The sequence below is a fragment of the Bradyrhizobium sp. URHA0013 genome (assembly GCF_000518345.1).
In the GTDB taxonomy this organism is placed as follows: domain Bacteria; phylum Pseudomonadota; class Alphaproteobacteria; order Rhizobiales; family Xanthobacteraceae; genus Bradyrhizobium.
On the sequence record NZ_KI912426.1, the window covers coordinates 1,228,464 to 1,283,852 of the forward strand.

Here is a 55,389-nt window from a genome sequence, read left to right on the forward strand (position 1 = left end):
AAATCTTCTCAACGCGCACGTGCATTGCGCGTTCGCACTAACTAGCAGGGTTGCGAACGAAGGACCGCGGAACCGTGGTCGTTCCAGGCCTGCAGAGGGTGCAATGCAATAATCTCCGCCCAGCCGAATGCATTGCCGGCGCAATGCCCATGGCATAGTCCAGGGAACCTGATCACGCAGCTGCAACCATGTGAAGGGCTCTCAACCATGACCAATACGCGCGAACCGAGAGTGCATCCGGTGTCGATCCTGTCGCTGCGGCCGACGCAGATGACGGTCGGGATGCGCGAGGTCAAGGAGAAGCGCAAGCGCTGGCGCGAGCACGACAAGAAAAAGCAGGCCGATCTGCTCGGCAAGCATATGATCCCCGTCGTGCATGGCCCCGACGAGCGCTATTACGTGATTGACCATCATCATCTCGGTCGCGCTCTGCACGACGAGGGCGTCAAGGAGGTGCTGGTCACCATCGTCGGCGACCTCAGGATGGTGGAGCGCGAAGCGTTCTGGGGCGTGATGGACAACAAGCGCTGGGTTTACCCTTACGACGCCAAGGGCGAACGGCGCCCGTTTCGCGATTTGCCGAAATCCGTCGTCGCTCTCAAGGACGATCCCTTCCGGAGCCTTGCCGGCGAGCTGCGCCGCATGGGCGGCTTCGCCAAGGACACCACGCCATTCTCCGAATTCCTGTGGGCCGATTATCTGCGCCGAAAGCTGTCGCGCAAGGCTGTGGACGCCAATTTTGACAAGGCGCTCGAGAAGGCGATGTCCTCAGCCAAGAGCAAGGACGCGATCTATCTGCCCGGCTGGTGCGGTCCGGCTGACGATGATTAGGCGCAACGCTCACGTCAGTACGGCATGCGGCTCCGCAAACCGGATCTGATCACAGCCTCTTGAGCGAAACCATCTTCCGTCCGCACGAAGCGGTGCCGAAACAAAGCCGTGCCATCTGTGGGATTGTCGAGCTCACACAGGAGGCCGAAATGCGCCGTCTGGTTTTCGCCGTTGCCCTGCTCGTGGTCGCTTCAGCCGGGATATCGGCATCGTTTGCCGCAGTACACCATGCCAAGACGTTGACGTTTTCCGAGCGCTTTGCCCCGGCGCTCGAGTTGATGGCGAAGCGCTAGGACAGATCCCCGCCAGTTCAACCAGCAGCGTCGCGATCGATTTTGCGCAGCCGCACAAAGGCGCCCCAGGCCCGCGGATAATCCTTGTCCGTGGGATCGATCGTAAGTAGCGCGCGGCATGCTTCCTTGATCTCCTCAGGCGGAGGACGCTTGGCCGGAACTCCGGACGATTTGGCGTCTTCCCAGCGAGCCTCGACATCTCTTGCAAAAGCCAAGGCCTCGGCGCTCGTCCGCTTCTGCGCCGATTTCGCCAGCGGGTGGTCCGAGGGGAAATTCGGCCATGCGGCCGGCGGCTGGTCGACACGCCACGTCAGTTCATCTGCTTGTCGCGCCTCCACGCCCGAACCTGAATGCTGCGCTGCTGGCGCCCATCCTGCCCCCGCTGAGGCTGCCGAACCCGATGAGCCGGCCGATCTCCGCGGGACCGCCGAACCTGGCGCGACCGCCGCTGTCTGTCCGGCGAGCTGGCCAAGCTGTTGTTCCATCGTTCCGCCGCTGGACTTGGGGATGATTTTTTCGACGGTCTTGATCATCGACAGCGCGCCTGGCGATATCAGCGTGTTCTGGTCGGCAATTTTGTCGTCGGCCGCGCCTGGGCAGGGCTTGTAAGGAGAGCGCTGCGACGTCATCCGGCCGTCGTCGTCGATACGGGCAAAATCGATCGCGACGGTGTAAACGAACGCGGCCTCGACATACTGCCTCTCCTTGTCCATCGCCTTTACGGAGCCGCATACGTATCTTGCCTGGTCTGCATCGATCGTTCGCAGGCCGTTGAAGTGAGCTGAATTCGGCGCAATGAGGACGCGTAAGACGGCAGCCCGCGCCTTTCCATGCTCCGATTCGAACATGCTCCATATCTCGTTCGCGTTGATGATCTCGGGCTGATAATTCCATGCGTACCCGGCCGCGAAGAAAGCCGTGCCGATACAGGTCGCGACAACAAATGCCCGCACGTTCATGAGAAGCCCCTCGACAGGCACGACTCATCCGCGTCTCCGGTGACGGAAACTGCGCAAGTTGTGCCAAAGCGTTTGTGCTAGTTGAGGGTGAGATTCTTAATTAAACGTGTGCGATTGCGAAAACACAGAGTTCCCGTCAGACGGGAACTCGTCCACTGCGTTTGTCGGCTATGCGTTCCTTCCGCGTTCGCGGCAGTCGGTCATTTCTTTGGCAGCCGTCCCATCAGATAGAATTCGTCATTCGGCCGCATGCCGGTGAAGTTCGCCAGCCGGTTCGACAGTGCGAAGAAGGCGGAGATTGCGGCGATGTCCCAGATGTCGTCGTCGCTGAAGCCATGCGGCGCGAGCGCGGTGAAATCGTCCTCGGAAATCCGCTGCGCATCGGCCGAGACCTTCATCGCGAAGTCGAGCATCGCCTTTTGCCGCGGCGTGATGTCGGCCTTGCGGTAGTTCGTGGCGATCTGGTCGGCGATCAGCGGGTTCTTGGCGCGGATACGCAGGATCGCGCCGTGCGCGATCACGCAATACTGGCACTGATTGGCTGCCGAGGTCGCGACCACGATCATCTCGCGCTCGGCCTTGGTGAGGCCGCCGTCCTTCTCCATCAGCGCGTCGTGATAGGCGAAGAAGGCGCGGAACTCGTCCGGGCGGTAGGCCAGCGTCAAGAACACGTTCGGCACGAAGCCGCTCTTCTCCTGCACGGCGAGGAGACGTGTGCGGATGTCGTCAGGGAGCGCATCGAGGGCGGGAGCGGCGAAGCGTTGCGCAGGCTTTGTCATGGGCATGGATTCCGGCTTGGGGCCGGCAACCATAGTCGATGCCGGCGCCATGCTCAACGTGACGCCAGGCTCGCAATGCCGGAGCTGGAAAACGAGCGTTGCTTTACCGCAGCGGCTTCTTCAGCAGCGAGAAGCGGTCCGGATCCAGCCCCATTGACGGTTGCAGCATCGGGGCTTCGACGTTGGAGAGCGTCTTCGCGGGCGGCGCCGAGAACACCGGATCGTTCGGCACGTCGCGCTGCGAGGTGGCACCGCGCCAGCGCTCGAGCACGGCGCCGACGAAATGCATGTCGTGACCGGAGGTGACGGACGGCACGCTGCTGATGGTGGCTTCGCCGCGCGGCAATTGATGCGGCGGCACCTCCTTGAAGCGCAGCCGCGTCGGCAGCGCGACACCTTCGCCGAATGCCAGCACTTCGCGGGTGCCGAGCGAGGGCACGAACGAGAGCAGATTCGCGGCCGCATCCGACACCGCGGCGCGCAGCAGCGCCTGGTCGCGCTCGTTGGCAAGACGCATCGTGAACAGCGTGTTGCACTGGGAGATGATGGTCGCGTCGAGCTCGGCCGGACGCTGGGTGATGAGGCCAAGATAGACGCCGTATTTGCGGCCTTCCTTGGCGATGCGCGACACCGCCTTGCGGGTCGGCCCGAAGCCGACATTGCGATCGGCGGAGGCGTAGCGGTGAGCCTCTTCGCAGACGAACAGCATCGGCGAAACGCCGTCGCTCCACAGGCCGAAGTCGAAGGCCATGCGGCAGAGCACCGAGACGACGGAATCGATGACTTCGGCCGGGAAGCCGGCGAGCTGCATCACCGTCATCGGCTTGCCGTTGGCCGGCAGGCGGAACAGATGGCTGATCACCTCGGCCATGGTGTCACCGCCGACATTGGCGTTGTCGAACATGAAGGCGTAGCGCGGGTCGTTGCGGACCGCCTCGATGCGGGAGATCAGCTTGTGATAGATGATGCGCGAGGAGCGGTTCTCGAGCTTGCCCATGCGCTCGTCGATCAGCGACATCAGATCGACCAGGCGATAGGGCACCGGCGTATCGACGGTGTAGCCGATCTGCTTGGGATCGATGCGCTTCAGGCCAATGCGGTCGGCGTTCTGGTACTGGGTGTAGACGCCCTTGGCGAGGGGAATGACTTCGGCGAGGACGTCGAGCTCCTCGGGCACGCCGGCGCGGCCGCCGAACAGCACGTCGACGATTTCCTCGAAATTGAACAGCCAGAATGGCAGCTTCAAATTGCGCGGGTTGAGCACCAGCGCGCGGTCGCCGAAGCAGCGGCCATATTCGTTGTGCACATCGAGCAGGAAGATGCGCAGGTTCGGGCGTGCCTTGAGGATCTCGTTGAGCAGCAGCGACACGCCGGTCGATTTGCCGACGCCGGTCGATCCCAGCACCGCAAAGTGTTTGGAGAGCATTTCCTCGATGTCGACATAGGCGACGACGGAGCTGTCCTGCTGAAGGAAGCCGACATTGATCTGGTCGGAGCCGGTGGGCGCGTAGATCGTGCGCAGCTCCTGGCTCGTGATCAGGTCGACGGAATCGCCGATGGTCGGATAGTTGGTGACGCCGCGCTGGAATTTGGCCTTGCCGGTGGCGTTGAGAATTTCCCCGAGCAGGTCGACCGAGGCGATGGCGATCAAATTGTCGTTGCTCGAGAGGTTCTCGCAGGACACCTCGGTGATCATGGCGACGATGACCGAGCTGGCGCAGCGGATACTGACGAAGCGGCCGACGGTTGCCCGCACTTCCGAGACCGGCATCCGGCTTTCAGGCAGTAGCCCGACCCGGGCGAGCGATCCGCGAACCGAAATCACGCGTCCAAAGGATGTCACAATGAATGAACCTGGCAAGAGCAACGGGTTGCCCGGACTATGCACGGCCGTCGCTGGACAAACGGTTAAACGGCAGGCGCCGGCGCTTCGTTAAATCCGCGACAATTCGGGTGCGAAGTTTGTTCCCAATGCATATTCCCTGGCAGAAGCGCCCGGAAAATGCTTTTTCCCGGCCGACGGGCCTGGAGCGCTTAAGAGCGACTTTACCATTCGGGCAGTCGGTCCGCGGTTCCGGGACGGGTTGGTCATCCTAGACGGCCCGTCATCCACCCTCGGCGGTCTTGCTTGATTTGTTGACGGGACCTAATCATTTGTACATTGGTACAAATAATCTGGCGGCCTTGTGCCGCCCACCGGCGCGTGAGCGGATTGCCGCCTGCGCCAGATCGCGGGATCCGGTCCAGCGGATCGCAAGCCACGTCTTGGAGGACACCATGCAACCCGAACCAATCCTCGATCTCGCTCATCTCGGCCACATGGAGCTCTTGACGCCAAAGCCGGACGAGAGCCTGAAATTCTTCGTCGATGTGATGGGCATGACCGTCAGCGGGCAAAGGGGCGAGTCGGTCTATTTGCGCGGCTGGGACGATTACGAGCGCTATTCGCTCAAACTGACGGCGTCGAAGACGTCAGGCATGGAGCACATGGCGTTGCGCGCGCGCAGCCAACAGGCGCTGGAGCGCCGCGTCGCAGCGCTGAAGGGGTCCGGCTTTGACATCGGCTGGATCGACGGCGACATGGGGCAGGGGCCGACCTTCCGCTGCCGCGATCCCGATGGACACATCGTCGAGCTCTATTACGAGACCGAATGGTATCAGGCGCCGCCGGAGTTGAAGCCGGCGCTGAAGAACCAGGCGCAGCGCTTTCCCGCGCGTGGCGTCAACGTCCGGCGCCTCGATCATCTGAATTGCCTCGCCACCGACATCAAGGCGAATCGCGAGTTTTTCGAGAATTATCTCGGCTGCCGCCTCACCGAGCAGATCGTGCTCAACGACGGCCGCGAAGCGGCGATGTGGCTGACCATGTCGAACAAGAGCTACGATTTCGCCTATTCGCTCGACCATTCCGGCACGCCCGGCCGCTTCCACCACGTCACCTACGCGCTCGACAGCCGCGAAGAGATTCTGCGCGCTGCCGACATCTTCCTGGAGAACGGCATCCACATCGAGACCGGCCCGCACAAGCACGCGATCCAGCAGACCTTCTTCCTCTACGTCTACGAGCCCGGCGGAAACCGTGTCGAAGTCGCCAATGCCGGCGCGCGCCTCATCCTCGCGCCCGACTGGAAGCCGATCGTGTGGACGGAAGAGGAGCGCAAGAAGGGGCAGGCGTGGGGCCTGAAGACGATCGAATCGTTCCATACGCACGGCACGCCGCCGGTGGACGTGAAGAAGCACGCTTAATGTGCTGAGGTCCGGAGGCGCGTGACTGTCTCGCGCACGCCGGTCCATGCGGGCCTGTCCGGGGCGAACTGCTTGCGCAGGAAGGTGACCAATTCCTCGACCTGCGTATCGCTCATGCTGTTCTTGAATGCCGGCATGTAGCCGAGATCGCTCGACACCGGCTCGGCGATGCCGTGCAGGATGATTTGCACGAGATTGTCCGATGTGGCGCTGTGCAGATTGGTGTTGAGCGCGAGCGAGGGGCGGCTGCCGAACAGCGGCAGGCCGCCGACCTCGTGGCAGACGGCGCAGGCGCCTTGATAGAGTCGCGCGCCGCTGGAGGACGCAATTGTAACTTGCGTCGCGCTTTCGAGACGTGCCGCAAGCGCGTCCGGTGCTTCGGTTGCGGTGTCGTTGAATGAGTTGAGATAGACCGCCATGGCGCGGATGTCCTGGTCGGGCAGGGCTTTGAGATCCCTGACAACAGGCGCCATCGGTCCGGCGGCGACGCCGTGATATCGCGAGTGGCCGGTGCGCAAATAGGCGAACAGCTCGTCCTCGCTCCATGGGATCGGCGCGTGCGAGAGCGAGGTCAGCGGCGGCGCCTCCCAGCCCTCGGCAAAGCCGCCGGCGAGATAGGCGCTACGCTGCTCGGCGCCGAGCGCGTTGCGCGGCGAATGGCAGCCGCTGCAATGGCCGAGACCTTCGACCAGATAAGCGCCGCGATTCCAGACGTCGGATTTGGCGGGATCGGGCTTGAACTCGCGCGTCTGATGGAACAGCGCATTCCATCCGGCAAGTAGCGGACGGAGATTGAACGGGAAGGCGAGCGCATTCGCCGCTGCCGGTGCGCGCACCGGCGGCTGCGCCATCAGGTAAGCATAAAGCGCCTGCATGTCGGCATCGCCAGTCTTCGCAAAGTGCGTGTAGGGGAAGGCGGGATAGAGCTGCCGTCCGTCGCGATGCAGCCCGTCGCGCATCGCGCGCTCGAACGCGGGATAGGACCAGGCGCCGATGCCGGTTTCGACGTCTGGCGTGATGTTGGTCGCGTAGATCGTACCGAACGGCGTCTCCAGGGCGCGGCCACCGGCGTTGAGCGCCCCGCCGATCATGGTGTGGCACTCCGCGCAATTGCCGAGTGCGGCCAGTTGTTGCCCGCGCGCGATCGTCGCCGCGGAATAGACAGATGCATCGGGTCGGGCGATCGGCGCGATGGCGCGGCCAGGCAAAAGCGCCGCACCGATGCCGATTGCCGCGGTGCAGACGGCCGCGATCGTCGCGAAGATGCCGGCGCGTTTGGCGAAGGGATTCTCCCAGATGCGGGATGGTTGTGGCGTAGCGGGAGCGGGCAGCGCCTGCGGCGTGGCCGGCGCGCCGCCGTGCAGCCCCTTCAGGATGCGCTCGGGCGTGAACGGCGGCTCGCGAAAGCGCACGCCGGTAGCATCGAAGATCGCGTTCGCAATCGCAGCCGCGCTCGGGACCGAGGCGGATTCGCCGACGCCGAGCGGCGGCTGGTCCGGCCGCGGCAGCAACAACACGTCGATCTTGGGCACGTCAGGGAACGGGATGATCGGATAGGCGCCCCATTCACGCGCCGCGACTGCGCCGCGCTCGAACGAGACCTCCTCCATCAGCGCGCGGCTGGTGGACTGGATGACGTTGCCATGGATCTGGTGGCGCACACCGTCCGGGTTGATCATCAATCCGGAGTCCTGCCCGGCGACCACGCGCGTCACGCTGACGTCGCCGGTCGACTTGTTCACGGCAACGTCGGTGACCCAGGCCGACCACGCCGCGCCATAGCCGGGGAATTTGCTGTGCACGTACAGCGCATAGGCAAAACCGCGCCCATGCACGATCTCGCCGTCTTTCTCTTGTCGCACCGGCCGCGGCGTCCAGCCCGCGCGCTCGGCGACCGCATGGACGAGATCGACGGCGCGCTGATCCCTAAGGTAACGCAAGCGATATTCGATCGGGTCAACGCCGGCCTCGGTCGCGGCCTCGTCGATATAGGATTCATGCGCAAATGTGTTCGGCAGGGCCGAGACGCCGCGAAACCAGGACGCGCGCACGATCGGCGCCATGTCGTGTGCGACGACGCGCATGTGGTCGTAATCGTAAGGCGGGATCGCGGTCCGGTCGCCCATCTGGAGAACGTCCGGCTTCGGCGATATCCGCCCCGTCAGCAACAGCGCCAACGTCGGCGCGGCATTCGACGGATAGCGCGTGGCAAGATCGTAAGCAGCGACGCCGCCCTCCGCGTTCAGGCCGCCATTGACGTCGATGAGCTGCGCGGCGCCTTTGGGCTCCCAGGCGTGTTCCTGCTCGCGCGTCAGCTGCACGCGCACGGGCCGGCCGACCGCGCGCGAGAGCAACAGCGCGTCCGCCGTGACATCGTCGGCGCAGTTGCGGCCGTAGCAGCCGGCGGCCTCCAACCTGATGACCTCGATCTCGCTCTCGGGACGCTCGATCAGCAGCGCCAGGTCTGCGCGTAGCAGGTGCGGATTTTGCGTGCCCGACCAGACGCGGATGTTGCCGTCCTGGAAGTCGGCAACCGCGCAGGACGGGCCGATCGAGGCATGCATCTGATACGGCCAGACGTAAGTGCGCTGCATCGGCTTGGCCGCGCGGGCAATGGCAGCATCGACGTCGCCCTTGTCGATCAGCGTGCGCGGCGTCGATGGATTGGCGCGCAGCGCGTTCTCGACGTCGGCGAGATCGGTCAGTTCAGGCGTCGGTCGCCAGCTCACCGCAAGCTGCTCCGCCGCGCGGATCGCGTTCTCCTCGCGCTCCGCGACGATTCCGACGAAATCGCCGATGCGCACGACGGCTATGATGCCGGGAATGCCGCGCACCGAGGATTCATCGACCGAAATCAGGCTGGTGCCGACAAACGGGCCGGCGTCGACGCCGGCATAGGGCGGTCGCACCACGCGGCCGTGCAGCATGCCGGGCATACGGATGTCGTGCACGAAGGTCAGCTCACCCGTGGCCTTGGCCGGCAGGTCGACGCGGGGCATCGATTGGCCGACAATGGCGTAATCGCCGACCGGCTTGACGGCGACGCCGTCGGCAAGCTCGAGACGAATGGTCTCTCCGCCGATCAACTCGCCATAGCTGACGCTGCGATTGTCGTGGCCGCGCACGAGGCCGTCTTCGATCCTGAGATCGGCTACCGGCAGTTCCAGGCGCTCGGCCGCACGTGCGATCAGGAAGTGACGCGCCTGCGCGGCGGCTTTGCGCAGGGGAGCGGCGGTGATCTGGATGGTCTCGCTCGCGATCGTCGCGCCCTGGTTCGGCACCACCGCGGTGTCGCCGAGCACGACGACGACGCGGGCAAAGGACACATCCAACTCCTCGGCCACGATCTGGCCCAGCGCCGTGCGGATGCCGGTGCCGAGATCGACATGTCCGTTGTAGGCTGTGACCGAGCCGCTCGCGGTGATGCGGACGAAGGTCTCGGATGTGCACTCGTCCACAGTGCGGACGACGACGAGCGAGCCGGATTGCAGCTCCGCTCCGTTCGGATGCGGGGAGGCCATCAATCACCGGCCTCGGCGAGCTGGCCAGACGCACGCATTACGGCGCGAAGGATTTCGATATGCGTGCCGCAGCGACAGAGATTGTAGCGCAGCGCCGCCAGCGCCTCCTGTTCGGTGGGCCGCGGGTTGATCGCAAGCAGCGCCTTGGTGGTCATGATCATGCCGTTGAGGCAGTAGCCGCATTGCGCGGCCTGCTCGTCGATGAAAGCCTGCTGCACCACATCCGGTTTGTCGCGGGTGCCGAGCCCCTCGAGCGTCACGATGTCGCGGCCGCCGCAGCCGCTGATCGGAATGACGCAGGAGCGCGCCGCCGCGCCATCGATCAGGACAGTGCAGGTGCCGCATTCACCGAGGCCGCAACCGTATTTCGGACCGTTGAGCGCGAGATCGTTGCGCAGCACGTAGAGCAGCGGCGTATCTCGCGCCGCAGTGATCTCGTGGATCCTGCCGTTCACGGTGATGCGGATCGGTGTCTGCGTCATCTCGTTCCCAAGTCGAGTCGTTGAGCGCCGCGGCCAAAGCTTCGCGAAAATTCCAAGTCCGCTCAAAATCTACGTTGCGACGATACCGTTTGTACACAAACGTGCAAGCCGTGCATGCCGCAGTGCAGCGCGAATGCCTTCTTTATGGACAGAGCGGATAGGCAAATGAGGTTTTATGCGGCAGGCGTATGTTTTGCGCCGCACCGCCGCTTGACAGCCATCGGGAGGGCGCGCAACATCGTTCGTGTACAAATGATAACTGCACTGTCGGCTGGCTTTGACATGGTGACTGAACCTACGAGCGCCGCCATCGACAAGATCCGCTGCGATGCGTGTCCGGTGATGTGCTACATCAAGCCGGGCGCGGCGGGCGCCTGCGACCGCTATGCCAATCACGAGGGCAAGCTCGTCCGCGTCGATCCGCATGTGATCCTGGAACGCACCGTGTCGCATGGCGGCAAGCTCGTTCCGTTCAGCCGCACCGAAGATTGGGACGGCAAGATCGTCCACGAGCCTTCCACCTTTGTAACGGCGATCGGCGCGGGGACGACCTATCCCGACTATAAGCCGGCGCCGTTCATCGTCTCGGCGGAGGTCGACGGCGTCGACATGGTGACTGTCGTCACCGAGGGCATCTTCTCCTATTGCGGCATCAAGGTGAAGATCGACACCGACCGCTATCTCGGGCCGGAGACCGCGACCGTCCGCGCACAAGGCGAGGCGGTCGGTCACGTCACCACCAGCGAATACGGTTCGCAGATGCTGTCGCTCGGCGGCGTGCATCATCTGACCGGCGGCTCCAAGAAGGAAGGCCGCGTCACCTGCGACACCCTGATGGACCTCGCAAACTGCAAGGCGGTCGAACTCACCATCGACGGCGGCGCGAGCGTGGTGGTGCAGGCCGGCCAGCCGCCGATCGTCAACGGCATGAAAGAAGAGCGCATGCGCGTCGGCTGCGGCTCGGCGACGATCGGCATGTTCGCCAAGCAATGGCACGGCAAGGTCGACGAGGTCGTCGTGGTCGACGACCATATCACCGGCGTGCTCTCGGAACACCAGGCCGGCAAGCTGCTCGACATCGCCGACACCGGCATCAAGATGAAGGGCCGCCGCTCGACGCCCGGCCGCTATTTCCAGGTCGCCGATCCCGGCACGGGTTGGGGCGGCACCAATATCTCCGATCCGCTGGCAATCCTGGGACCGTTTGACGCCAAGGAAGCCAGGGCCGGCCTCTCCATGCTGATGGTCTCCACGACCGGCGAACATTCGTCCTATTACGTGCTCGACGAAGCCTTGAAGCCGGTCGAGACGGAGATGCCGGATGACCTCAAGTTTTCGGTCGAGCGCATTCAGGAGAATTGCGAGCCGGCGCTGTGTACGGTGCTGTTCATGGCGGGCGCGGGCGGTTCCTTGCGGGCGGGCGTGACCGACAATCCGGTGCGGCTGACGCGCTCGGTCAAGGACGCGCTGACGCGCGTCACCAGTGGCGGCGCACCGGTCTATGTCTGGCCGGGCGGCGGCATTACCTACATGGTCGACGTGACGCAGATGCCGGCGGGCGCATTCGGTTACGTGCCGACGCCCGCGCTGGTCGCGCCGATCGAATTCACGATGAAGCTGTCGGACTATGCGGCGCTCGGCGGGCACATGGATTATGTGAAACCGCTGTCCGAGGTGCAGGGCGGCGACGATGTCCGCCAATTGCCCTGGCAAAACCCGATCCCGGGACCTCGGGCATGACAAGGCTCCCGCAAATCGCGTTGCTGTCTGATGGCCGGCGGCTGCATTTGCAGGATGGACCGATTGATCTGATCGTCGAGGCGAGGGGGCCCACCGACGCAGTGCGCGCGGCCTATGAGGCTGCGGCCGAACGGTTCACCGGACTTCTCGACGAGCTCTGCGCGGAACTGCCAGACCTGCGGACCGCTGTCGAGGAGCGGACCTCGTTGAGAGGCGTTGTGGCGCGTCGCATGCACGCCGCGGTGGCGCCCTATGCCGGTAATTGCTTCATCACGCCGATGGCCGCTGTGGCCGGCAGCGTGGCGGAGGAGGTGTTGGGCGCAATGCTGGACGCTGCGGCGCTCGATCGGGCCTATGTCAACAATGGCGGCGACATTGCCCTGCATCTCGGCGAGGACGAGCATTTTTCGGTCGGCCTGATGGACCGGCCCGATCGCGACGGCGTGATGCGGACAATTAGGGTGGACGCCGATGATCCCGTGCGCGGCATCGCTACCAGCGGAAGGCACGGCCGCAGCTTTTCGCTCGGGATTGCCGATGCGGTGACCGTGTTGGCCGGAACGGCCTCGCAAGCCGATGCCGCCGCGACGATCATTGCGAATGCCGTCGATCTGCCAAGGCATCCCGCCATCATCCGAAGGCCAGCGAACGAACTTCAGCCCGACAGCGATCTCGGCGCGCGGCTCGTGACCCGTGGCGTCAGTGGTTTGTCACAGGATGAGATCACGACCGCACTCGAATCTGGCGCGGAATGTGCACGGCAATTATTCAATCGCGGATTGATCGAGGGTGCCGTGTTGCAGCTTTGTGGTGATATGCTTGTCATCGGGACCAAGGATATTGAACGGCAACGATCGCGTCCGCTTGTACAAGAGAACGCGGTTCATGCCTGAACAGGGAAGCGGCTTGAGGAAACAATCATGAGCGCGATCATCCGCAAGATCGTCACCGTCGTCGAAGAGACGCATATGGAGATGGGCCGCCATGTCTCGCCGCCGACGCGGCGTGCGGCGGCAATCGCCGTGATCGAGAATCCGTTTGCCGGAAAGTATGTCGAGGATCTCTCGCCCCTGATCGCGATTGGCGAGGAGCTCGGCGAGCTGCTCTCGAAGCGCGCGGTGGCGGCGCTCGGCATCGAAGGATCGAAGGCTCAGAGCTATGGCAAGGCCGCGGCCGTCGGCGAGAACGGCGAGCTGGAGCATGCCGCTGCCATCCTTCACCCGAAAATGGGCGCGCCGGTTCGCAAAGTGCTGAGCAAGGGCGCTGCGCTGATCCCGTCGTCGAAGAAGCGCAGTGGACCCGGCACGACTCTGGACATTCCGCTGGGCCACAAGGATGCAGCCTTCGTGCGCAGTCACTTCGACGGCATGGAAGTGCAGATCAACGACGCGCCGCGCGCCAACGAGATCATGGTCGCGGTCGCCGTCACCGACAGCGGCCGTCCGCTGCCGCGCGTCGGCGGGCTGACCATTGCGGAGATCAAGGGCGAAGACGGACTGCGTTAATCTTTTCAGAAAAGTGGAGGTTGGGATGCGAGCAAAGAACTATTTCGCCGGCGCGGCATTTGCGCTGTTGGCGAGCGGCATGGCTCATTCGGCTCTGGCGCAGGACATCAAGATCGGCGAGATCAACAGTTATTCGTTGCTGCCGGCGTTTACCGAGCCCTATCGCAAGGGCTGGCAGCTCGCGGTCGAAGAGATCAACGCGACCGGCGGCATCAACGGCAAGAAGCTTGTCGTGGTCTCCAAGGACGATGGCGGCAAGCCGGCGGATGCACAGACCGCAGCCAACGAGCTGGTGTCGAGCGAGGGCGTGGCGATGCTGACGGGTACGTTCCTGTCGAACATCGGTCTTGCGGTCAGCGACTTCGCCAACCAGAAGAAAGTGTTCTTCCTGGCGGCCGAGCCGCTGACGGACGCCATCACCTGGTCCAAGGGTAACAAGTACACCTTCCGCCTGCGCCCCTCCAATTACATGCAGGCGGCGATGCTGGTGGAAGCAGCCAGCAAGCTGCCGGCAAAGCGCTGGGCGACGATCGCGCCGAACTATGAATACGGCCAATCGGCGGTTGCCGTGTTCAAGAAGCTGATGTCGGAGAAGCGGCCCGACATCCAGTGGGTCGATGAGCAGTGGCCGCCGCAGGGCAAGATCGACGCCGGTCCGGTGGTGCAGGCGGTTGCCGCGGCCAATCCCGAGGCGATCCTCAACGTCACCTTCGGCGCGGATCTCGTCAAGCTCGTGCGTGAAGGCAACACCCGCGGTCTGTTCAAGGGACGCGAGGTCGTCTCGTTCCTCACCGGCGAGCCCGAATATCTCGACCCGCTCAAGGAGGAAACGCCCGAGGGCTGGATCGTCACGGGCTATCCCTGGTACTCGATCAAGACGCCCGAGCACGACGCGTTCCTGAAGGCCTATCAGGCCAAGTACAACGACTATCCGCGCCTCGGCTCGATCGTCGGCTATCAGACCATCAAGTCGGCGGCGGCGATCCTGGCGAAGGCCAATTCGACCGATCCGGAGAAGCTGATCAGCGCGGCGGAGGGACTGTCGATGCCGTCGCCGCTCGGCGAGATCACCTTCCGCAAGATCGATCACCAGTCGACGCTCGGTGCCTATGTCGGCAAGACCGCGCTGAAGGACGGCAAGGGCGTGATGGTGGACTCGTCTTACAAGAAGGGCGCGGACTATCTGCCAAGTGATGCCGAAGTCGAGAAGCTGCGTCCGAAGGATTGATCTCCGCTGCCGTAGGTGGGTTAGCCGAAGGCGTAACCCACCACGGTCTGTACCCGCATAGCCAGAACAGGTGGGTTACGCTGCGCTAACCCACCCTACGAAGCTCTCTCTCCCCGCAAGCGGGGAGAGGTGATGCAACACCAACCCGGACCGCTGATGGCCTTTTACGTCGTACAGTTTCTGACCGGCCTCGCCAGTGCGGCGTCGCTGTTCCTGGTGGCATCGGGCCTGTCGATCATCTTTGGCGTGACGCGGATCGTGAATTTCGCGCACGGCGCCTTCTACATGATCGGTGCCTATATCGCCTTCACGCTCACCGAGCGCCTATCGGGGACGTTGGGCTTCTGGGGCGGGATCGTCATCGCAGCGCTTGCCGTGGCAGTGATCGGCGTCATTGTCGAGATGGTGCTGCTCCGGCGCATCTATCACGCGCCCGAACTGTTCCAGCTGCTTGCGACCTTCGGCCTGACCTTGATGGTCGAGGACCTCGTCGTCCTGATCTGGGGCCCGGACGATCTCGTCGGGCGCCGTGCACCCGGCTTCAAGGGGGCGATCGACTTCTTCGGCCAAAACATCCCGAGCTATGATTTGTTCCTGATCGTGCTCAGCCCGGTCGTGCTCGGCATCCTCTGGCTCTTGTTCCAGCGCACGCGCTGGGGCGTGCTGGTGCGCGCAGCGACGCAAGACCGCGACATGGTCGCAGCGCTCGGCGTCAACCAGAAATGGCTGTTCACGAGCGTGTTTGCGGTCGGTGTTTTCCTCGCCGCTCTAGGCGGTGCGCTCCAGATTCCGCGCGATGCCGTGCATCATGCGATGGATTTGCGTATCATCGTCGAGGTCTTCGTCGTCGTCGTGATCGGAGGCCTCGGCAGCATCATCGGCGCTTTCGTCGCGGCGGTGCTGGTCTCCGAACTCAACGCCTTCGGCATCCTGATCTTTCCAAAAATCTCCATCATCCTGGTCTTCCTGGTGATGGCGGCAGTGCTGATCGTGCGGCCCTGGGGCCTGTTCGGCAGACCCGAGGCCCCCGCGCGCAAGACGCCGGGTCTCACGGTCAATCCTTGGCGACCGCTGACGTCGAACGAGCGGCTGGCCGCGCTTGCAGCGCTCGTCATCGCAGCGACGCTGCCGCTGTTCGCCGGCAACTATGCACTGACCGTCGGCTCGGAGATCGCGATCTCCGTAATCTTCGCCGTCAGCCTGCACTTCCTGATGTCGGTCGGCGGGCTCGCCTCCTTTGGTCACGCCGCCTATTTCGGCCTCGGCGCTTACGGCGTCGCTTTCCTCGCCAAGATGGCGGGACTGCCGATGATCGTCTGCCTGTTGCTCGGGCCGCTGCTCGGCTGCATGGGCGCTGCCGTGTTCGGCTTCTTCGCGGTGCAGCTCTCCGGCGTCTATTTTGCAATGCTGACGCTCGCCTTCGCGCAGATCGTCTGGTCGATCGCGTTCCAGTGGGTGAGCGTCACCGGCGGCGACAACGGCATCCTGGGCGTCTGGCCCGCGAGCTGGGCGGCGAGCCCATCGCATTTCTATTGGTTGTCGCTCGGCGTTGCGGCGCTCGTGACGATCGCGTTGCGGGCCATGGTGTTCTCGCCGTTCGGTTATGCGCTGAGGGCGACGCGCGACTCGCTGCTGCGCAGCGAAGCGGTCGGCATCAACGCCAAGCGCATCCAGTGGACCGCCTTCGTGATCGCGGGCACGACCGCGGGCATCGGCGGCGCGCTGTTCGCCTACCTCAAGGGCAGCGTCTTCCCGGACAATCTCGGCATCTCGCTCTCGGTCGATGCGCTTGTGATGGTGCTGCTCGGCGGCGTCGAGACGGTGTCGGGCGCGGTGATCGGCGCCATCGTCTACAAGGCCTTGAACATCTGGCTGGTCAGCCAGACCGACCTGTCAAAGCTCGTGCTCGGCGGCTTCATCGTTCTGATCGTCGTCGTCTTCCCCAAGGGCATCGTCGGCATGCTGGAGATGCTGGCGCAGCGCCGCAGGAAGGCATCGCCGCCGGGCTCCCCCTTGCTTGCCAAGCCGATCGAGTCCGCCGAATGAGCGTCGCCCCCCCACTTCTCGCGGTCGAAAGCCTGACCAAATCCTACGGCGGCGTCCACGCCGTGCGCGGCGTCTCCTTCTCGTTGCGATCAGGCGAAATCCTGGCGCTGATCGGACCGAACGGCGCGGGCAAGAGCACCTGTTTCGACATGCTCAACGGCCAGAACAAGCCTGATAGCGGCCACGTCCGCCTGCTCGGCGAAGACACAACCGGCAGGAAGCCGCGCGAGATCTGGCGGATGGGCGTGGGCCGCACCTTCCAGATCACCGCGACCTTCGCGACCATGACCGTGCGCGAGAATGTGCAGGTCGCGCTGATCTCGCACGGCAAGCAATTGTACAATCTTTGGGGCTCGGCGCCGAACTTCGACCGCGGCGAAGCCGGGCGACTGCTCGAGCTGGTCGGTATGGGCGGTTACGCGGATCGCCCCTGTGGCGAGCTTGCCTATGGCGATCTCAAGCGGCTCGAGCTCGCCGTCGCGCTCGCCAATCAGCCAAAGCTGCTGCTGATGGACGAGCCGACCGCCGGCATGGCGCCGCGCGAGCGCGTCGATTTGATGCGGCTGACCGCGCAGATCGCCCGGGAAAAATCGATTGGCGTTCTCTTCACCGAGCACGACATGGACGTGGTGTTCGAGCACGCCGATCGCATCATCGTGCTCAACCGCGGCACGTTGATTGCCGAAGGCTCGCCGGCGGAGGTGCGCGGCAATCCGCAGGTGCAGGCGGTCTACCTCGGCGAGGGCCTCCTTTACGAGGCCGGGCATCGCGAGGGAGCATCGGTATGAAGCTCACGGTGCAAGATCTCAATAGTCATTACGGCCCGGCGCATATCCTGTTCGACATCGGCTTCGAGGTCGGCGAGGGGGAAGTCGTGGCGTTGCTCGGCCGCAATGGTGCCGGCAAGTCGACGACGTTCCGCTCGATCGTCGGGCTCGTCGCGCAGCGCTCGGGGCGGATCATGTTCGAAGGCAAGGATGTCTCGGCGCGTCCGACACATGAGATCGTGCGGGATGGGCTTGGTTACGTGCCGGAGGAGCGGCGTATCTTCACCGACCTGACGGTGGAAGAGAATCTCGAGGTCGGCCGTCAGCCGAAGCGCCCGAACGCACCGCACTGGACCCGCGACAAGCTGTTTTCGCTGTTTCCTAATCTCGGCGAGATGAAAAATCGCCCGGGCGGCCGCATGAGCGGCGGCGAGCAGCAGATGCTCACCATCGCGCGCACGCTAATGGGCAATCCGTCGCTGGTGCTGCTGGACGAGCCTTCGGAGGGCCTATCGCCGAAGATCGTGGAGCAGATGGTCGATGCCATCCTGACCATGAAGAAGGAGGGCGTCAGCATCGTCGTCTCCGAGCAGAATCTGCACTTTGCGCGGCTGATCTCCGATCGCGCCTATATCATCGAGCGCGGCCGCATCTGTTTCGGCGGCACCATGGCCGAGCTCGACGCGCGTCCGGATATCCGCGACGCACATCTGTCGTTGTGAAGGCAAAGGGCAAGGGTATCGAGCGGATGGCGAGAAGCGTCGCGGCGAAGAAAAGCGTCAAACCGGCAAAGCCGCCTTACGTGCTCGACGAGCAGGTTGGGTTCATCCTTCGCCAGGTCTGGCAGCGCCACAGCGCGATCTTCTCTCGCGAGATCGGCACCAACATTACGCCGACGCAATGGGCGGCGCTGTCGAAGCTCGCCGAGGCCGGGCCATGCTCGCAGAACCAGCTCGGGCGCCTGACGGCGATGGATGTGGCGACCATCAAGGGCGTGATCGATCGTTTGACGGCGCGCGGCCTCACCGAGACCAGCCAGGATCCCGAGGACGGACGACGGCTTCTGGTCAGCCTGACGCGCGCGGGCCAGCAGCTGGCGGAAAAGGTCGCGCCGAATGCGCTCGCGATCACCCGGGAGACGCTGGCGCCGCTCGAGGCAAAGGAGCGCGAGATGCTGATGGCGCTGTTGAACAAGCTGCGGTGAGGCGCGACTAACCTCGGTGAAGGTTTTGTCGAGGTTGTTGATATGAGAGCGGTGGCGCGGTTTGCGATGGCTCTGAGTATGAGCGCGGTGCTGGCGGGCCAGTGTGCTCCCGCCGGGGCGGCGCAAGCCTATGAGGGGTTCTGGGCGTCAACCAAAAAGGATTGCCGCGACCAGGACAGCGCCAACCGCATGAGCATCGAGGGCGGCAACCGTCTCTATTGGTATGAGACCCGGTGCCGCGCCAGGGAGATCACCGCCGACGGAAAGCTCAGCTGGAAAATGAAGCTCGCCTGCGAAGGCGAGGGCGAGAAGTATCGCTCCAATCCCCGGGTTTCCATTGCCGCGGATGGCAAGCTGGTGATGGACAACAGCCCGGTCGGGCAAGGCAAGCGCCAGACCTATGTGCGTTGTGAGATCGCAAAACCGCGGTGATCCCCTTACGTCTTCCCCGGCCATTTGGCGCGATAGCGGATTTCGCTGCCGTCGGCGAGCCGCCGCCACGTTCCGAATTCCGGTGTATGCGGAGCCCAGGCCGTCAATCCGATCGGGTAGACTCGGCTGGGCTGTCCCTGGATGTTGACGGCGAGCTGGCGGTGCGAGGTTCGGAACGCCAGTTCGACTTCGCCTGCGATAACGGGCTGATCGCCGTCACTACGGAAGCCGGCTGGGTTCAATTCGCCCGGCATGGTGTTGAGGTCGGTTTGCAATTCGATGGTGATGGCTTGCGGCGATTTCGGCAACGTTGCGCCGGCCGGAAACCGGACTTCGAAGACGAGCAGGGGAGTGGCGCCGTTCCGGTTGAGCCAGGGCGTGGCCGTGACGTACGCGAGGCCGATGTAAGTGGCCGCAGCGGCAAAGCAGAGCAGGACGACAACGCCGAGCGACTTCAGGCTGTTGCGCACGAGACCGCTATTGCTTGCATCCGTGCCGGAAGGTGTCACCAGCCGGCTCACAAACACCACGCCAGCGATCGCTCCGATGGGTGAGTATACGAATAGTGCCAACAGACCAGACTTGATCGGGTCCGCCCGGTTGCCCAGATCGAGCACTGAAAACAGTACAAAGGTCGCGACATAACCTCCGACCGCACCGGCAACGCCGGCAGCAATCCGCGACGAGTTCTTCATGTCTGCCTCGACGCCCAGCAATGAACTGATTGCGTTAGACGCAGCAGGCTGGCGACTTGTTCAATGCTTTCAGGGGCCCGCGCGGAGCGGCGAGCCGCTCCGGCTGCGTCACTTCGCCACCACCTCCGGCACCCTGCCGGCCGGCGGGGTGTTGCGGCTGCGCTGGGTGCGCACGATACCGTCGATGATGGTCATGCCGATGCCGGGGAGGTCACCGAGTTGGACGCTGTCCAAAATGTTCTTGCCGGCCGAGTGCTGCGCCTTGTCCATGATGACGAAGTCGGCGGAACGGCCGACTTCGATCAGGCCGCAATCCAATTCGCGCATCCGCGCCGTGTTGCCGGTGGCCAGGCAAAACGCGACCTCTGCCGGCAGGTCGCCAAGCGAGGACAGCATCGACACCATGCGGAGAATGCCGAGCGGCTGCACGCCGGAGCCGGCCGGCGCGTCGGTGCCGAGGATGACGCGGTGCAGATCGCCCATCTCGCGCGCGATGCGCAACGTGAACAGCGCCGAGCGCTCATTGCCGTTGTGCACCAGCTCGAGGCCTCGCTTGCAGCCCTCGCAGATGCAGCGGATCTGGTCGTCGGGAAGCGCGGTGTGGCCACCATTGATGTGGCCAACCACGTCAGTGTCGGCCTCCAACACCACGTCCTTGTCGATCAGGCCGGAGCCGGGGATCGAGGGACCGCCGGTGTGGATCGTGCTCTGGATGCCGTATTTGCGGGCCCAGCCAACCATTTTTCGCGCCGTGGGGCCATCCTTGACGCCGCCCAAGCCCACTTCGCCGAGCAGCTTGACACCGGCTGCGGCCAGCTCCTTGAAGTCCTCCTCGACCATCTCGCATTCGATCACAGGCGCGCCGGCGTGAACCTTCACGCCACCAGGCCGCAGATTCCAGAATGCGCGCTGTGCGAAGATGGCCATCGCCTTCAACCCGACGACGTCGCGCGGGCGGCCGGGCATGTGCACCTCGCCGGCGGAAATCATCGTGGTGACGCCGCCATGCAAATTGCTGTCGATCCAGCCGATCTGGTTCTGGCGCGGCGTCCAGTCGCCCGCAACAGGGTGGACATGGCTGTCGATCAGGCCGGGCGCCACCGTGGTGCCGTTGGCCTCGACGATGGTGGTCGCGCCTTCGGTGTCGAGGTCCTTGAAGCGGCCGATCGCGGTGATCTTGCCGTTCTCGGCGACGATAGTGTCGCCGTCCAGGATCGGCTTTTCCAGCGCGCCGGACAGGATCAGGCCGATATTGCGGATCACGAGCTTCGAGGGTCCGGTGGCCTGGGGTGCGTCATGCGCCATGGAATGGGTCCTTATCCTTAACTGCAACGCTTCCGATCTTGGGCAGCCTTGACCGCGGGATCAAGCCGGATTATTCATTAGTATACAAATGATCGTGTACAAACGACGCATAGCTGCCGCCTTGAAAACCGCCACGACGCGCCACGGAAGGGTGAGATGAGCAATTTCAATCAGGAAGCCGTTTTGAGCGTCCACCACTGGACCGACACGCTGTTCTCCTTCAAGACCACCCGCAGCCCGACCTTCCGCTTCCGCAACGGCGAATTCACCATGATCGGGCTCAAGGTCGGCGAGAAGCCGCTGTTGCGGGCCTACAGCGTCGCCAGCGCCAATTACGAGGACACGCTGGAGTTCTTCTCGATCAAGGTGCCGGACGGCCCACTCACCTCACGGCTCCAGCATCTGAAGGAAGGCGACGAGATCATCGTCAGCCGCAAAGCCACCGGCACGCTGGTGATCGACAATCTGGAGGACGGCCGCAACCTCTACCTCATCGGCACAGGTACGGGCCTTGCGCCGTTCCTGAGCGTGATCAAGGACCCCGAGACCTATGAGCGGTTCGAGAAGGTCGTGCTGCTGCACGGTTGCCGGCACGTCAAGGAGCTCGCCTATGGCGAGATGATCACCGAAACTCTGCCAAAGGACGAGCTGATCGGCGAGTACATCCGCAACCAGTTGATCTACTATCCGACCGTGACGCGTGATCCCTTCCGCAATCGCGGCCGCATCACCGACCTCATCACCTCGGGCAAGCTGTTTTCCGACATCGGCCTGCCGGTACTGGAAGCCGCCCACGATCGCGTCATGATCTGCGGCAGCCCGGCGCTGGTGGCGGACACCCGCGTGCTCCTCGGCGAGCGGGGTCTTATCGAGGGCAATCACGGTGAGCCGGCCCAATTCGTGGTCGAAAAGGCTTTCGCCGAGCGCTAGGCCCGGAACTCTCGCGCAATAAGACCGTATTTTCGCCGCCGCGCGCCCGTTGCGGCGCCGATTCGGCACGCGATACACTGTGGGAACGAATCAGCGGAGTTCCCACATGGTTGCGGACAGCGACAGCAACATCGCCTGGCACCGGGTTCAGTTGAAGAAGAACCGCGCCGAGTTGAAGGCGCTCGAGACCGCGCGCTTCACGATGGGCGAGATCGCGTCTTCGAAGCGGAACGGCCAAACACAGAAGGCGGTCGGGGAACTCAAGCGCAAGATCGTGCAATCCGAGCGCGTGATCGCCGATCACGACAAGCGCACGCGCCGTCCGCTCACCACCGACCTGCGAAGCCTCAGCAACGGCAGCTGGAGCAATTGGGACGCCTACACCAATCAGCAGCAGCGCAAGATCGGCCCGCGTTCGCCCGGGCGGGGGTAGCGACTCTCACGCCTGAACCGATGACGGCGGAGGTTCCGCACCCCTTGCGCGGGTGGCGTCGTGCACCATCTCGGTGAGACCCCGTCAACCGCTGCGGTGAACACATGGCACCACGCCTCGATTTCACCAGCGAGGCCTTCTTTCGCGATCCGCCCAAGGCGATCGCAACGTTGCGCATGTCCGGTCCTGTGGTCGCGATCCGATTTCCTCTCGTCGGTGATGTCTGGATCACCACGACCCACGAGGCGACGGCGCAAGTCCTGAAGGACGGCACCAATTTCACGTGCGCAAGGAGGATGGCGACGTCGCAGGTCTGCGCTGGTGGATGCCGAACTACGTCAGAACCATCGCCAACAACATGCTGACGATGGACGAGCCGGACCACACAAGGCTGCGCAGCATCGTGGACGAGGCTTTCCGCCGCCGCGCGATCGTCGCGATGGAGCCGCGTATCCGCGCCATCGCGGACGGTCTCGCCGACGAGCTATTCTCGGCAGGAAGCCCGGCCGATCTCGTCCAGCGCTATGCCCGCATCCTGCCGCTCGCGGTGATCTCCGAGCTGCTTGGGTTGCCGTTGGCCGATCGCCCTCGCTTTATCGCGTGGGCCAATACGATGTCCTCGCTCACGAATGTCGCCAGCTTCTTCCGCCTGCTGTTCGCGTTCCGAAAGATGCGAGCCTACCTCGAACGGCAGTTGCAGATTGCGCGCGTGCGGGGCGGCGACGGCTTGATCGCGGAGCTGGTCCAGGTCGAGCGCGAGGGCGGCCAGATCACGCCGGATGAAATGGTGTCGATGGTGTTCCTGCTGCTCGCGGCGGGCTCCGAGACCACCACGCATCTCATCAGCGGTTCCGTCTACGAGCTCCTCAGAAATCCTGGCGTCCGCGACTGGCTGGCACAGGACTGGAGCCGCGTCGGGCTTGCGGTGGAGGAATTCCTGCGCTTCGTATCGCCGGTGCAGTTCTCCAAGCCGCGCTATGTGAGGCGGGATATCGAGCTCGCGGGCGTGCGTCTCAAGAAGGGCGATCGCGTCATGGTGATGCTAGCGGCCGCGAACATGGACCCGGCGGTGCATGAGCGTCCCGACAGCCTCGATCCCGCGCGCAAGCCGAACCGTCACATGTCCTTCGGAACGGGAATCCATTTCTGCCTCGGCCATCAACTTGCCCGGATCGAGGCAGCGTGTGCCTTGGAAGCGCTGTTTGTGCGATGGCCGAAACTTGGCTTTGCTGTGGACGTGTCTCAGATCCACTGGCGCAAGCGACCGGGCATGCGTGCGATCGCGAATCTCCCCGTCGTGCCCGACGGCCACGGAGCAGCTGGATCGATGATGGTTCGTTCCCAGCCAGCGGCCTGCTGAGACTTACACCTTGCGGATAATTTTCTCTGCACTCGTCGGTAGGAACGGCATGTCGTTTCTCTCGTTGTTTTTGGGACATCGGAGGCCGCGATGAGTTCCTCGGTCGATGTCGCAGACCAACAACAGGAGACAGCATCATGACCGGCAAGATGCCACCTGTTCCCGCCGAGAACCAAAATCCGAAGGGAACCGGCGACAGCAAGCAAGTGTCCTCGACTGCCCCGCACGGCCAGCAGCGTGCGCAAAATCCGGACCAGCAAGGGCAGCAGGGCAACATCAAGCAGAACACCACCAACCAAGGCCATCAGCAAGATCGCTGAGGAGGTGACATGTCAACATCCACCAAGACACCGAACAGCATCCGTCAGGGCGGACCTGGCGCATCGCATGAGAATGCGAAGGCACCGCTCGAAGTGAAGAAGCCACCGGCGGACGACCCGCAGCGCAACCACAGCCGCGTCTCTGGCGGGGGTGGCGAGCACGATTCACGCCACAGGCATGACGAGGCCGGAAAAGGCGGAGGCAGGTGAGGCATGACCAATAAGCAACCCAAACTCTACGCACCGACCGAAAAGGATCTGCACGAAAATCCCATGATTGGCGGATCGAAGGGCGCAACGATGGCTGGTATCTCGCCTGACGACCTCGAGGACGCCCTGGGCGAGAACACGATCGAAGGCGATGTCGAGAACGACGTAAACGCCGCTGGCGGCATCGACAAGGACGTCGCGCGCAGCGGCGCGCGCCGACGAGACCGATAGCTCCGGAGGACGAGCATGCAAGGCAAGAAGACCCACGAGCAACAGGTTCGCATCCTCGAGCGCAAGCCGGATGTTCCAGACGCGCGAGAGCTTGACCAAGCGATCGGCCACAATCCGGAGGACACGGCCGTCCACCGCGCGCGACCTCAGGCGCGGCAGAGCGAATTTCCGGTGAGCCGTGGCGGCCTCAACCAGGAAAGCGACCACAACAAGCACAACGATCCCGGCCAAAGCGGTCACAAGCCCCCGAAACCGACGCCGGCACAGCAGAAGCACTGAGCTTCACGGGCGATCAAAGCAAGAGGAGAAAAAGATGCCAGGTGGTCATGGCAGCAAGACGCATTTCAGATCGGGCATGCACGGCAAGGGCGACGGCACCGGCGCCATGACGGACGTGCCCAAGGACAAGATCGGCGACAACATGGTGCTGTCAAACCGCGACAAGGCGCAGCACTCGGACATTCGCGGCATGGACGGCAAGGCGATCCAGACCGACCAATATCAGGACCACTCGGCCAACCGGCTCGACGAGGAGCCGGGCACCGACGAGACCTGAGAGAGGCGTTCCTCCCGACCAACTTGCGGACCGGTGTTCAGCCGGTCCGCTTTTTTGTCGATGCAAGGTCGCGTTCCCAGCCAAATACTGAGCGGCCGTCGAGATCATGCGAGGCCGCACGCTCTCCGGCGATATAGGCCTCGACCGACGGCCCGCGCGCGGTGCGCTCCAGCCGCCGCGCCTGGTCGTCGAGACGCTTGAGGGCCTGCATCTCTTCCTCGCGCCCGAGCTTTGCGTTCTGAATCGCCCCCTTCAACACGCGAATGGTTTCGTCATAGACCTTGATCGGAACGGGGTAGGGATGCCGGTCCTTGCCGCCGTGGGCGAGCGAGAAGCGGGCGGGATCGTTGAAGCGGTAGGGCGCGCCGTGCACGACTTCGGCGACCATCGCCAGCGAACGCACGGTACGCGCGCCGACGCCGGGCGTCAGCAGCAGCTCCGGAAAGTCGACCGGGCCGCGTTCGGCCGCCGCCGCGAGTGTGCCGTGCAGGCGGCGCGCAAACACGTCCTTGGGCCGCACGTCGTGATGTGCCGGCATGATCAGGTGCGGCAGCATCGCCTGCGCCGGCGCGGACGCAGTCCCGGTGAGTCGCTCGAATTCGCAGACGATGCGATCCGGGCCGAGATCGCTCAGAAGCTCAAGCTGCGCGGTGCGGGAGATCTCGGCGCGATGGTCGGTGAGATTGACGATCTCGCCTTGCAGCGGCCCGTCGATCGCGCTGTGCGGCGTATCGACAAAACTCTTCAGCGCCTCGGAATGCCAGTGATAGCGGCGGGCCTGCCGCTTGTCGCCGTTCATGCCCTGCTGCACTACGGTCCATTTGGCGTCGGCGGTGACAAAGAAGCCGTGGAGGTAAAGGTCAAAGCCGTCCTGGACCGCGGCGCTGTCAACCTTCGCAACGAGGCGACTCGCACGCGTGAGCTTTGCGCCGTCGAAGCCGACGCGGTCGCCGAGCTGCATCAACTCGTCCGGGGTCTTGCGCGAATGCTGGCCGCGACCGCCGCAGACGTAGATTCCGAGCTCATCCTGGAGCGGGCCTAACCCCCGCTTCAACGCGCCTATCACCGAGGTCGTGATGCCGGAGGAGTGCCAGTCCATCCCCATCACGGCGCCGAACGACTGGAACCAGAACGGGTGCGAGAGCCGCTGCAGGAATGCATCCCGTCCGTAGTGATGCACGATCGCCTGCGTGACGATCGCGCCCAGCGACGACATGCGGGTCGCCAGCCAGGGTGGAACCCGGCCGGTGTGAAGGGGAAGGTCGGCGCTGCCGGTCCGTCGAGTCATGATCGACCAGAAATAGCGCAGTTCGGCGATGATTGCACCAGAGGGGATGCTGCATTGCACCGATCAGGGGAGCGAACCGCGCTGCAATGCGTTGAACGGCAAGCGCGAACCAGAATGCGGGGCCTTTAATGAATCGGCAGACCCTTTTGGCCGACATCGACAGGATGTTCGGGTGGATACCGTCGTGGTTCGTCGGCCTCTGCCTGGTCGCTGGCGCGATCCTGATTGCCCTATCGATGTATCATCTCTCGGTTTGGCTGTTCAACCGCGCCTTCGGAACCCGCCTCCCGCTCATGAGCGTGTTCATCGCGCGCACGGCTGGCCCTGCTCAGCTGGCCCTCAGCCTTGCCGCCGTAGCATTGGTGCTGCCGCTCGCGCCGCTGGACGACGCTTTCCGCACGCCGCTGACGCGCCTGTTAGTCGTCGCCTTCATCGCGCTGATCGGCTGGATCTCGATCCGGATCGTGGATATGAGCGCGGCACGGTATCTCCTGAACTTTCGCGACGTCACCGAGAATTTCGTCGCGCGCAAGCACGTCACCCAGGTCCGCGTCTTCAAGCGCGTCACCGATATCATCATCGTCATCATCACAGTGTCGACCGCGCTGATGACGTTCGACTCGGTCAGGCAATACGGCGTCAGCCTTTTCGCCTCCGCCGGGGCCGCGGGTATCATCGTTGGTCTTGCTGCCCGGCCGCTGCTGAGCAATCTGATCGCGGGCATGCAGATCGCGATCACCCAGCCGATCCGCATCGAGGATGCCGTCATCATCGAGAACGAATGGGGCTGGGTCGAGGACATCGCCTCAACCTATGTGGTGATCCGGCTATGGGACTGGCGCCGCATGGTGGTGCCGCTGTCCTATTTTATCGAAAAGCCGTTCCAGAACTGGACCCGCGACACCGCGTCCCTGATCGGCGTGATTGCGTTCCATGTCGATTATCGTGCCGACGTGCCGCGGATCCGGCGTTGGCTGGAAGAAGCAGTGAAGGAGTCCAAGCTCTGGGACGGCGAGGTGGTCAATCTCCAGGTAATCGACGCGGATGCTCGCACCATCGAGCTCCGCGCTCTCGTCAGCGCCAGGAACGCGCCGCAGTCCTGGGACCTGCGCTGCGAGATGAGAGAGAAGCTCATCGCCTTCATCCGCGACGAGATGCCGGAAGCGCTGCCGCGCGAGCGCGCGATCCTGATCCCGTCGGGAGGAGGCGACGATGACGCCGACTTCGTGCGGCGTCCCGCGCCGCCGGAGAAGATGCGGGCGAGCGCACGCAATTGACCTACGTCGCCTTCGTGGCGCCGCGCAAGCCGGCCTGGCGCTGGATCGTGTCCAGCGCGCCGGTCCTCATGCGAAGCACCTCATTGCGCTCGGATGTCGGCGGCCTTCAGCACCGGCTCCCATTTGGTCGCCTCGGAATGCATGTAGGCGTCGAATTCCCTCGACGACGAACCGACCGCGGCTGCGCCGATCTTGCCGAGCGTCGACAGCACGTTCGGGTCCTGCAGCGCCGCCTTCAGATCGGTTTCGAGCTTCGCCACGATCTCCGGCGGCATTTTTGCCGGGCCAAGAACGCCCCACCAGACGGAGACGTCGTAACCCGGCACGCCCGACTCGGCGACGGTCGGAACATTGGGTAGCGCCTTCGAGCGTTCGGCCGACGTCACCGCGAGCGCGCGCACCGAGCCGCCTTCGATCTGGCTGATGGCTTCCGCAAGTGGATTGATGCTGAGCGGGATGTCGCCGGCGATCACAGCGGTCAGCGCGGGGGCGCCGCCCTTGTAGGGGATCGCGACGATCTTGGTGCCGGACATGTATTTCAACAGCTCACCGGCGAGATGCGCCGAGGTGCCGTTGCCGGACATACCGTAAGAGAGCTTGTCAGGGTCCTTCTTCGCCGCAGCGAGGAGATCGCCGAGCGTCTTGTAGGGGCTGTCCTTGGCGACGACGATCGCGAGCGGCGAGGAGGCGACTTCGGTGATCGCGGTAAAGTCCTTGAACGTGTCATAAGGCACGCTCGGATAGATGAACTGGTTGAGAGGATGACCGCTCGCGACCAGGATCAGCGTGTAGCCGTCGGGGGCGGCTTGCGTCAGTGCCTGCGAGGCGACGATGCCGCCGGCGCCGGGGCGGTTGTCGATCACCGGCTGCTGGCCCCAGGTTTTCGCCAATGCCTGTCCGAGCGTGCGCGCGAGCACGTCGACCGCGCCGCCGGCAGCGTAGGGCACCAGGATGTGAACCGGTTTGCTCGGATAGCTGTCGGCGGCCTGCGCGGCGCCGCCTCCCAGCAGCAGACCGGCACCCAGCATCAAGCCGCCGATCTTCTTGTTCAAACCCAGCATTTTCCAGCACTCCTTGCGAGCATTGCGTGTGGACCGTCGGTCTTTCGAGCCGTCCGGACGCCGCCCATGGTTCTTGTTGACGAGACCTGATCTTTTGTACGATAGTACAAATCACATGACGCGCAACCCCGCCAGCAAGGAAACGGCCCGCAAGCCGAACATGCGCGAGGCAATTCTCGCCGCGGCCGAGGAGCTGTTCGCCACCAACGGCTTCAACGCCGTGTCGGTGCGCGATATTGCACAGGCCGCCGGCGCCAATCCCGGCAGCGTCACCTATCATTTCAAGACCAAGGACGGCCTGCTGCTGGAGATCTACCGGCGCCATTGCGGGCCAATGAATTTGCGCCGTTCCGAGCTGCTCGCGGCCGCCAAGCGCGTGCGCGATCTCCAGGACCGGCTCGAAGCGGTGGTGCGGGCCTATGTCGTGCCGGCCTTCACCTCGGGCAGTGATCTTGCCGGGGGCGGGGCGCGGTTCACGCGGCTGCGCGCGGTGATGTCCGCGGAGGGCAATGAAGTCGCGCGAAAGATCATCGCACAGACTTTTGACGACACCAGCCACGCCTTCATCGATGCTGTTCACGAAAGCCTGCCGCACGTTCCGCGCACCGATATCGTCTGGCGCAGCCACTTCCTGCTTGGCGCGCTCTATTATTCGCTGGTGACGCCGGATCGCGTCTTGCGCCTGTCGCGCGGCGAGGCCGACGGCAGCGATGCCGCAAGTGCCATCGAGCAATTGGTGCAGGCCACCGTGGCCGCGTTCCAGGCGCCGGCGCTGGATCAGGCGCCAGCACGGCGACGGCCGGTCGTCAGCAGCAAGACTTGAAGACACGATCTGGTCCGGCGGTTTATCCGATGGCAATGATGTACACGCCGACTATTCCGCCGCCCAACCCGAACACGCGCACGCCGAAGTTCAAGCTGCCGAAGCTGGCATGCGATGCGCATTGCCACATCTTCGGGCCCGGCGCGAAATACCCCTACGCGCCGGACCGTTCCTACACGCCGCCGGATGCGCCGCTCGCCGATTTCCGCACGCTACATGCCAAGCTCGGAGTCGGGCGAGCCGTCATCGTCAATGCCAGTGTGCACGGCACCGATAATACGGTGGCGCTCGATGCCATCGCGCAGAGCAACGGAGCCTTTCGCGCGGTTGCCAATATCGACGACACCATCACGGAGCGTGGGCTCCGCGTGCTGCACGAGGGAGGCTTCCGCGGCTGCCGCTTCAATTTCGTTCGCCATCTCGGCGGCGTTCCCGACAAGCGGGTGTTCGACCGCATCGTCGCGATGGTCGCGCCGCTCGGCTGGCACATCGACCTGCATTTCGACGCGATCGACCTGCCCGAATATGCCGACACGCTGACAAGGCTGCCGCTGAGCTACACGATCGACCATATGGGGCGGGTGAAGGCGTCCGAGGGGCTCGATCAATTGCCGTTCAAGATCCTGGTTGAGCTGATGCAGCGCGACGAGAAGTGCTGGGTCAAGATCTGCGGCTCGGAGCGAGTGTCATCGGCCGGTCCGCCGTTCACCGACGCCGTGCCGTTCGCGCGAAAGATCGTCGAAACCGCGCCCGACCGAGTCATCTGGGGTACCGATTGGCCACATCCCAACGTCAAGGCGATGCCGAACGACGGCGATCTCGTCGACCTTATCCCGCTGTTTGCGCCGGAGCCGGAGTATCAGCAGAAGATCCTCGTCGACAATCCAGCGCGGCTGTTCGAGTTCGAGCGATGACGGCGCTTGCGATCGACAAGCCGCGCGTTCGCGCCTGGTGGAAGGAGCTCTGGATCCAGGTGCTCGTCGCCATGGCGGCAGGCATCGCGCTTGGGATCGTCAATCCCGAGGTTGGCGCCAGGATGCAGCCGCTTGGCGACGCCTTCATCAAGGCGATCCGGATGCTGATCGCGCCGATCATCTTCTGCACGGTCGTCCATGGCATCGCGCATATGGCCGACATGGCGCGGGTGGGGCGGGTCGCCGTCAAGGCAATTGTCTATTTCGAGATCATGACTACGATCGCGCTGATCATCGGCCTCATCGCGGTGAACGTGCTCAAGCCCGGCGTCGGCATGAACATCGATCCAGCCAGCATCAATGCCAGCGCGATCGAGCCCTATGTCAAGCAGACCGGCGTGATCGGCTTCGTGCCGTTCCTGATGAACATCGTGCCTGCGACGTTCGTCGGCGCCTTTGCCGAGGGCAACATCCTCCAGGTGCTCTTCATCGCCGTACTGTGCGGATTTGCGCTGGTGCAGCTCGGCGAGCGCGCCGCGCCGCTGGTCAGTCTCATCGACATAGCCGCCAAGATGGTATTCGCCGTCGTCGGATTCGTGATGTGGGCCGCGCCGATCGGCGCGTTTGGTGCCATCGCCTTCACGGTCGGCAAGTTCGGCGTCGGCTCGCTGGCCTCGCTCGGCAAGCTGCTGGGCGGCTTTTATCTCACCTGCGTGATCTTTATCATCGTGGCGCTCGGCCCGGTCGCTCGGCTGTGCGGCTTCTCGCTGCTCAAGCTGATCCGCTACATCTGGGAAGAGTTGCTGATCTGCATCGCCACGACATCGTCCGAGACGGTGCTGCCGCGCATGCTGACCAAGCTGGAGCAGGCCGGCTGCGAGCGCAGCGTCGTTGGGTTGTTGATCCCGACCGGCTATTCCTTCAATCTCGATGGCACCTGCCTCTACCTCGCCGCCGCGTCGGTGTTCCTGGCGCAGGCGACCAACACGCCGTTCGGGCTCGCCGAGCAGATCGAGCTGCTCTTGATCCTGCTCGTGACCTCCAAGGGCGCGGCGGGAATCGCGGGCGCCGCCTTCGTCGTGCTGGCGGCAACGCTGTCTGCCACCGGCAGCATTCCGGTGACGAGCGTGGCGCTCGTGCTCGGCATCCACCGCCTGATGTCGCAGGGGCTGACGCCGACCAATCTGATCGGGAACGCGGTCGCGACGATCGCGATTGCCAAATGGGAAGGCGCACTCGATGCCGACCGCTTGAAGCGCGTGCTCGACGGCGAGGAACCCGCTGTCGCGGCTCGATGAACCGATGACGTTGACGAACGAAAGAGGGGAGTTTGTCCCATGAAAACAGGTCTCGTGATCACGGCCCATCCGGGCGATTTCGTCTGGCGCGCCGGCGGCGCCATCGCGCTGCATGCGAAGAAGGGCTATTGCATGAAGATCGTCTGCTTGTCCTACGGCGAGCGCGGCGAGAGCCAGTTCGCCTGGAAGGAGAAGGGTGCGACGCTGGAGTCGGTCAAGGCCGGCCGCAAGGATGAGGCGGAGCGCGCTGCAAAACTGCTCGGCGCCGAGATCGAGTTCTTCGATTGCGGCGACTATCCGCTGAAGCTGACGGAAGCGCATTTCGACCGCATGGTCGACATTTACCGCGAGCTCAATCCAAGCTTCGTGCTGACGCATGCGCTGGAGGATCCCTATAATTTCGACCACCCGAACGCCGCGCATTTCGCGCAGGAAACGCGCGTGGTCGCGCAGGCCATGGGCCACAAGCCGGGTGCGCAGTACAAATATTCGGCGCCTCCGGTGTTCCTGTTCGAGCCACACCAGCCCGAGCAGTGCAATTACAAGCCGGACCTGCTGCTCAAGATCGACGAGGTCTGGAAGGAGAAGTACGAGGCATTCCAGATCCTCGCCGCGCAGAAGCACCTGTGGGGCTATTACGAGCGCGTCGCGCTCAATCGCGGCATTCAGGGCAGCCGCAACACCGGCGTGCCGATGACGTATGGCGAGGCTTATCAGCGCCTGTTCCCGACGGTTGCGGAGGAGCTGGCATGAAGCCGGTCGTCGTTCGCAACATCAAGCGTGCCGATCCCGCCGGGATGGCGGAGTACGGCGTCTCGACCGTGCACGAGGCCTATGGCCGCATCGGCCTGATGAAGCCGTATCTGCGGCCGGTCTGGCCGGGCGCGGCGATCGCCGGTCCCGCCGTGACCGTGCTGGCGCAGCCGGGCGACAACTGGATGATCCATGTCGCGGTCGAGCAGTGCAGGAAGGGCGACATCCTCGTCGTCGGCTGTACCGCCGACAACACCGACGGCATGTTCGGTGAGCTGCTCGCGACCTCACTGCAGGCGCGCGGCGTGCAGGGGCTGATCATCGATGCCGGCTGCCGCGACGTCAGGGCGCTGCACGAGATGGAGTTTCCGGTGTGGTCGCGCGCGGTCTCGGCCAAGGGGACGGTGAAGGCGACGCTCGGCGCGGTCAATGTCCCCGTGGTCTGCGCCGGCGTCAATGTTGATCCCGGCGACATCATCGTAGCCGATGACGACGGCGTCGTAGTGGTGCCGAGGCGCCATGCGGCCGAAGTCGCCGAGAAGGCGAAGAAGCGCAACGCGGACGAAGCCGGCAAACGCACGCGGCTGGCTTCGGGCGAACTGGGCCTCGACATGTACGGCATGCGTGAGGCCTTGGCGAAGGCCGGGCTCGTCTATGTCGACAATCCCGAGGATGTCTGAAGAGAAGTGGAGCGGGCCGATGGATCGTCTCAAGCTGAAGGCCGTGCTCGGCAGTCACCTCCATGTCCAGGCGGTGAGGAGCGGTGAGCTCCGCTCCGACCCCTTCGATCTCGATTTCATCGCGTACACGCCGACCAACACCGCGTTCAAGCCGATGGTGCGCGAGCAGGCCTTCGATGTCTGCGAGATGGCGATCGTCACCTATCTGATGGCGAAGGCGCATGGCAAGCCGCTCGTGCTACTGCCTGCCACCATGCTCGGTCGCTTCCAGCATTCCTACGCGCTCTATAATCCTGCGCATGGAATGCTCGGACCGTCGGATCTCGAAGGCAAGCGCGTCGGCATCCGCTCCTTCACGACCACCACCGGGGCCTGGATCAGAGGCATCCTCGCCAACGACTACGGCGTCAATCTCGACAACATCCGCTGGGTCACGTTCGAGGATCCGCACGTCGCCGAATATGTCGACACCACCGAGCGCGCGCCGAACGGCAAGAAGATCTTGCAGATGCTGATCGACGGCGAGCTCGACGCCGTCCTCGGCGAGACCTCGACCGATCCCAAGCTGACGACGCTGTTCCCCGATCCGGCCGCGGAAGCCGCCAAATGGTACGCCCGTCGCGGCGTCGTGCCGGTCAACCATCTCGTGGTCGTGACCGAACAGTTGGCGAAATCGCGTCCTGACGTGGTATCGGGCATTTATGATCTCCTCAAGCAAAGCAAGGCGCAGGCGGGATCGGCGGCAACGCCCGATCTTGTGCCGTTCGGGATCGACGCCAACAGGAAGCCGCTGGAGCTGATCGTCGACTACGCCTTCCAGCAGGCGCTGATCCCGCGCCGTTATGCGGTCGAGGAGCTGTTCGACGAGACAACGCGAGGACTGAACTGATGGCGGGCGATCCCAAGCGATGGCAGATCGGACTGGTCGGTTACGGCGAGGTCGGCAGGATCCTGGCCGAGGATTTGCGCCAGCAGGACATCAAGGTCTCAGCCTTTGACATCAAGCTCGGTGGCGAGCAGGGCGCACCGCTGGTGGAGCATGCGGCGAAATTCGGTGTGGCGCTGGCGGCGTCTCACGCCGAGCTGACCGCCAAATCCGATTTCATCATCTCCGCGGTCACGGCGAGCCAGGCCGTGCCGGTGGCAAAGGCCTGCGCGGCCGCGATCAATCAGGGCACCTGGTTCCTGGATTTCAATTCGGCGTCTCCCGGCGCCAAGCAGTGCGCCGCCGCGCTGATCGATGGCGCCGCCGGACGCTATGTCGAGGGCGCGGTGATGACGTCGGTGCCGCCTTATCGCATCAAGGTGCCGTTGCTGCTCGGTGGTCCCGACGCCAGGGAGCTCGAGCCGCTCTTGAACGCGATCGGTTTTGCGGCAAAGGTTGCGAGCGACAAGCTCGGTGTTTCATCAGCGGTGAAGATGTGTCGCAGCATCATGATCAAGGGCCTAGAGGCCATGGTCATCGAAAGCTTCACCACCGCGCGCGCCTATGGCGTCGAGGATGCGGTACTGGCTTCGCTGGCGGAAACCTTTCCCACGATCGATTGGGAGAAGCAGGGCGCTTATTGCTTCCAGCGCGTGATCGAGCATGGCCGCCGCCGCGCCGAGGAAGTCCGGGAGGTCGCCGAGACCGTGCGTGAAGCGGGGCTGACGCCGTGGTCCGCGCAGGGCACCGCCGAGCGGCAGGCCTGGGTGGCGGACCTTGCCGATGAGGGCCTGTTCGGAACGAAAGGCACCAAGGAGTTCGCCCGCAGCGCTGATTGGCGCACCGAGGCGGATCTAATCCTGGCGAAGATCAATCGCGAGAAATAGGGTGGCTCCTGCTCAGGACTTTGGCGCGCGACAGCCGGTGAGATCGTCGCGGGTGCGTTCGATCAACGCCATCAGGTCTTCGGCCTTGTGGGCCAGCCGATCGTTCGCGACTTCGGTCCGGAATTCTGCGCGGATCGATCGAATACACTTGTCGGCGGTATCGAGCGTCAGGAGCATGCGCGTCAGGTCATCCTGTGTCCGGACGCCCGCCAGATCGAGCTCCGACAGGACGTGCCCGATGCCGTCGAGCCGCTTCACGGCTGCCTCGCTGGGCGTTCTCGCTCGAATGGAGTGAGTGTCGATGCCGCTGAATGCGCTGAACATGTCGATGCTTCCCCGTTGAATGCAGACATCAGTGCCGCTCCTACTATGACCGGCACCGCGGGACTTGCAATGCGCGCAGCTATCGAGAATCAGCAAGAATCTACTATCCGGGAATCTACCGGATTCGGAATTGCGGAACGATCAGCGGTAACATCGAACGGAAGCTGCTCGGAAATAGGCCGCCCTTCAATGCAGATATGCATCGAGAGCGGATCAGCCGGGACTGAACAGAGTGGGCCGTTGACGCGCAAAAGTCTGCCGGCCGCTCTTGAAGCCCATCACGATATCCGGCAGCTCGGCGATGGCGAAGCGGCTGTCTTGCGTGTCGAGCACGACGAGATCGGCTGGATTCCCAACCTCGATCCCGTAATCCAGAAGGTTCATCAGCCGCGCCGGCAGCTCGGTCACGAGATCAAGGCAGGTATCGAAGTCGTTGACCGAGGCATGCGCGACGTTGGCGTAGAAATTCGCCATTCGCAGCAGTGAGGCATCGCCGAACGGCGTGAAGGGATTGAGCACGTTGTTGGTCGCGACCGAGCACAGCACGCCTTCGCCGGCGAGCTTGTGGGCCAGCGTCAGCCCGCGCGGCGCGTTGTGGGTCGCCTCGCGCCCCATCAGATAGAGATCGGTCGCCGGCAGCACGGTGACGGCTACGCCGGCCTTCGCCAGTTGCGCGGTGGCGGCCTTCAGCCGCTCCAGTGGCAGTGCGGAGAGTTTCGTCGCATGGCCGATTGCCACGCGTCCTCCGTAGTTGCGCCGCTCGGTCTGCCGGCAGACCTCGTCGAGGTGCCACCAGGAGGGATCGAGATCGAAATCGAGATGGAGATCGACGTCCACGTCGAACAGCTCGGCGAGGTCGAAGATGCGTGCGAGATGGGCGTTTGGATCGGTGTCCGTGTAAGGACAGCCGCCGATCACCTCGCCACCGTCGCGCAGCGCCTGGACCAGAAGCTCCTCGCTGCCGGGATCGTTGGTGAGGCCTTCCTGCGGAAAGACACAGAGCGACAGGTCGATCGCCCAGGCATAGTCACGCTTCAGCGCCTTCACCGCCTCGAAGCCGCGCAAGCCGATGCGCGGATCGATCTCGACATGGGTTCGCATGCGCGTGGTGCCGTGGACGATGGCACGTTCGAGCACCCGGGCACCGCGCGCATAGACGTCCTCGACCGTGAAATCCTTCTTCATCCCGGCGACGGCGCGGATCGCTTCGGAGACGCTGCCGTGATCATGCCCGCAGCGGCCGAGCAGGCAGGCCTTGTCGAGATGGATGTGGCTGTCGACGAAGCCGGGCAGGGCGAGGCGCCCGCCGACATCGACTTCGACAGCCTCGCAGGCGAGCGTCGGTTCGATGGCGGTGATCCGGCCGCGCGTGACGCCGATGTCCATTGGGGCGGCGGCACCGCGCAACAGGGCGTTGCGAAAGATGAGGTCAAAGGCGGGTTGCGCGGTCATGGCTCTTGCGGAAGGAATTTAGTGCATTCGGCCGCGTTTGGCGGCTCCAGATTGTCGGCAGTGTAGCGACGGAAATGTTCAAAATATATGCACGTATTCCCCGAGAGTGGCGTTAGTATTCCGCAAGCCCGGGAGATTGAGCCATGTCCGCAGCCGCAAAAGCCGAAGCCGGTCCGTCGTCCGACGCCGAGATCGTTGAAGCCTATCTCACGGCGTCGATGATCCCCGATCCGGACGCCGCGGCGGCCTATATGGCGCCGGGCACGGTGATCACCTTTACCGGCGGGCGCGAGTTCGATCATCCGCGGGGCCCGACCGGGTTCAACGCCAAGCGCTACCGCTGGGTCAAGAAGAAGATGGATCGGTTCGACGTCTGCCCCGGCGACGGTGAGACCGTGGTCTATAGCGTCGGCACGCTCTACGGCGAATGGATGGACGGGACCGCGTTCGAGGGCAACCGCTACGTCGACCGCTTCGTGGTGCGGAATGGCCAGATCACCAAGATGGACGTCTGGAACGACAGCGCCGAGCGGATCCTGGCCAGCGCGGCATCGACGAGTAACAGCCATCCTGGCGCTTGAGGCGCCTCGACTCCAGGCGGACAAAAGGCCGGTCACCATATCGCAAGCCGCGATAGCTGATAGATGCAAGCTCGTGTGGCGGCTGCTGCGCGCCTGCGCTATCAACGGTGCGATCGCTGCGCCCGGCATGGAGGCGCGAGCCTCCTCGAGGAGTTCCCGATGCGTTTACCCACTGTTGTCCTGGCCCTCACATGCCTTGCAACTGCCGCCTCCGCCGAAGACCTGTCGGGTACGCTTCAAAAGGTCAAAGAGACCAAGAAGATCACGCTGGGCTATCAAGAGGCCTCGGTCCCATTCAGCTATCTCGACGGCAACCAGAAGCCGGTTGGCTTTGCCATGGATATCTGCCTTAGAATCGTGGATGCGGTGAAGAAGCAGCTCGGCATGGCGGACATCGCCGTCGACACGCTCGCGGTGACGTCGTCGAACCGGATTCCGCTGATGGTCAACGGGACGCTCGACCTGCATTGCTCGGCGACCACCAACAATGCCGATCGCCAGAAGCAGGTCGCCTTCACCAACACGCATTTCCTCAGTGCAACGCGATTTGCGGCCAAGAAAGCCGCAAAGATCAACACTATCGACGATCTCAAGGGCAAAGCGGTGACGGCGGTGGCCGGCTCCGTCAACCTGACGCAGCTCGCCAAGGTCAACACGGAGCGAAATCTCGGCATCAATGTGATGCCGGCCAAGGACCAGGCCGAAGCCTTCCTGTTGCTGGAAACCGACCGCGCGCAGGCCTACGCGCTCGACGACGTGCAGCTCGCGGTCGCGATCGCGCGCTCGAAGGAACCACAGCTCTTCATGATCAGCGAGGAGACGTTCTCGAAGCCCGAGCCTTACGGGATCATGCTGCGGCGGGAGGACGCGCCCTTCAAGGCGCTCGCCGACCGCGCGACCGCGGAGCTATACGCCAGCCAGGAGATCGAGGTCCTCTACAAGAAGTGGCTGGAATCGCCGACGCCGCCGAGCGGGCTCAACTACAACGTCCCGATGTCGGGCGCCTTGCGCAACGCCTTCAAGAAGCCGAGCTCCAGCTTCGATCCAGATGTCTACGTAGCGAACTGAGGCGAGGGCTGTCGCCGCCAGAGGGAGCGCGCGCAAGCGGCCCGCCGAGATGTCAGCAGGCCGTCGGGAACCCGCGCCGCCCTCGGGCCCTGCCGGGTGCGGGCCAGCTTGCTCTTGCCGGCTCCGAGGAACTTGCGGTCACCTTCGCGACTCTCCAGCGCATAGGACCGCGGGTAAGCCGCCTGCAAGCCATGAAGACCGACGCCAAAGCGAAATAGCCATGCGCGCAGATGAGCCCTTCCTGGTCCGCCACGCGGACCTCATTTTCGCTTTGAAGACGTTCGCCGCGTCAATCCTGGCGCTCGTCATCGCGCTGGCAATGGATCTGCCGCGGCCCTATTGGGCGATGGCGACCGTCTACATCACTTCGCAGCCGCTGGCGGGCGCAACCAGCTCGAAGGCTTTCTTCCGCGTGATGGGCACGTTGGTCGGCGCGGTCATGACGGTGGCGCTCGTTCCGAACCTGATCGATGCACCCGAGCTGCTGTGCCTGGCAATCGCGCTCTGGGTCGGGCTCTGTCTTTACCTTTCGCTGCTCGACGGCACACCGCGCAGCTATGTCTTCATGCTGGCCGGGTATACGGTGGCGCTGATCGGCTTTCCTTCGGTGTCCGAGCCGGCCGCCATCTTCGACACCGCGGTGGCAAGGCTCGAGGAAATCTCGCTCGGCATCATCTGCGCCAGCCTGGTTTCGACCATCGTATTCCCGCGTAGCGTCGCGCCGGCTGTTGCCAATCGCATCGACAACTGGCTGGCGGACGCGCAGCGCCTGAGTCAAGTTGTCCTGCTGCGTCACGGGACCAACGAAACGCGCCGCGGCAAGCGCATCAAGCTTGCGACCGACATCGTCGAGATCGACACGCTTTCGGCCCATCTTGCCTATGACCGGCTGACCGACCGCAATGCCGTCGTCGGGTTAGGCGAAATCCGGCTCCGCATGCTGATGCTTTTGCCCGTGATCGCTTCGCTCGAGGACCGACTGGCCGCGCTGGGGGAGGAGGCATTGCGGCGGCAGCCCGAGCTGAAGCGGCTCTTGGAAGATCTCGCGGGATGGATCACGAGCGACGTCAACGCTCGACAGCCCGCCGAGCGGATTCGTGCCATGATCGCAGGGCAGCAGGCGATCCTCGACGACAGCGCCTCCTGGGAGCGGATCATCGTCACCAGCCTGTTGTGGCGGCTGCGCGAGCTGGTCGATCTCTCGCGCGATTGCCGCGCCCTGACGGAAGCGATTGCGGAGAACCGGAACGTCTCGTCCCTCGATCTGGACTTCCATTCCGAAGCCGGTGCCGCGCCGGTGCGCCACAGGGATCGCGGCCTTGCCCTGTGGTCGGCCGCCGGCGCGGCGTCGGCCATCCTGATCTGCTGCGCTTTCTGGATCGGCACCGGCTGGCCTGACGGCGCCTCGGCGCCGATGATGGCGGCCGTCGCGTGCTCGTTCTTTGCCGCGCAGGACGAGCCTGCACGCTTCATCCGCAGCTTCGGCCTGTGGTCACTGGTCGCCATTGTCGTCGTCGCGATCTACCTGTTCGCGCTGGTGCCCGCGATCTCCCATCTCGAGGTTCTGGTCGCCGTGCTGGCGCCGACCTTCTTGCTCTACGGCTTCCTGATCGCGCGGCCGGCGACGGCGGGTACCGGCATGGCGCTCGCGGCCAACACCGCAACGCTGCTGGCGCTGCAATCGACCTACAGCGCGGACTTCGCGGCCTACGCCAACTCCGCGGTTGCCTTCTTCGTCGGCGTCGCCATCGCCGAGCTTGTGACACGGATCGCGCGTGGGGTGGGGGCGGAGTGGATCGCAAATCGCCTGGTGCTGTCGAACTGGGAGACGCTGGCTGTTGCCGCCGAGCGGCGCGGCAAGGGCGATCGCGCTGAATTCGCAGGCCTCATGCTGCACCGGCTCGGATTGCTCGTACAGCGCATCGCCTTTCTCTCGGAGAGCGACCGGCGCGATACCGACAGCCTGGTCCAGCTCCGTATCGGAATTAACGTGATCGATCTGCGCCGTGCCCGCTATGGACTTGCGGCGTCCACCATTGCCGTCATCGACGACATGCTCGATCAGCTCGCTATCGCCTGCCGCAAATATGCGGGCGATGGAATGCCCGCCGAGCTTCTGACGAGCGTCGATCGGGCACTGGCCCGGGCGGTGAAGGATCCCAACGAAACGGCGCGCGAGGACGCCCTGGTGGGCCTCGTCGGCATCAGGCGCGGCCTGTTTCCGGATGCGCCGGCCTATCGGCCGCGTGCAGGCGAGAGTGTTGCGGCATGAGATACGTGATCGATATCTACGGTGTGCTCGTGCCGGCGCTGCTGTTGTGGATCATCATCGCCTTTGCCCTGAGTGCTCTGCTGCGCCGCTTCATGCAGCGCTTCGATCTCTATCGGCTGGTCTGGCACCGCGCGCTGTTCGATTTCGCGATCTTCGTCTGCCTTCTCGGCGTCGTCGTCTATCTCTCGGAGTATCTCGCATGAAGGGGAATTTCGCCTGGCTCGGTCGCCTCCTGCTGACTGCGATCGTCGTCGTCGCGGCGCTCGCTGTCGGCCGCGAACTCTGGGTCTATTACATGGAGCAGCCCTGGACGCGCGACGGCCGCGTGCGTGCCGACGTGGTGCAGGTCGCGCCCGATGTGTCGGGCTTCGTGACCGAAGTGCTGGTGAAGGACAATCAGAAGGTCCATCGCGGTGACGTCCTGTTCAAGATCGATCGCGAGCGTTTTGCGCTGGCGCTGCGGCAAGCCGATGCGTCGGTGGCCGGTCATCAGGCCACACTCGATCAGGCCAATGCCGATTTGAAGCGCTACAGCGCGCTGACGACGGATGCGGTGTCACAGCAGAAGCAGGAGCAGGTTCTGGCCACCCAGCTCCAGGCCAGGGCTGCCTTTGACCAGGCCGTTGCCGACCGCGCGGTCGCCCAGCTCAATCTCGATCGCAGCGAGGTGCATGCCTCTGTGAACGGCGTGATCACCAACATGGATCTGCGTCCCGGCGCTTACGTGACGGCCGGGAAGGGCGTGATGGCACTCGTCGACATCGACACGCTGCATGTCGAAGGCTATTTCGAAGAGACGAAACTCGCGCGGATCCGAATCGGTGACAAAGTCCAAGTCCGCCTGATGGGCGAGAAGGTCACGCTTTTAGGCCATGTCGAGAGCATCGCTGCCGGCATCGAGGACCGCGACCGAGCCGAGGGCGCGAGCCTGCTCGCCAACGTCAACCCGACCTTCAGCTGGGTACGCCTCGCTCAGCGCGTGCCGGTGCGCATCGCGCTGGATCCGGTGCCTGAGAATATGTCGCTGGTCGCGGGACGCTCGGCGACGGTCGAGGTGTTGAAGTAGATGCGATTGCCATCGCCCGATTCAAGCGTTCGAATATTTCTTCAGCTCGAACCGCGCGATCTGGTTCCTGTGGACCTCGTCCGGGCCATCGGCGAGACGTAGCAAACGCGCGGTCGCATAGGCCTGGGTCAATCCGAAATCGTTCGACGTGCCGCCGCCGCCATGGGCCTGGATCGCCCAGTCGATGATCTGGCAGGCCATGTTGGGCACGGCGACCTTGATCATCGCGATCTCGGCTTTCGCCACTTTGTTGCCGACGGTATCCATCGCGTAGGCGGCGTTGAGCGTCAGCAGCCGGGCCTGCTCGATCATGATGCGGGCTTCGGCGATGCGTTCCTGCGTCACCGTCTGCTCGGAGACCGGCTTGCCGAAGGCGACGCGGCTGCGCACCCTCCGGCACATCTTCTCCAGCGTGCGTTCGGAGAGCCCGATCAGCCGCATGCAGTGGTGGATACGCCCCGGGCCGAGGCGTCCCTGCGCGATCTCGAAGCCGCGACCCTCGCCGAGCAGCATGTTCTCCTTGGGCACGCGCACATCGGTGAAGACGACCTCGGAGGCACGGTCGGGCACACCGTAGAAGCCGAACACGGGCAGGGCACGCTTGACCTCGACGCCTGCTATGTCCATCGGCACCAGGATCATGGATTGCTGCTTGTGGCGGTCCGCATTGTCGGGATCGGTCTTGCCCATGAAGATGCAGATCTTGCAGCGCGGGTCGGTCGCGTTGGTGGTGTACCATTTGCGGCCGTTGATGACGTAATGGTCGCCCTCGCGAACGATCGAGCTTTCGATATTGGTCGCATCGGATGAGGCGACGGCAGGCTCGGTCATGGCGAAGCAGGAGCGGATTTCGCCCGCGAGCAGCGGCTTCAGCCAGCGCTCCTTGTCCTTCTCCGTGCCATAGCGCTCCAGCACCTCCATGTTGCCGGTGTCGGGCGCCGAACAGTTGAAGACTTCGGGTGCGAGATGCGAGCGGCCCATGACCTCGCAGAGCGGGGCATACTCAAGATTGGTCAGGCCTGCACCGTGGCCGGAGTCCGGCAGGAACAGATTCCAGAGGCCTTCGGCGCGCGCCAGCGGCTTCAGCTCCTCGACGACCGGATAGACTTTCCAGGGACCCAGCTCCTCCGCCTCGCGATAAAAGCGTTCCTCGTTCGGATAGATGTGCCGGTCCATGAAACTTTCGAGCCTGCGCTTGAGTTCGACGGCTTTGGGCGACATCGGGTAGAGCATCTTTGTCTCCTTGATCGATGGACAGGCCGGGCGCAATCGGCTCAGGCGACGCGATACCCTTTGAATTTCTCGCGCAACGCTGATTTGAGCACCTTGCCGGTGCCGGTCATCGGGAACTCGTCCATGAACTCGACGGCGTCGGGCATCCACCAGCTCGCGATCTTCGGGCGCATGTGCTCGAGCAGCGTCTTGCCGTCGACGGTCGCGCCCTTCTTGCGGACGACGAGGAGCAGAGGTCGCTCCTGCCATTTCTCATGATTGATCGCGACCACGGCGGCTTGCAGCACATCGGGGTGAGACAGAGCGACGTCCTCGAGCTGGATCGAGGAGATCCATTCGCCGCCGGACTTGATGACGTCCTTGGAGCGGTCGGTCAGCGTGACGTGGCCCTGGGGGTCGATCACGGCCATGTCGCCGGTGATCAGCCAGCCGTCGCGGTCCAGGCCTTCTTCGAGTTTCATGTAGCCGGACGCAACCCACGGTCCCCGCGCGCGCAGATGGCCGACGCTCTTGCCGTCGCGCGGCAGCTCGTTGCCGCCGTCGTCGACGATCCGCAAGGCGGTGCCGAAACAGGCGCGGCCGGACACCTGGCGGCGGTCGAACTTCTCCTTGTCGTCGAGATGCTCGGAGCCCGGCCGCAGGCCAGGCATCGAGCAGCCGAGCGCCTCGGTCATGCCCCAGGCCTGGACGTAGTCAATGGCATACTCGCGCTTGAGCTTCTCGACCATCGCGCGCGGCGGCGCCGAGCCTGACGACAGGGTTGCACGAAGCGTCGAGAACCTGTTGCCGGTGCGTCCGAGCCAGTCGAGCAGGATCAGCCAGAAGCTCGGCACGCCCGCCGACAGCGTCACCTTCTCGCCTTCGAGCAGCTCGTAGAGCTTGTCGGGCTCGTAATTGCGGCCGGGCAGCACCAGCTTCGAGCCGGTATAGGGCGCGGTGAACGGCATGTTCCAGCCGTTGCCGTGGAACAGCGGCGCCATCGGCATCATCACCTCGCGCACGCCTTCCAGGTGCCCGGGCAGGAAGTCGAAATTGCAGGAGACCATGGTCTGCAGGATCGCGGCGCGGTGCGAATAGATCACGCCCTTTGGATTGCCCGTCGTGCCGGAGGTGTAGCAGATGGTGGATGCCGATTTTTCGTCGAACTCCGGCCAGGCGAAGCCGGCGTCGTTCTCGTTCTCCAGCAGCTCCTCGTAGCAATGCACGTTGGCAAGCTTGGTCTGCGGCATCCGCTCGCGCGAGCACATCACGACATAGGCTTCGATCGATGTGAGCTGCGGCGCGATCGCCTCCACGATCGGCAGCGTGGCACGGTCGATGAACAGCAGCCGGTCGTCGGCGTGATTGACGATGTAGACGAGCTGCTCGGGGAACAGCCGCGGGTTGATGGTGTGCAGCACATAGCCCATGCCCGGCGCGGCGTAGAACATCTCGAAATGCCGGTGTGTATTCCAGGCCAGCGTGCCGACGCGGTCACCGGGCATCATGCCGAGCCTCTTGAGCGCCAACGCCATGCGCTTGATGCGCGGATGGGCGTCGGCATAGGTGTAGCGATGGATGTCGCCTTCGATCTCGCGGGCGACGACCTCGGCCTCGCCGTGATAATCGGCGGCATACTGGATCAGGCCGCTGATCAGGAGCGGCATGTCCATCATCAATCCCTGCATCGTCTCCTCCGGACCGCCATGTCGTTGCATGACGTACGCTTGTGATGTGCGTTTGAGGTTAGCGGAACGCCAGCCGACGTTCACGCCAAAAAGCGAGGGACGTGATTGCATGCGTCACTTTTTCAGGGCTAACTGATGCGAGCTGCCGGCGAAGCAGTATCCGCCGGGGAGGAAACGGATGTCAGCGCAAAGACACAAGACCGGCGCAGCCGGCGAATCTACACTCGACATTGACGCACTCCGTGCGCGCTATCGCGACGAGCGCGATCGGCGCCTGCGCACCGAGGGCAAGGCGCAATATGTCGAGGTGACCGGCGAGTTCGGGCGCTATCTCGACGATCCCTGGGCCAATTCCGGATTCGCGCGCGAGGCTGTCAGCGAACAGACCGAGGTGCTCATCGTCGGCGGCGGCTTCGGCGGCCTTCTGTGCGGCGCACGACTGCGCGAAGCCGGCATCGATGATTTCCGGGTCGTGGAAAAGGCCGCCGATTTCGGCGGTACCTGGTACTGGAATCGCTACCCTGGCGCGGCCTGCGATACCGAGAGCTACATCTACTTGCCGTTGCTGGAAGAGACCGGGTACATGCCCGTTCGCAAATATGCACGAGCACCCGAGATCTACGAGCATTCGCGCCGCATTGGCCGTCACTTCGATCTCTATGAGCGCGCGCTGTTTCAGACCGTCATCACGCGCATGGAATGGCAAGAGCAGGAGGCAATTTGGCTGGTCAAGACCGATCGCGGTGATTGCATCCGCGCGCGCTTCGTCATCCTTGCTGGAGGCCCGCTGAGCCGTCCGAAGCTGCCCGGCATTCCCGGTATCGAAAGCTTCAAGGGACACAGCTTCCACACCAGCCGCTGGGATTACGCCTACACCGGGGGCACGGCCGAAGGTGATCTTAGTGGTCTTGGCGACAAGCGCGTCGGGATCATCGGAACCGGCGCCACCGCCGTGCAATGCGTGCCGCATCTCGGCCGCTCGGCCAAGGAGCTCTACGTTTTCCAACGTACGCCGTCGGCGATCGGCGTGCGGGACGACCGCCCGACGGATCAGAGCTGGGCGCAGCGGCTCAGGCCCGGTTGGCAGCGCGAACGCATGGACAATTTCACCGCCGTGATCTCGGGCGAACCATTCGAACAGGATCTGGTGCAGGACGGCTGGACCGGCCTGCTCGGCGAGATACTGCTGGCACCGCGCCGCCAATCCCAGCCGGTGACCTCGATCGAGGAGGCGCTCAAGGTCATCGAGCAGGCCGATTATCGCAAGATGGAGGAGATCCGGGCGCGCGTCGATGCGATCGTCAAGGACGAGGCGACGGCTTCGGCGTTAAAGCCCTGGTACAAGGCCTTCTGCAAACGGCCGTGTTTCCACGACGAATACCTCGACACCTTTAATCGCCCCAACGTGCATCTCGTCGACACCAGGGGACAGGGCGTCGATCGCATCACCGAGAATGCCGTCGTGGTCGACGGCCACGCCTACGAACTTGACTGCCTGATCTATGCCAGCGGTTTCGAAGTCGGTACCGATTACGCCCGTCGCATGGGCTTTGAGGTCTACGGCCGTGACGGCGTCAGCCTGTCCGAGCGCTGGCGCGACGGCGTCAAGACGATGCATGGCTTCTACAGCCGCGGCTTCCCGAACTGCTTCCTGATCGTCATGGTGCAGGCCGGCCAGAGCGCCAACTTCCCGCACATCATCGACGAGCAGTCGCAGCACATCGCCTACGTGATCGCCGAAGCGCGCAAGCGCAAGGCGCGAACCCTCGAGCCGACGCTGGCGGCCGAAAACGCCTGGGTCGAGGAGGTGGTCAAAGCCGCGCTCGGTCGCCAGACCTATCTCGCCGAATGCACGCCCGGCTACTACAACAATGAAGGCGTGTTCGATCCGATCGCGGCGAGAAACAGCCAGTATTGGCGCGGGCCGGTGGCATTCCTGCGGCTGCTCGACAAGTGGCGCAAGGAGGGCAATTTGGTTGGACTGGAACTGTCGTATGATCATGCCATGGAGTCGGCGCCTTCGTCCGGGTAAGCTCGGGCATCGGATCGCGCCAGAGAGAGGACATCGGACATGATTAGGGGCAGAACTGTAGCTGCGGCGGTTTTTGGGGCGATGACGCTGCTCAGCTGCCTGGCGCCCGCCGCCCACGCCGCGCAATGCGGCAGCTCGTCGGCCGGCTTCGAGGCCTGGAAGCGCGAGTTCAGCGCGGAGGCGCAGGGCAAGGGCGTTGGCCAGACCGCGCTCGCGGCCCTGGTGCAGACCAATTACGCCGGTGCCACCATCGCGGCCGACCGTGGCCAGCGCAGCTTCTCGCTAACGCTCGACCAGTTCCTCGCCAAGCGCGGCGCCACAACGATTGTGGCCAAGGGCCGCCAGCTCAAGCAGTCGCAGGCTGCCTTGTTCGCCTCGATCCAGCAGCGCTATGGCGTTCCGCCGGGCCCGTTGATCGCGATCTGGGGCATGGAAACCGGATTCGGCAGCCAGCGCGGCAACCAGAACATGCTCTCCTCGATCGCGACGCTCGCCTATGACTGCCGCCGTCCCGAATTCTTCACCGAGCAGCTCTATGCGGCGCTGAAGCTGATCGATCGCGGCACGCTGTCGGGGGCAACCCGCGGCTCGATGCACGGCGAAGTCGGCCAGACCCAGTTCATGCCCAAGAACATCCTGGCCTATGGCACCGGCAATCTCGAGGTTGCCGCCAATGCGCTGAACTCGACGGCGAATTTCCTCAAGGCCCATGGCTGGCGTGCAGGAGCCGGTTACCAGCCGGGTGAACCGAATTTCGTCGCCATCGAAGCCTGGAATGCCGCCGGCGTTTATCAGAAGGCGATCGCCCTGATGGGACGGCAGATCGACGAGGGCGGAGGAACGGCCGCCTCGCGCTGACCGGAGCCCCGTTTCGAAGGGGGTTCTAGCTTCTTGTTCTTGGCGCGTTTTCTTTGTGCGAACCGGCATCCACTTCGCTTGAACACGCTCCTGCTCAGCAAGGCGTGATGCGCCGACAAGAGAAAGTTGTTGCCATCAGGAACCGACGGCACGAGGTTTGCTTTGATCGAACAGGGCTGGGCATGAGGAGACTCAACATGGCAACCCAGATCGTGATGGACCAGACTGGCGACACGCGCCACGAGTTTGATCCTGGCAATGCCGAAGCGCTAGCGCGGGCCGAACGGCGCTTTCGGGAGCTGACCGGAGCGGGCTTCACCGCCGCGCTGCGAACCGGACCTGGCGAGGTCACCCGGATCCGATCGTTCGACCCGACCGCGCAGGAAACGCTGTTCTATCCCCGCCTGGTCGGCGGTTGATCTGAGCTGCTCATGATCGCGGCGGTCTGGCTCCGCGCGCCGGCGCGTGCGCGTCTGCATGCGCTACGCGAACTCTATCGGCGCTTCTTCGGCGAGAACACGCCGGATGCCCGCGGCCGCCGGCTCTTGGCCGAATGGCTGTCGCCGGCGCAGCGCGTCCAATTTGAGCAGTACCGGCATTTCGATGTCGTCGGCTGCGATACCGGCAAGACCTATCGCATCCACTATGGCACCGCCGCCAATGTCCATGAGATCGACGCGGCCAGAAACGCGACGATGGGGTGGTGCTTCGTCCCGTCAGGCTTTCTCGTCCCCGGCGACGTCATGCTCGCACAGAAGATCGCGCTCGAAACCGACGAGAGGGGAGCTCTCGCGCTCGCCAACAGGTTTCCGCCGGCAACACATTCGGAGCACTTCTACCGGCGGCCGTTCTAGGGCAAGGCTATCAGCCCAGAGCAAGGCTATCAGTGCGAGGCTATCAGTAATGTGTGGTGCGATAGGCATCCACCGCGTGCGCTGCAAAAACGCCGACGCTGCAAAGCGCAAGCAAGGCCGAGATCAGCTCGATCATAGCTCACCCTCCTGCGGCGGCAGGGCGACGAGGTGCTGACAGCAGGAATAATCCCAGATCAGGTCGAGGAAGAATTGCATGGTGGCCGTCCCTGTATGATTTTGACAACCAGATAACCGACCATCTGTTTCAGGCGTGTTTCGTCGCATCTGGAAACGGGTTTCTTGGGGAACCCGGGCTGGTTTGTGCGCTGCGGAGCCGCTACATCCCGCTCTTGCTCAATCCCATTAGCCGCGAGGCGGCACATCGCATGGCGAGGCAAAATCATGGCGCAGGTCGAGTGGTTCGACGATCTCACCATTGGAATGCAGTTCAAATCCCCCGAAGTTCACGTCACCGAGGCCGACATCAAGCGGTTCGCGGCCGAGTTCGATCCGCAGCCGATGCATCTCGACCACGAAGCCGCCAAGCAGACCCTGTTCGGGGGTCTCGCTGCCTCGGGATGGCACACCGCCGCGATTGCCATGAGCCTCGCGATCCAGACCCGCCCCTTCGGCCCGCATCCGCTGATCGGTGCCGGCGTCGACGGTCTGCGCTGGACCATCCCGGTACGGCCCGGTGACCGTCTGCATCTGGTCGGGGAGGTCATGAGCCTGACGCCGTCGAAGTCGAAGCCGCAGGGCATCGCGCTGGTGAAATGGACGATGTTCAACCAGAACGGCGAGGAGGTTTACACCTTCACCCCGATCGCGATCGTGCCGCGGCGGGAGTAGGGCAGGGTCGGCGCCCTACGCACCCCCTGAAGCCCTTGCGGGTCACCGGCAGAGGTGGTCATCTCGGTCCGGGGAACACGCTGGAGGCTGACATGAAACGATCTCTTCTCGCCGCCGGGCTGCTGGCCGGCGCCTTGAGCGCCGTCGCTTTGACCGCAAGACCGGTGCAGGCGCAACAATCCAAGGTCGGCGACTGGACCATCGAAAAGCGTACGCAAGACGCACATTGCAATGCGAGCCGCGGCTACAAGGACAAGGAAGACGAGAACCGGGACTACGTCATCGTCATCACCTATTCCGCGAAGGCTATCGTCATCGTCATGATCTATGACGGCTGGGAGTGGGACAAGGTGGGCGAGATCCTCCGGGCCGATGTCGGGACCGATGACGCCGATATCATGAAGAAGGCCAAGTGGGAGGTCATGGACAAGACCACCGTTCGCGGCATCTTCGAATACGATCAGTCCATGATGGACCGGCTGTCCAAGGCGAAGCGTCTCTCGCTCGATTTCGAGGACGATGACGACGACAGCATCGAGATGCAGGTGCCGCGTGCCGGTGAAGCGCTGGCGGCGCTGAAGTTTTGCGAGGAGAATCGCAAGTAGATTGCCGGAGCCGGATGCGAGGCCGGCGGGATCGGTGGCGACAGGGTTCTGCAGCGCGAACGGCGCCTGACACATCCCACGCGTGACTCATCGCACACAGTCCGCGCGCTGTTCGCTTTAATCCTAGTCTTTGGCGAAAACGTCCAAGCCGCATCCTGCGGTTGACGTTACGCAAGGACGATGTTCGATATTCCAGCATTTCGTTGCAACGTTTTCTCGGCTTGGAATGGGGCGATTGACTGGCCCGTCTCCTCCGCCAGTGTCCGGATCGCGATCTCTCTCGCGCGTGCGAGCCATACGCGGATTGCGTCGTCCGGCCGATGACAATCCTCCACGCAAATCGATTCTCGTCCCTCGTCGGCGAGATCTACGACGCGGCGGTCGATCCCGCGCTGCGCAACGGGGTGCTGGAACAGGTTGCGCATTTCGTCGGCGGATGTGCCGTGACCATCCTGTCCAGGGACAGAGCCAGGCTCTCGATCGAGATCCATGAGCATTTTGGCAGCGAACCCCGCTTCCGCCAGCTTTATCGCGACCGATATGTGGAGCTCGACCCTCTGCTCGATCGTCATCTCACGTTCGCGGCGGAACAGACGATCGGCGTCGCCGACATCATGTCTCAGGCGGATTTCCTGGCAACAAGCTTCTATCGCGAGTGGGTGGAACCGCAAGGAGCGATAGACCTTGCCACCGTTGCCCTCGAGAAGTCGGAGACGCGCACCACGATCCTGCAGGTGTTGCGCCACCGGTCGCGCGGACTCGTTGACGAGCCGATGCGAGAGCGCATGCGGCTGCTTGCTCCGCACCTCCAACGCTCCAGAGCCATGGGCCGGCAGATCAGGGCGCGTGCTCATACCGTGGACGACCTTGCCGATGTCTTGGATGGGCTGAGCACGGCGATCTGCCTGCTCGACGCAGATGGCCGGGTCGTACATGCCAACGCAGCATGCCGCGGGCTGTTCGCAGATGCCAGCCTGCTCGCAATGGTCGGCGACCGGATCGTGGCCCGCAACACCCAGACCGACAAAATATTCCGCGGCCTGTGCGAAATCGATCCAGGCAGCGAAACTCGTTCCGCTGCCCGCCGCCAGATCGAGCTTGCGACGTCGGTGGATGGGCAGCACTATCTGCTCCACGCTTTTCCCTTGAAGCGCGATCGCACTCCATCACGAGATGCCGCAGCCACGGTGCTGTTCGTGCAGAAGGCCTCGGCGGCGACATGGCTCGCAGCCGATGCGATCGCTGCGGCCTTCAGGCTGACACCGTCCGAACTGCGCGTATTGATGGCCATTATCGAGATTGGCGGCGTTCCCGACATCGCTGCAAAGCTCGGCATCGCCGAAACGACGGTGAAGACGCATCTCGGCCGCCTGTTCGAGAAGACCGGCGCCGGCAGGCAGGCCGACCTGGTCAAGATCGCCACCGGCTTTGCTGTTCCATTCGCGCGTCGAACGAACGGCAGTGGCGAGGCCGTGTGATCCATTTCACATGGCTTGCCGGTATGTGCGGCAATCTCAATCCATTGTGATGAGCCGAGCTCCCGTGTCCTCCGAATGCAGGACGCGAGTCATTTGATACTTTCGTATATCGCGATCCAGAAAAGTGAAGAGCAGCAAGCGCCGCGAAGAGATGCCACGACGGCGTCAAACGCGAGTGTGAGGAAACGACAGCGCACGGCCGGACCTGCTCGTCGGTTGGAGGATTGCAGTGAGCCAATTTGATTTTTCCGTTATCAATGTTTCAACGAACGAAATTCCCGAAAACGAGCGTATCCCGCTGCTTCGCGATTTCTACTGCCGCGGGGTGTTAAAGGCGGAGGTCGAGGTGAGGGAAGGAAAGCCGTTCGCGGCGAGCTTCACGTCCCACGTCTTGCCGGAAGCCCAATTGCTGATGGGAGGATTGTGCGGAGCGCGGGTCATTCGCACCAAGCACCTGGTTGCCGACGGCGACGACAGTCTGGCCCTGATCGTGAATCGATCTGGCGTGCTTGGGATATCCGAGCGGGGACACGATCTGAGCCTTCGTGCGGGAGAGGCCGTCCTGACCAGCGCGGAGGACGTCACGACGTTCGAGCGATTGTCCCTGGGTAGCTGCTTCTCGTTACGAGTGCCGAGACGCGTGCTGGCGCCGATGATCGTGGATGTCGATGACGCCGTGATGCGCGTGATGCCGGAGAGCTCGACGGGACTTCGGTTGCTGGTCGATTACGCAGTGACGCTGGTGCGGGAGAATGCGTTCGCGATGCCCAATTTGCGCAAGCTCGGGGTCGGGCATCTGCACGATCTTCTGGCAATCGTCCTCGGTGCCACCAACGAGCCGCGGGAGCTGGCCGGGCGGCGCGGCGTCAAGGCGGCGCGGCTGCAGAAGGCCAAAGTCTCCATCGCCAACAATTGCTGGCGGCAGGATCTCTCCGTTGCCACGGTCGCTCAGGAGCTCGGCGTGACGCCGCGTTATCTCCAGCGCCTGTTCGAGGCCGACGGCAAGACGTTCTCGTCCTTCCTGATCGAGCAACGCGTCAAGCGTGCGCATCGCATGTTGCGTGAACCTGGATACGCCGAGCGGACGGTCAGCTCGATCGCCTACGATGTCGGTTTCGGCGATCTCTCCTATTTCAACCGCTGCTTCCGGCGGACTTATGGCGCCACGCCCAGTGACGTCAGGAGCCGCGAGATGTCGTGACCGCGCGCGATTGAATGTCAGGTCAAATGCCGATTGGAGACGGCACGGGCGTGCGCCGCCCGCAGTTGGAGTGTTGTGTTGCATGCGCCGTTTTTTCTTTGATCTTATGCTCGGCAATATCGTGAAGATCGATCCGGGTGGCATGGTGTTCGAATGCCCCGAAGCGACATTCGTGGTGGCCAACGAGATGGCAAGCCACCTGTTCGTCTGGCGCGACGATTTACGCGGCCGCGATGCCTGCATCCGGGTCAGAGACACCGACGGGCGCGAGATCTATCGCGCCGCGGTCTGGTCGGAGAATGTGGAGAAGGTCGGCTGGGACGAGGCGTGAGCGTCCCGGTGCGGTATCGCAACTCCGCATCAGTAGGGCCCGAAACGGATATCCGTTCGTTCCAGCCGGGCTCCATCCGCCGGGCCGGCGTCCTCCGATCGGAGGATGGCGCATGCTGTGGTTGTGGTATGCTTGGTGATATTGATCACCCATGCCATTTATAGCCATGCACGGACCACGGAAACTGCCCGAATTGGTCGAGGCCATCTACGATGCCGGGCTCGATCCCTCGCTGTGGAATAACGTCGTCACCGGCATCCGCGACTTCGTCGGCGGCCAGGCCTGCGGGCTGTTTTCCAAGGACTCGATCAGCAAATTCGGCGTGACGCACTATTATTGCGGGGCGGACCCGCACTACATCCGGCTCTATTCCGAGACGCATTCGAAGTTCGATCCGCTGACGGTCCTGCCGCCGCATGGCCAGATCGTCAGCATCCCGGATCTCGTCAATTTCGATGAATATCGGCGAGGACGCTTTTACCAGGAATGGATGCGGCCGCAGGGTTGCAGCGATGCGGCCAACGTCGTGCTCGAGAATTCGAATCCGAACTGCCCGGTGATGATGACGGTGCTGTCGGGCCGCCGGATGGTGGATCCGGTAATGAAGCACCGCCTCTCGCTGGTCGTCCCGCACGCCAGCCGCGCGTTGCTGATCAACCGCGCCATGACCTCGCAACTGTCGCTGGCGACGGCGTTGGCGGAGGTCCTGGACAATCTTGCCTGTGGTATCTTCCTGCTCGATGGTTTCTGCCGGGTGGTGCACGCGAATTCCGCGGGGCACGATCTGCTTGCGGCCGACGATCTGGTTCGATCCGTTGCCGGGCAATTGGTGACCAGCAGTGCGGAGGCCAATCAGACGCTGCGGGAAGCGTTCGCGACCCGCAATGAAATAACCCTGCCTGCCACACAGGGGCATGCGTTTTCGCTGCTTTCGCCTTCGGGCGAGCGCTACGTCGCGCACATCCTGCCGCTGTCGTCCGTCCTGCGGGACCGCAGCGAGCGGGTGGTCGATGCCGTCGGTGCGCTGCTGCTGCGCAAGGTATCGCCCGGCGGACAGTCCTACGGCGAATTGATCGCGCGGACATTCGACCTTACACCGGCCGAGCTGCGCGTGTTCCTGTCGATCGTCGAGGTTGGCGGCGTCCCGGAGACGGCGGTCGCGCTCGGTATCGCGGAAACGACGGCGAAGACGCATCTGCATCGCGTGTTCGCCAAGACGGGCGTCTCGCGTCAGGCTGATCTTGTCAAGCTTGCTGCAGGATTCTCCAATCCGCTCGTCAACTAGACCGTTGATTTTGCCATCACGATTGAACCTTTCGCTCCCGCGAAAGACTCACGGAAGCCGCCAGGCATGAAGAACATGTCGCCATCTCCATGTGTCACCATTGGCTCTTCCAATGCCCCGACCTCCAAAGCCGTCCGAGTTGATCGAGACTATCTATGACGCGGGTCTCCACCCAGAGTTGTGGAGCGAGGTCGTTGTCAAACTCAATGCCTTCATCGGCAGCCAGGCCTGTGGTCTGATTTCGAAGGACCCGGTCAGCAAATCAGGCGCGACGCATTATTACTGCGGGGTCGATCCGCACTACATTCAGCTCTATGCGGAGACCTATTCCCGGTACGACCCACTTGCTCGGCTTCCGCACTATGGCGAGGTGCGCAACATTCCCGATCTCGTGGATTTCGACGAATATCGCCGCGGCCGCTTCTACCAGGAATGGCTGCGCCCCCAGGGCTGCGTCGACGTCGCCAATGTGGTGCTGGAGCAGTCGAAGTCGCCCTGTCCGATGCTGATGACGGTGATTCCGGGCAGGGGGATGCTCGACGCCGAGCAACGGGCGCGGATGCAGTTCCTGGTTCCGCATGCGAGCCGGGCGTTGCTGATCAACCGGGCGATCGAACGGAAGCAGCAGCGCGCGATCGCGCTCGCTGACGTCGTGGACCAGTTGAATGCGGGTGTCATCCTGCTCGATTCGGCCTGTCATATCGTCCACAGCAATCCGGCCGCGGAGACAATCCTGGCCGTCGATGACGTCCTGCGGTCTGTCTCGGGCCGGTTGGTGGCAAGCTCCTCCACCGTAAGTTCGGCGTTGCGCGATATTTTCCGCGACACAAGCGAAGTCGCTTTGGCGGCATCTTCGGGTCGGAAAATTCCGCTGACGTCGCGTGACGGTTCCTACTACGTCGCGCAAATCATCGCGCTGCCATCATTGCTGCGCGAGGGGACGGCCGAGCGCAGTTCGGCCGTCGGAGCCTTGTTCATCTGGAAAGCGGAACTCGACGGCCGCTCGTGTGCCGGTCTCATTGATCGCACCTTCGAACTCACGCCTGCGGAACTGAGGGTCTTACAGTCGATCGTCGATGTCGGCGGCGTGCCGGAGACCGCGGTTGCGCTCGGCATCGCGGAGACGACGGTGAAGACGCATTTGCATCGGGTGTTCGCCAAGACCGGCGTTTCTCGTCAAGCCGATCTCGTCAAGCTGGCAGCTGGATTCTCCAATCCGCTCGTGCACTGAGACGCGTTCAAAAACGCAGGCGA

The 55,389-nt window shown here is 63.7% G+C and carries 57 protein-coding genes and 1 pseudogene; 44 read left to right on the forward strand and 14 right to left on the reverse strand.

Going from position 1 to position 55,389, the window contains the following annotated elements; genetic code table 11:
- Positions 1-207 precede the first annotated feature (207 nt).
- Positions 208-831 (forward strand): ParB-like protein, encoded by a 624-nt coding sequence (locus N551_RS0126290; RefSeq protein WP_027569451.1) that lies wholly within the window; start codon positions 208-210, stop codon positions 829-831.
- 59 nt (positions 832-890) lie between these two features.
- The gene (locus tag N551_RS36275; protein ID WP_035962418.1) at positions 891-1,124 is read left to right on the forward strand and encodes a hypothetical protein; all 234 of its coding nucleotides are present in this window, start codon (positions 891-893) and stop codon (positions 1,122-1,124) included.
- Positions 1,125-1,141: 17 nt separating this feature from the next.
- On the opposite strand, the gene N551_RS0126300 is transcribed toward N551_RS36275, so the two are convergent.
- The 3 genes from N551_RS0126300 to N551_RS0126310 all read right to left on the reverse strand — a co-directional run bounded on the left by N551_RS0126300 (position 1,142) and on the right by N551_RS0126310 (position 4,705).
- A complete protein-coding gene (locus tag N551_RS0126300; protein WP_027569452.1) occupies positions 1,142-2,083 on the reverse strand; it encodes a hypothetical protein in 942 nt (313 codons plus the stop codon).
- 200 nt (positions 2,084-2,283) lie between these two features.
- Entirely contained in the window at positions 2,284-2,862 is a 579-nt protein-coding gene (locus tag N551_RS0126305) for a peroxidase-related enzyme (protein ID WP_027569453.1), read from the reverse strand.
- Between the two features lie 103 nt (positions 2,863-2,965).
- Entirely contained in the window at positions 2,966-4,705 is a 1,740-nt protein-coding gene (locus N551_RS0126310; RefSeq protein ID WP_027569454.1) for an ATP-binding protein, read from the reverse strand.
- A 434-nt stretch (positions 4,706-5,139) separates the two neighbouring features.
- Between N551_RS0126310 and N551_RS0126315 the strand changes: the two genes are divergently transcribed.
- Positions 5,140-6,108, forward strand: coding sequence for a catechol 2,3-dioxygenase (locus tag N551_RS0126315; protein ID WP_027569455.1), 969 nt, complete (start codon positions 5,140-5,142; stop codon positions 6,106-6,108).
- Here N551_RS0126315 and N551_RS0126320 read toward each other — a convergent pair.
- Entirely contained in the window at positions 6,105-9,629 is a 3,525-nt protein-coding gene (locus N551_RS0126320; protein WP_027569456.1) for a molybdopterin cofactor-binding domain-containing protein, read from the reverse strand. The genes N551_RS0126315 and N551_RS0126320 overlap by 4 nt on opposite strands.
- Complete coding sequence (locus N551_RS0126325; protein WP_027569457.1) at positions 9,629-10,111, reverse strand: (2Fe-2S)-binding protein; 483 nt, start codon at positions 10,109-10,111, stop codon at positions 9,629-9,631. Before N551_RS0126325 ends, N551_RS0126320 begins: the two co-directional genes overlap by 1 nt.
- A gap of 282 nt (positions 10,112-10,393) precedes the next feature.
- Between N551_RS0126325 and N551_RS0126330 the strand changes: the two genes are divergently transcribed.
- The 9 genes from N551_RS0126330 to N551_RS0126370 all read left to right on the forward strand — a co-directional run bounded on the left by N551_RS0126330 (position 10,394) and on the right by N551_RS0126370 (position 19,033).
- The gene (locus N551_RS0126330) at positions 10,394-11,851 is read left to right on the forward strand and encodes a hypothetical protein (RefSeq protein WP_027569458.1); all 1,458 of its coding nucleotides are present in this window, start codon (positions 10,394-10,396) and stop codon (positions 11,849-11,851) included.
- Positions 11,848-12,744: a UPF0280 family protein gene (locus N551_RS0126335; protein WP_027569459.1), complete on the forward strand. Its 897-nt coding sequence runs from the start codon at positions 11,848-11,850 to the stop codon at positions 12,742-12,744. Before N551_RS0126330 ends, N551_RS0126335 begins: the two co-directional genes overlap by 4 nt.
- 27 nt (positions 12,745-12,771) lie before the next feature.
- Positions 12,772-13,356 (forward strand): amino acid synthesis family protein, encoded by a 585-nt coding sequence (locus tag N551_RS0126340; RefSeq protein ID WP_027569460.1) that lies wholly within the window; start codon positions 12,772-12,774, stop codon positions 13,354-13,356.
- A 25-nt stretch (positions 13,357-13,381) separates the two neighbouring features.
- Complete coding sequence (locus tag N551_RS0126345; RefSeq protein ID WP_027569461.1) at positions 13,382-14,584, forward strand: ABC transporter substrate-binding protein; 1,203 nt, start codon at positions 13,382-13,384, stop codon at positions 14,582-14,584.
- A gap of 156 nt (positions 14,585-14,740) precedes the next feature.
- Positions 14,741-16,630 (forward strand): ABC transporter permease, encoded by a 1,890-nt coding sequence (locus N551_RS0126350; RefSeq protein WP_027569462.1) that lies wholly within the window; start codon positions 14,741-14,743, stop codon positions 16,628-16,630.
- Positions 16,627-17,418 (forward strand): ABC transporter ATP-binding protein, encoded by a 792-nt coding sequence (locus N551_RS0126355; protein ID WP_027569463.1) that lies wholly within the window; start codon positions 16,627-16,629, stop codon positions 17,416-17,418. Before N551_RS0126350 ends, N551_RS0126355 begins: the two co-directional genes overlap by 4 nt.
- Entirely contained in the window at positions 17,415-18,119 is a 705-nt protein-coding gene (locus N551_RS0126360; protein ID WP_027569464.1) for an ABC transporter ATP-binding protein, read from the forward strand. The genes N551_RS0126355 and N551_RS0126360 overlap by 4 nt, the downstream gene beginning before the upstream one ends.
- Before the next feature lie 26 nt (positions 18,120-18,145).
- Complete coding sequence (locus tag N551_RS0126365) at positions 18,146-18,601, forward strand: MarR family winged helix-turn-helix transcriptional regulator (protein WP_007592445.1); 456 nt, start codon at positions 18,146-18,148, stop codon at positions 18,599-18,601.
- A 42-nt stretch (positions 18,602-18,643) separates the two neighbouring features.
- Positions 18,644-19,033 carry a hypothetical protein gene (locus tag N551_RS0126370; protein WP_027569465.1) on the forward strand — a complete coding sequence of 130 codons (390 nt, stop codon included), beginning with the start codon at positions 18,644-18,646 and terminating at the stop codon, positions 19,031-19,033.
- A 5-nt stretch (positions 19,034-19,038) separates the two neighbouring features.
- Here the strand turns inward: N551_RS0126370 and N551_RS0126375 are convergent, their stop codons facing one another.
- Both N551_RS0126375 and N551_RS0126380 read right to left on the reverse strand, forming a co-directional pair.
- Positions 19,039-19,728 carry a hypothetical protein gene (locus N551_RS0126375; protein WP_027569466.1) on the reverse strand — a complete coding sequence of 230 codons (690 nt, stop codon included), beginning with the start codon at positions 19,726-19,728 and terminating at the stop codon, positions 19,039-19,041.
- 108 nt (positions 19,729-19,836) lie between these two features.
- Entirely contained in the window at positions 19,837-21,033 is a 1,197-nt protein-coding gene (locus tag N551_RS0126380) for an amidohydrolase family protein (RefSeq protein WP_027569467.1), read from the reverse strand.
- A gap of 156 nt (positions 21,034-21,189) precedes the next feature.
- On the opposite strand from N551_RS0126380, the gene N551_RS0126385 reads away from it, so the two are divergent.
- The 8 genes and pseudogenes from N551_RS0126385 (at position 21,190) to N551_RS0126415 (ending at position 25,073) form a co-directional block, all read left to right on the forward strand.
- Positions 21,190-21,963: a ferredoxin--NADP reductase gene (locus N551_RS0126385; RefSeq protein ID WP_027569468.1), complete on the forward strand. Its 774-nt coding sequence runs from the start codon at positions 21,190-21,192 to the stop codon at positions 21,961-21,963.
- A 106-nt stretch (positions 21,964-22,069) separates the two neighbouring features.
- On the forward strand, positions 22,070-22,396 hold the full coding sequence (locus tag N551_RS0126390; RefSeq protein WP_027517320.1) for a hypothetical protein: 327 nt from the start codon (positions 22,070-22,072) through the stop codon (positions 22,394-22,396).
- Between the two features lie 104 nt (positions 22,397-22,500).
- Positions 22,501-23,756 (forward strand): annotated as a pseudogene (locus N551_RS36280) (cytochrome P450).
- Between the two features lie 137 nt (positions 23,757-23,893).
- Positions 23,894-24,076 (forward strand): hypothetical protein, encoded by a 183-nt coding sequence (locus N551_RS0126400; RefSeq protein ID WP_027569469.1) that lies wholly within the window; start codon positions 23,894-23,896, stop codon positions 24,074-24,076.
- Between the two features lie 9 nt (positions 24,077-24,085).
- Positions 24,086-24,286, forward strand: coding sequence for a hypothetical protein (locus N551_RS39465; RefSeq protein WP_081747947.1), 201 nt, complete (start codon positions 24,086-24,088; stop codon positions 24,284-24,286).
- A 3-nt stretch (positions 24,287-24,289) separates the two neighbouring features.
- Entirely contained in the window at positions 24,290-24,517 is a 228-nt protein-coding gene (locus N551_RS0126405) for a hypothetical protein (protein WP_027517322.1), read from the forward strand.
- A gap of 15 nt (positions 24,518-24,532) precedes the next feature.
- Complete coding sequence (locus tag N551_RS0126410; RefSeq protein ID WP_027569470.1) at positions 24,533-24,796, forward strand: hypothetical protein; 264 nt, start codon at positions 24,533-24,535, stop codon at positions 24,794-24,796.
- Positions 24,797-24,830: 34 nt separating this feature from the next.
- The gene (locus N551_RS0126415) at positions 24,831-25,073 is read left to right on the forward strand and encodes a hypothetical protein (RefSeq protein ID WP_027569471.1); all 243 of its coding nucleotides are present in this window, start codon (positions 24,831-24,833) and stop codon (positions 25,071-25,073) included.
- A 37-nt stretch (positions 25,074-25,110) separates the two neighbouring features.
- Here N551_RS0126415 and N551_RS0126420 read toward each other — a convergent pair whose 3' ends face one another.
- Positions 25,111-26,361: a DUF763 domain-containing protein gene (locus N551_RS0126420; RefSeq protein WP_027569472.1), complete on the reverse strand. Its 1,251-nt coding sequence runs from the start codon at positions 26,359-26,361 to the stop codon at positions 25,111-25,113.
- Between the two features lie 128 nt (positions 26,362-26,489).
- On the opposite strand from N551_RS0126420, the gene N551_RS0126425 reads away from it, so the two are divergent.
- Positions 26,490-27,638 carry a mechanosensitive ion channel family protein gene (locus N551_RS0126425; protein ID WP_027569473.1) on the forward strand — a complete coding sequence of 383 codons (1,149 nt, stop codon included), beginning with the start codon at positions 26,490-26,492 and terminating at the stop codon, positions 27,636-27,638.
- An 80-nt stretch (positions 27,639-27,718) separates the two neighbouring features.
- Here the strand turns inward: N551_RS0126425 and N551_RS0126430 are convergent, their stop codons facing one another.
- On the reverse strand, positions 27,719-28,699 hold the full coding sequence (locus tag N551_RS0126430; protein WP_027569474.1) for a tripartite tricarboxylate transporter substrate binding protein: 981 nt from the start codon (positions 28,697-28,699) through the stop codon (positions 27,719-27,721).
- 115 nt (positions 28,700-28,814) lie between these two features.
- On the opposite strand from N551_RS0126430, the gene N551_RS0126435 reads away from it, so the two are divergent.
- From N551_RS0126435 to N551_RS0126465, 7 genes are read left to right on the forward strand one after another with little or no spacing between them, the layout of a single operon-like run.
- The gene (locus N551_RS0126435) at positions 28,815-29,522 is read left to right on the forward strand and encodes a TetR/AcrR family transcriptional regulator (protein ID WP_027569475.1); all 708 of its coding nucleotides are present in this window, start codon (positions 28,815-28,817) and stop codon (positions 29,520-29,522) included.
- A 29-nt stretch (positions 29,523-29,551) separates the two neighbouring features.
- A complete protein-coding gene (locus N551_RS0126440) occupies positions 29,552-30,436 on the forward strand; it encodes an amidohydrolase (RefSeq protein ID WP_027569476.1) in 885 nt (294 codons plus the stop codon).
- On the forward strand, positions 30,433-31,734 hold the full coding sequence (dctA, locus tag N551_RS0126445; protein WP_027569477.1) for a C4-dicarboxylate transporter DctA: 1,302 nt from the start codon (positions 30,433-30,435) through the stop codon (positions 31,732-31,734). Before N551_RS0126440 ends, dctA begins: the two co-directional genes overlap by 4 nt.
- 39 nt (positions 31,735-31,773) lie before the next feature.
- Positions 31,774-32,487, forward strand: a complete 714-nt coding sequence (locus N551_RS0126450; protein WP_027569478.1) for a PIG-L deacetylase family protein — start codon at positions 31,774-31,776, stop codon at positions 32,485-32,487.
- Positions 32,484-33,167 carry a 4-carboxy-4-hydroxy-2-oxoadipate aldolase/oxaloacetate decarboxylase gene (locus tag N551_RS0126455; protein ID WP_027569479.1) on the forward strand — a complete coding sequence of 228 codons (684 nt, stop codon included), beginning with the start codon at positions 32,484-32,486 and terminating at the stop codon, positions 33,165-33,167. Before N551_RS0126450 ends, N551_RS0126455 begins: the two co-directional genes overlap by 4 nt.
- 19 nt (positions 33,168-33,186) lie before the next feature.
- Entirely contained in the window at positions 33,187-34,056 is an 870-nt protein-coding gene (locus N551_RS0126460; RefSeq protein ID WP_027569480.1) for a hypothetical protein, read from the forward strand.
- Entirely contained in the window at positions 34,056-34,979 is a 924-nt protein-coding gene (locus tag N551_RS0126465) for an NAD(P)-dependent oxidoreductase (protein WP_027569481.1), read from the forward strand. The genes N551_RS0126460 and N551_RS0126465 overlap by 1 nt, the downstream gene beginning before the upstream one ends.
- 12 nt (positions 34,980-34,991) lie before the next feature.
- On the opposite strand, the gene N551_RS0126470 is transcribed toward N551_RS0126465, so the two are convergent.
- Both N551_RS0126470 and N551_RS0126475 read right to left on the reverse strand, forming a co-directional pair.
- Positions 34,992-35,303, reverse strand: coding sequence for a hypothetical protein (locus N551_RS0126470; RefSeq protein ID WP_027569482.1), 312 nt, complete (start codon positions 35,301-35,303; stop codon positions 34,992-34,994).
- A 213-nt stretch (positions 35,304-35,516) separates the two neighbouring features.
- The gene (locus tag N551_RS0126475; RefSeq protein WP_027569483.1) at positions 35,517-36,755 is read right to left on the reverse strand and encodes an amidohydrolase family protein; all 1,239 of its coding nucleotides are present in this window, start codon (positions 36,753-36,755) and stop codon (positions 35,517-35,519) included.
- Between the two features lie 143 nt (positions 36,756-36,898).
- Between N551_RS0126475 and N551_RS36285 the strand changes: the two genes are divergently transcribed.
- The 5 genes from N551_RS36285 to N551_RS0126500 all read left to right on the forward strand — a co-directional run bounded on the left by N551_RS36285 (position 36,899) and on the right by N551_RS0126500 (position 41,742).
- Complete coding sequence (locus N551_RS36285; RefSeq protein ID WP_035962429.1) at positions 36,899-37,336, forward strand: nuclear transport factor 2 family protein; 438 nt, start codon at positions 36,899-36,901, stop codon at positions 37,334-37,336.
- 159 nt (positions 37,337-37,495) lie between these two features.
- Entirely contained in the window at positions 37,496-38,404 is a 909-nt protein-coding gene (locus N551_RS0126485) for an amino acid ABC transporter substrate-binding protein (RefSeq protein WP_027569484.1), read from the forward strand.
- Between the two features lie 220 nt (positions 38,405-38,624).
- Positions 38,625-40,676, forward strand: a complete 2,052-nt coding sequence (locus tag N551_RS0126490; protein ID WP_027569485.1) for an FUSC family protein — start codon at positions 38,625-38,627, stop codon at positions 40,674-40,676.
- Positions 40,673-40,879 carry a DUF1656 domain-containing protein gene (locus N551_RS0126495; protein ID WP_027569486.1) on the forward strand — a complete coding sequence of 69 codons (207 nt, stop codon included), beginning with the start codon at positions 40,673-40,675 and terminating at the stop codon, positions 40,877-40,879. The genes N551_RS0126490 and N551_RS0126495 overlap by 4 nt, the downstream gene beginning before the upstream one ends.
- Positions 40,876-41,742, forward strand: a complete 867-nt coding sequence (locus N551_RS0126500; protein WP_027569487.1) for an HlyD family secretion protein — start codon at positions 40,876-40,878, stop codon at positions 41,740-41,742. The genes N551_RS0126495 and N551_RS0126500 overlap by 4 nt, the downstream gene beginning before the upstream one ends.
- A 21-nt stretch (positions 41,743-41,763) precedes the next feature.
- Here the strand turns inward: N551_RS0126500 and N551_RS0126505 are convergent, their stop codons facing one another.
- Both N551_RS0126505 and N551_RS0126510 read right to left on the reverse strand, forming a co-directional pair.
- Positions 41,764-42,975, reverse strand: a complete 1,212-nt coding sequence (locus N551_RS0126505) for an acyl-CoA dehydrogenase family protein (protein WP_027569488.1) — start codon at positions 42,973-42,975, stop codon at positions 41,764-41,766.
- A 41-nt stretch (positions 42,976-43,016) separates the two neighbouring features.
- On the reverse strand, positions 43,017-44,642 hold the full coding sequence (locus N551_RS0126510) for a long-chain fatty acid--CoA ligase (RefSeq protein WP_027569489.1): 1,626 nt from the start codon (positions 44,640-44,642) through the stop codon (positions 43,017-43,019).
- Between the two features lie 178 nt (positions 44,643-44,820).
- Between N551_RS0126510 and N551_RS0126515 the strand changes: the two genes are divergently transcribed.
- The 6 genes from N551_RS0126515 (at position 44,821) to N551_RS0126545 (ending at position 49,840) form a co-directional block, all read left to right on the forward strand.
- The gene (locus N551_RS0126515) at positions 44,821-46,674 is read left to right on the forward strand and encodes an NAD(P)/FAD-dependent oxidoreductase (RefSeq protein WP_027569490.1); all 1,854 of its coding nucleotides are present in this window, start codon (positions 44,821-44,823) and stop codon (positions 46,672-46,674) included.
- Positions 46,675-46,713: 39 nt separating this feature from the next.
- Entirely contained in the window at positions 46,714-47,532 is an 819-nt protein-coding gene (locus N551_RS0126520) for a lytic transglycosylase domain-containing protein (protein WP_027569491.1), read from the forward strand.
- 197 nt (positions 47,533-47,729) lie between these two features.
- The gene (locus N551_RS0126525; protein WP_007592399.1) at positions 47,730-47,951 is read left to right on the forward strand and encodes a hypothetical protein; all 222 of its coding nucleotides are present in this window, start codon (positions 47,730-47,732) and stop codon (positions 47,949-47,951) included.
- A gap of 12 nt (positions 47,952-47,963) precedes the next feature.
- Positions 47,964-48,386 carry a hypothetical protein gene (locus N551_RS0126530; protein WP_027569492.1) on the forward strand — a complete coding sequence of 141 codons (423 nt, stop codon included), beginning with the start codon at positions 47,964-47,966 and terminating at the stop codon, positions 48,384-48,386.
- A 402-nt stretch (positions 48,387-48,788) separates the two neighbouring features.
- Entirely contained in the window at positions 48,789-49,235 is a 447-nt protein-coding gene (locus tag N551_RS0126540) for a MaoC family dehydratase (protein ID WP_027569493.1), read from the forward strand.
- Between the two features lie 92 nt (positions 49,236-49,327).
- Positions 49,328-49,840: a hypothetical protein gene (locus N551_RS0126545; protein ID WP_027569494.1), complete on the forward strand. Its 513-nt coding sequence runs from the start codon at positions 49,328-49,330 to the stop codon at positions 49,838-49,840.
- 167 nt (positions 49,841-50,007) lie between these two features.
- Here N551_RS0126545 and N551_RS39015 read toward each other — a convergent pair whose 3' ends face one another.
- The gene (locus N551_RS39015) at positions 50,008-50,265 is read right to left on the reverse strand and encodes a hypothetical protein (protein ID WP_197031210.1); all 258 of its coding nucleotides are present in this window, start codon (positions 50,263-50,265) and stop codon (positions 50,008-50,010) included.
- Here N551_RS39015 and N551_RS0126550 point away from each other — a divergent pair.
- The 5 genes from N551_RS0126550 (at position 50,161) to N551_RS0126570 (ending at position 55,366) form a co-directional block, all read left to right on the forward strand.
- Entirely contained in the window at positions 50,161-51,318 is a 1,158-nt protein-coding gene (locus tag N551_RS0126550; protein ID WP_027569495.1) for a LuxR C-terminal-related transcriptional regulator, read from the forward strand. The two genes, N551_RS39015 and N551_RS0126550, sit on opposite strands and share 105 nt — an antisense overlap.
- A gap of 229 nt (positions 51,319-51,547) precedes the next feature.
- Positions 51,548-52,519, forward strand: a complete 972-nt coding sequence (locus N551_RS0126555; protein ID WP_027569496.1) for an AraC family transcriptional regulator — start codon at positions 51,548-51,550, stop codon at positions 52,517-52,519.
- Between the two features lie 82 nt (positions 52,520-52,601).
- Entirely contained in the window at positions 52,602-52,850 is a 249-nt protein-coding gene (locus tag N551_RS0126560) for a hypothetical protein (protein WP_027569497.1), read from the forward strand.
- Positions 52,851-53,016: 166 nt separating this feature from the next.
- Positions 53,017-54,135 (forward strand): helix-turn-helix transcriptional regulator, encoded by a 1,119-nt coding sequence (locus tag N551_RS0126565; protein WP_027569498.1) that lies wholly within the window; start codon positions 53,017-53,019, stop codon positions 54,133-54,135.
- Between the two features lie 112 nt (positions 54,136-54,247).
- The gene (locus N551_RS0126570; protein WP_027569499.1) at positions 54,248-55,366 is read left to right on the forward strand and encodes a helix-turn-helix transcriptional regulator; all 1,119 of its coding nucleotides are present in this window, start codon (positions 54,248-54,250) and stop codon (positions 55,364-55,366) included.
- Positions 55,367-55,389: the final 23 nt, after the last annotated feature.

Excerpts from the sequence above, each read along its gene's own strand:
- N551_RS0126350 (WP_027569462.1), top strand. The coding sequence starts at position 14,741 with ATGGCCTTTTACGTCGTACAGTTTCTGACCGGCCTCGCCAGTGCGGCG.
- dctA (WP_027569477.1), top strand. The coding sequence starts at position 30,433 with ATGACGGCGCTTGCGATCGACAAGCCGCGCGTTCGCGCCTGGTGGAAG.
- N551_RS0126420 (WP_027569472.1), bottom strand. The coding sequence starts at position 26,361 with ATGACTCGACGGACCGGCAGCGCCGACCTTCCCCTTCACACCGGCCGG.
- N551_RS0126385 (WP_027569468.1), top strand. The coding sequence starts at position 21,190 with ATGAGCAATTTCAATCAGGAAGCCGTTTTGAGCGTCCACCACTGGACC.
- N551_RS0126380 (WP_027569467.1), bottom strand. The coding sequence starts at position 21,033 with ATGGCGCATGACGCACCCCAGGCCACCGGACCCTCGAAGCTCGTGATC.
- N551_RS0126400 (WP_027569469.1), top strand. The coding sequence starts at position 23,894 with ATGACCGGCAAGATGCCACCTGTTCCCGCCGAGAACCAAAATCCGAAG.
- N551_RS0126365 (WP_007592445.1), top strand. The coding sequence starts at position 18,146 with ATGGCGAGAAGCGTCGCGGCGAAGAAAAGCGTCAAACCGGCAAAGCCG.
- N551_RS0126475 (WP_027569483.1), bottom strand. The coding sequence starts at position 36,755 with ATGACCGCGCAACCCGCCTTTGACCTCATCTTTCGCAACGCCCTGTTG.
- N551_RS0126515 (WP_027569490.1), top strand. The coding sequence starts at position 44,821 with ATGTCAGCGCAAAGACACAAGACCGGCGCAGCCGGCGAATCTACACTC.
- N551_RS0126485 (WP_027569484.1), top strand. The coding sequence starts at position 37,496 with ATGCGTTTACCCACTGTTGTCCTGGCCCTCACATGCCTTGCAACTGCC.
- N551_RS0126335 (WP_027569459.1), top strand. The coding sequence starts at position 11,848 with ATGACAAGGCTCCCGCAAATCGCGTTGCTGTCTGATGGCCGGCGGCTG.
- N551_RS0126510 (WP_027569489.1), bottom strand. The coding sequence starts at position 44,642 with ATGCAGGGATTGATGATGGACATGCCGCTCCTGATCAGCGGCCTGATC.
- N551_RS0126520 (WP_027569491.1), top strand. The coding sequence starts at position 46,714 with ATGATTAGGGGCAGAACTGTAGCTGCGGCGGTTTTTGGGGCGATGACG.
- N551_RS0126410 (WP_027569470.1), top strand. The coding sequence starts at position 24,533 with ATGCAAGGCAAGAAGACCCACGAGCAACAGGTTCGCATCCTCGAGCGC.
- N551_RS0126435 (WP_027569475.1), top strand. The coding sequence starts at position 28,815 with ATGACGCGCAACCCCGCCAGCAAGGAAACGGCCCGCAAGCCGAACATG.
- N551_RS0126320 (WP_027569456.1), bottom strand. The coding sequence starts at position 9,629 with ATGGCCTCCCCGCATCCGAACGGAGCGGAGCTGCAATCCGGCTCGCTC.
- N551_RS0126390 (WP_027517320.1), top strand. The coding sequence starts at position 22,070 with ATGGTTGCGGACAGCGACAGCAACATCGCCTGGCACCGGGTTCAGTTG.
- N551_RS0126570 (WP_027569499.1), top strand. The coding sequence starts at position 54,248 with ATGCCCCGACCTCCAAAGCCGTCCGAGTTGATCGAGACTATCTATGAC.
- N551_RS0126315 (WP_027569455.1), top strand. The coding sequence starts at position 5,140 with ATGCAACCCGAACCAATCCTCGATCTCGCTCATCTCGGCCACATGGAG.
- N551_RS39015 (WP_197031210.1), bottom strand. The coding sequence starts at position 50,265 with ATGCGCAACCTGTTCCAGCACCCCGTTGCGCAGCGCGGGATCGACCGC.
- N551_RS0126470 (WP_027569482.1), bottom strand. The coding sequence starts at position 35,303 with ATGTTCAGCGCATTCAGCGGCATCGACACTCACTCCATTCGAGCGAGA.
- N551_RS0126415 (WP_027569471.1), top strand. The coding sequence starts at position 24,831 with ATGCCAGGTGGTCATGGCAGCAAGACGCATTTCAGATCGGGCATGCAC.
- N551_RS0126505 (WP_027569488.1), bottom strand. The coding sequence starts at position 42,975 with ATGCTCTACCCGATGTCGCCCAAAGCCGTCGAACTCAAGCGCAGGCTC.
- N551_RS36285 (WP_035962429.1), top strand. The coding sequence starts at position 36,899 with ATGTCCGCAGCCGCAAAAGCCGAAGCCGGTCCGTCGTCCGACGCCGAG.
- N551_RS0126355 (WP_027569463.1), top strand. The coding sequence starts at position 16,627 with ATGAGCGTCGCCCCCCCACTTCTCGCGGTCGAAAGCCTGACCAAATCC.
- N551_RS0126455 (WP_027569479.1), top strand. The coding sequence starts at position 32,484 with ATGAAGCCGGTCGTCGTTCGCAACATCAAGCGTGCCGATCCCGCCGGG.
- N551_RS0126545 (WP_027569494.1), top strand. The coding sequence starts at position 49,328 with ATGAAACGATCTCTTCTCGCCGCCGGGCTGCTGGCCGGCGCCTTGAGC.
- N551_RS0126550 (WP_027569495.1), top strand. The coding sequence starts at position 50,161 with ATGACAATCCTCCACGCAAATCGATTCTCGTCCCTCGTCGGCGAGATC.
- N551_RS0126525 (WP_007592399.1), top strand. The coding sequence starts at position 47,730 with ATGGCAACCCAGATCGTGATGGACCAGACTGGCGACACGCGCCACGAG.
- N551_RS0126370 (WP_027569465.1), top strand. The coding sequence starts at position 18,644 with ATGAGAGCGGTGGCGCGGTTTGCGATGGCTCTGAGTATGAGCGCGGTG.
- N551_RS0126460 (WP_027569480.1), top strand. The coding sequence starts at position 33,187 with ATGGATCGTCTCAAGCTGAAGGCCGTGCTCGGCAGTCACCTCCATGTC.
- N551_RS0126345 (WP_027569461.1), top strand. The coding sequence starts at position 13,382 with ATGCGAGCAAAGAACTATTTCGCCGGCGCGGCATTTGCGCTGTTGGCG.
- N551_RS0126305 (WP_027569453.1), bottom strand. The coding sequence starts at position 2,862 with ATGACAAAGCCTGCGCAACGCTTCGCCGCTCCCGCCCTCGATGCGCTC.
- N551_RS0126430 (WP_027569474.1), bottom strand. The coding sequence starts at position 28,699 with ATGCTGGGTTTGAACAAGAAGATCGGCGGCTTGATGCTGGGTGCCGGT.
- N551_RS0126330 (WP_027569458.1), top strand. The coding sequence starts at position 10,394 with ATGGTGACTGAACCTACGAGCGCCGCCATCGACAAGATCCGCTGCGAT.
- N551_RS0126340 (WP_027569460.1), top strand. The coding sequence starts at position 12,772 with ATGAGCGCGATCATCCGCAAGATCGTCACCGTCGTCGAAGAGACGCAT.
- N551_RS0126325 (WP_027569457.1), bottom strand. The coding sequence starts at position 10,111 with ATGACGCAGACACCGATCCGCATCACCGTGAACGGCAGGATCCACGAG.
- N551_RS0126490 (WP_027569485.1), top strand. The coding sequence starts at position 38,625 with ATGCGCGCAGATGAGCCCTTCCTGGTCCGCCACGCGGACCTCATTTTC.
- N551_RS0126405 (WP_027517322.1), top strand. The coding sequence starts at position 24,290 with ATGACCAATAAGCAACCCAAACTCTACGCACCGACCGAAAAGGATCTG.
- N551_RS0126500 (WP_027569487.1), top strand. The coding sequence starts at position 40,876 with ATGAAGGGGAATTTCGCCTGGCTCGGTCGCCTCCTGCTGACTGCGATC.
- N551_RS0126560 (WP_027569497.1), top strand. The coding sequence starts at position 52,602 with ATGCGCCGTTTTTTCTTTGATCTTATGCTCGGCAATATCGTGAAGATC.
- N551_RS0126290 (WP_027569451.1), top strand. The coding sequence starts at position 208 with ATGACCAATACGCGCGAACCGAGAGTGCATCCGGTGTCGATCCTGTCG.
- N551_RS39465 (WP_081747947.1), top strand. The coding sequence starts at position 24,086 with ATGTCAACATCCACCAAGACACCGAACAGCATCCGTCAGGGCGGACCT.
- N551_RS0126440 (WP_027569476.1), top strand. The coding sequence starts at position 29,552 with ATGGCAATGATGTACACGCCGACTATTCCGCCGCCCAACCCGAACACG.
- N551_RS0126530 (WP_027569492.1), top strand. The coding sequence starts at position 47,964 with ATGATCGCGGCGGTCTGGCTCCGCGCGCCGGCGCGTGCGCGTCTGCAT.
- N551_RS0126450 (WP_027569478.1), top strand. The coding sequence starts at position 31,774 with ATGAAAACAGGTCTCGTGATCACGGCCCATCCGGGCGATTTCGTCTGG.
- N551_RS0126465 (WP_027569481.1), top strand. The coding sequence starts at position 34,056 with ATGGCGGGCGATCCCAAGCGATGGCAGATCGGACTGGTCGGTTACGGC.
- N551_RS0126425 (WP_027569473.1), top strand. The coding sequence starts at position 26,490 with ATGAATCGGCAGACCCTTTTGGCCGACATCGACAGGATGTTCGGGTGG.
- N551_RS0126375 (WP_027569466.1), bottom strand. The coding sequence starts at position 19,728 with ATGAAGAACTCGTCGCGGATTGCTGCCGGCGTTGCCGGTGCGGTCGGA.
- N551_RS0126360 (WP_027569464.1), top strand. The coding sequence starts at position 17,415 with ATGAAGCTCACGGTGCAAGATCTCAATAGTCATTACGGCCCGGCGCAT.
- N551_RS0126540 (WP_027569493.1), top strand. The coding sequence starts at position 48,789 with ATGGCGCAGGTCGAGTGGTTCGACGATCTCACCATTGGAATGCAGTTC.
- N551_RS0126565 (WP_027569498.1), top strand. The coding sequence starts at position 53,017 with ATGCACGGACCACGGAAACTGCCCGAATTGGTCGAGGCCATCTACGAT.
- N551_RS0126495 (WP_027569486.1), top strand. The coding sequence starts at position 40,673 with ATGAGATACGTGATCGATATCTACGGTGTGCTCGTGCCGGCGCTGCTG.
- N551_RS0126300 (WP_027569452.1), bottom strand. The coding sequence starts at position 2,083 with ATGAACGTGCGGGCATTTGTTGTCGCGACCTGTATCGGCACGGCTTTC.